The organism is Enterobacter cloacae complex sp. ESBL7 (assembly GCF_041679625.1).
GTDB classification, from domain to species: Bacteria; Pseudomonadota; Gammaproteobacteria; order Enterobacterales; family Enterobacteriaceae; genus Enterobacter; species Enterobacter asburiae_B.
On sequence record NZ_JBGORN010000017.1, the window covers coordinates 1 to 42,259 of the forward strand.

Here is a 42,259-nt window from a genome sequence, read left to right on the forward strand (position 1 = left end):
TTTCTGGAAAATAACTACGGCACAATGCCCGTGGCAGAGCTTGCCACCATTCTGAAACGTACCCCGGGGGCGGTAGGACTGATGGCCGACAGACTGGGCTGTCGCGGCAAGAGAAGCCGCCCCTGGAACGAAGCGGAAATGGAGATTATCCGCCATCACTATTCGCAGGGGGTTGAGGCTGAAGAACTGACCCGGCTGTTGCCGGGCAGAAGCGTCAGCGCGATATTTTCACGGGCCATCATTTTAGGTGTGCAGAGCGGTCGCTTCTGGCGTGAAGATGAACTTCGTATTCTGAAAGCACAATACCCGGTGGTCGGCATTGAAGTCATGCGACAACTGCCAGGCAGAAATGAAGTCGCCGTCCGGCTGATGGCGAGGCGGCTCGGCCTGAAGAAATCCAGTAACAGTAAGGCTGGATTTCGCCCCTGGAGCGATGAGGACTGGGCGCTACTGGAGAAAAATATGCATCTGAGTGTTGCAGAACAGCAGGCCACATTGTTTCCTGACAGAAGCTGCAGAGGAGTGGAAAAAGCACGGGAGCGATTGCTCCGCAGAAAAAGAAATGCTACGACCAGCAAGTAAATGCAGCTACGACATATTCAGCCGGTTGCGTTATTTTTTTCAGTCGCTCATGGATATGAAATACATTGATTATTTCAGCCTGTCAATTGATGCGTGGCGTTGGGTAGGGAAGCACAGATCATCGAAAATGCGTGTCTGTATACGCACAGGCACAGTCTGTATATTCGCACAGTGAAGATCGCTAATTCGTCGTGAATCGCTGACCGACGTTCCATGCGAAAACACGATTGAATGGGTTGGAATACAAAAATAGACGAGATTTTATTAATGAAAATATTTATTACTTTGATAGTCGTATTTTGTTTTCCATTTAATTTTGCAATGGCAGAAAAAGATAACCCCCCCAGGAAAGAAAATATATTTCAATGGAAAGGAAACAGATTATAATCTCAGCGATTTTAATTTTTTCGGAAAAAGTGATGAACCATTCTGGGGTGGTGAAAGTGATGAGTATGAAGTGACGGTTGACCAGTGGATGGGGATTTATGCTGATTCGGATAACCCAACGCACTGGCAACGGGTTATTCCGGATGACTCATCTACCGTTCAGGGAGCACCATGGTGTACTTTGCAACTTATAGAGAAAGATGATGATACGATTATAGCTAAAGAAAACGCACAGATACGCTGTATTGGGATACTTGCTAGTTCAGCAAAAGCAGGGACCATTCCTGAAGGAATGAAAGGAACATTGCTGGACTATGGTGATCACTATGGATTTTCTCCGCAGATAAAGAATATCGTCCTCAACGGTAAATTTCCTGAAGCATCCCGAACTGATCTTACCATTAGAACTAAAGAGACGAATGCGCATTCTGTTACTGATTTGAAGATCATGTTAAATGAAATTTATGCTCGTTATGGTTATATCTTTACACCAGGCGGAGCGATGGACCAGTACTTCAGAAAACAGCCTTGGTATAACCCTCAATATAATAATGTTGATGCATTTATTACTGAAACTGAACATGGGAATATTAAGTTGCTAAAAAAGCTACTTACCACTGAATCACAAGAGAAAAAGAAATTATATATTGAGAACACGACATCATTCTGTCAGGCATTGTATAATAATGATATCAAATACGTGATGGATAATACATCAGTGAATCTAACAACTGGAGCAGATAATGTTATTGGTCATATCGGGTTGAAAAAAAACTGGAGCGAATACAGGAACATCATGATCAATGGCGTGGGAAATTGCAAGAGGAATATGGATAGTTACAAACACGCAATCTTTTTACGTCCTGAACCATTCGATATTTACCGCAATTCTTCTTTTGAATTTGACGAAAAAAAAGGAAAATATGTTTTATCTTATATCGAATTGGATTCCACTTGTAACAGGAATGATGATATTATCACCTTAGAGGGTGTTTTAATTAAAAGAAAACACTCAGTAAATGATGGCAAAAACAAACACTCAGAAGAGGATTTAGAACTAAAAACTATAGGTCTTCAATGTGTTGCTGGTGTTGACATGGACAAACCAGGGTGGGACCGATACGTTCAATTGCTTGTCCCATCAGAGAAGTACCAGTCTTATGAACATATGATAGGAAATAAACTCACCTTGCAGGGTAAAATAGTCACCGGCAAGACAATAGAAAATTTCACGCCAGTACAGTTAAGTGTTGTTAATTAACTTAAGCCAGTTAAGCAAGACAAAACCACTTTCATCATTGCTGACGACTAAAAATCATGATTAGCTTTGGTTTTTAGCTGTTAACTGAAAGAATACACTACAAAAAAAGAGTCTCAGTTATAAACACTCTCTGATATCAAAACAGAAAACATTTATCTTAATATAGGATTACTCCATTTACTAAACCAAAATACTAGGAAGAAGCAACCATGAAAAGAATAATGCCATTTATGACTCTAATTATGTCATTAATTACGACATTGGCTGTATTTGCAAATTCAGATGAAACTCACAAATTAGTATTAAAAGCAGGCCGTGGTGATGCAGAGGCTAATCTCGAACTGGCAAAACGTTTAGAAAGTGGTATTGGCATAGAAGAAAATCTGGGGCAGGCATTGTTTTATTACAGGCGTGCCATCGCTTTTGGCAAATCAGAAGAGGCCAGTAAGCGATTCGAGGTATTGCGTGGCCGTTATCATGAAATAGAAACACAAGCCAAATCAGGCGATGTCAAAGCAGAATATGATTTTGCGACAATACTTGATGCTGATTCTGCTTATGAAAACTCTTATCCACGCCGTAATGAACCCAAACATACAGAGTGGTATCAGCGAGCTGCAAGACAGGGATATCGGCCTGCTCAGAAAGCGCTGGCTGCGGTGTATGCCAGAGGTGAACGTGGTAATCCAGACACAGAAAAATCCCTGTATTGGTATTCCTCCTGGGCACAATCTGGTAGCGCCAGCGATCAACTTGAATTAGCAAAATTGCTGGATGAGTATCCTTTCATGTTATTAAAAAACAAAAACGAATTAAAGGAAAAGTGGCTGACAGCCTCCGCAAACAATGGTTCATCGGAGGGAATGCTTCAGCTTGGATATTTTCTGCGTGATAAACGAAAAAACGATACCGAGTCTTTTAACTGGTTTTTTAATTCAGCAAAAAAAGGTAACAAAGACGGACAATTTGCCGTTGGAATGGTCCTTCTTCACGAAGGAAAGAAAGATGAAGCGGTTAAATGGTTCGAAAAGTCGGCGAAAAATGGCAGCATGTGGGCACAAGAACGACTGGGGGAAATTTATGAGGAGATTGAGCCTGTAAATCCTGAGCGTGCATTATTCTGGTATCAGAAAGCTGCAAACCAGGGATACACCTACGCTGCCTATAGAGTATGCCATTATCTTCATAACGGTATTACGGTAAAAAAAGATGCGACTACCGCCTGGGCATGGTGTTCAATTGGTGCGGATGCAACACCTGATTCAAGTAATGAGCGAGACATTATCGCTAAAGAGCTTTCTTCTTCAGAACTGAAAAATGCTAAAAAAATGTATGAGGAAATGAAATCCACACTTAACAACTCATACTGTGTCTGTATAAACCATGCATGATTAATATTATAATGAAATAAAAAAATCCAACCAGGGCTGGAACCATAAAATGACGTTGTATGATATCAAACCTAAATTTCAGAATTTACTTCGCCCCACAGTCGCCAGGCTGCATGCCATAGGGGTGACCGCAAACCAGGTAACTCTGTTTGCAATGCTGGCCTCAATCCTACTTGGCGGCGTGCTGATGTGCTTCCCAGTCCCGCTGTTTTTTATCTCACTGTCGGTCTTCTTATTTTTCCGGATGGGGCTGAATGCTATTGATGGGATGCTGGCGCGAGAATTCAACCAGCAATCTCAGCTCGGTGCCATTCTCAACGAGGTTGGCGATATTATCGCTGACGCAGCACTCTATCTCGCGTTTGCTTTTGTGACCGGAGTTTCACCGTGGCTGGTTGTGCTGGTGGTAATGTTATCCTGGCTGACAGAGTTTTGTGGTGTTATTGCTCAGACGCTGACGGGGAGCCGAAATTATCGTGGTCCGATGGGAAAAAGTGACCGTGCCTTTGTGCTGGGGGCTTTAGGTTTATTTATCGCACTTTGGCCGCAGTACACAATTGTTGCCAATATCATCTTTGGTGCTTCAGTAGGGCCGCTGGCCTGGACCTCAATCAATCGTTGTCGCAGCGCTCTGGAGGCCAAAAATGCCTGATTCTCTGCACAAGTTGTATTACTGCCTCAGTGGGATCTTCAGCGTGTTAGTGCTGGCGAGCGTTATTATCTTCGTCTTAAAAAAATGCCGCCCACAGCGTGACTGGCTTGAGCTTCAGCAACGGATCAACAGTTGGTGGGTCATCGTTGGTTTGTTTTCGCTGGCGATGCTTTCACCCAAAGGGCTGGCACTCACCTTCTTCGGATTTCTCAGCTTCCTGTCACTGAAGGAATATCTGACGCTGGCTCCGACTCGCCGTTCCGACAGCGTGCCGTTGCTGTGGATGTATGCTGCTATCCCGCTGCAATATATCTGGGTTGGGATGTCGTGGTACGGCATGTTCATTATCTTCATTCCGATTTACGTTTTCTTATTCCTTCCCGCCCGCATGGTGCTCGCTGGCGATACAAAAGGATTCTTACACTCAGCATCCGTCATGCACTGGGGCATGATGACCACGGTCTTTGCTTTAAGCCACGTTGCGTTCCTGATGATGTTGCCAGGCGTGGATACCAAAGCTAGCGCGCTGTTGGTGATATTCCTGGTGGCAACCACAGAGCTTAATGATATTGCGCAGTATCTGTGGGGAAAATCACTGGGCAAAATCAAGGTCACGCCGAAGGTCAGTCCGAATAAAACGCTGGCCGGATTGCTGGGAGGCGTGCTGACCACCACGCTGCTGACGGCCATTTTCGGCCCGCTGCTGACGCCAATGAACGGGATCCACTCGCTGGGTGCCGGGGTGATTATCGGCCTGAGCGGGTTTTGCGGCGATGTGGTGATGTCGGCCATCAAGCGTGATTTTGGTGTGAAAGACTCCGGAAAATTGCTGCCGGGGCATGGTGGTATCCTTGACCGTCTGGATTCGCTGATTTACACCGCGCCGCTATTCTTCCACTTCTATTACTACTTCTACATATAAGGGGAGCAGATGAACCGTTTTCTGCGCTGGATCTTTACGTTATGCATCGCGTACCCCGTGGTCTGGATTTGGCTGGGCGTTCGCGTGTCAGGTCGTAAAAAGTTGCCAGTGGAAGGCCCGGCCATTATCGTGGCAAACCACAACAGCCATCTGGATGTGTTGACGCTGTTCACGCTGTTTCCGCTTTCAACGCTGGTGAACGTGCAGCCCGTGGCGGCAGCAGATTATTTCCTGCGTAACAAAGTGATTGGCTGGTTCGCACTGAAGGTCATTGGCATCATTCCCGTTTATCGCGGAGCCCATCAGGCAAATCCGCTACAGGCCTGCGTCGATGCGCTGGCAGCAAAGAAAATTGTGATTATTTTCCCTGAAGGCACGCGCGGCGAGCCGGGGAAATTTTCAGAGATAAAATCCGGCATCTGGCACCTAAGCCAGCAGTGCCAGGAGGTGCCGATCATCCCCGTCTACATGCACGGTCTGGACCGTTCGATGGGCAAAGGGCAGAAAATCCCCGTCCCTTTTTTTATCGACATATTCATCGATGAGCCATTGTTTTACGATGCGGGTAAAGCAACCTTTAAACAATCGTTATTCACTCGTTTTGTCACATTACAGCAGCAGGCGACATGGAAAATTACATGAGTTATGAAGCGAGTTTATTTCAGGAAAGCACAGTACCCTGCCGGTGATGATACCGCTGTCGCTGTTCCTGGTGGCTGATAATCGATATTCCCGGTGAAGGTATTATTCGAGTCACACCGGTCGATCCTGAACATGTGGCCTTTACGCTGCCCCCCGTTATTACTGGAGTTAAACATGATCCGACACATTCTGTTTATCACGCTCACTGACGATGCGTTGCCTGCTCAAATCGATGTGGTCAGGCTGGCCTTTTTGCGTATTCCGCAGCAGGTGGAGGGCGTCACTCGCGTGGAATGGGGTGTCAACGACAGCCCGGAAGGAAAAAACTCAGGCTATACGCACTGTGTGCTGATGACGTTCGCCGATGATGCGGCCCGTCAGCGCTACCTGCCGCATCCGGCTCATGATGCGCTGAAATCCATTTTTAGACCGGTACTGCAGAATATTGTTGTGCTGGATTTTACGCTTGCACCTGAAAACATGGCTGGCGGGTGAATGGTTACAGGTCTGACTATGAAAAATCTGTTACGGGATGCCATCAGGCAGAGGCCGTCCCGGCAATACGGTAAAAAGAAATATCTGTGGTGTGCCGGTGATAAGTGCAGTGGACTCTGGCTGATTAAATTCGGTGCCGTCAAAACGTTTTATCTTAACGCCAGCGGGGAAGAACAGATCACCGGCTTTTATCTGCCCGGTGAGTATATCGGCGTGGATGAGCTTTCCGGCGAATGCCACCGGGGGTATGCGCAGGTGACTGATGACTGTGCGGTGCACCACCTGCCATCGACACAGTTAAGCGAGTTTATGGATACCTGCGATGAACGCCGGTACATTTACCGGATGATGAGTGAGCACTTACGCCTGAACAAAGCCCGCTTCCGTCAACTGACCACGCCTAGTGCCGGTGAGAAACTGGCGGGGTTTATTTATGACCTTGCTGTCCGCTATGGCTTTCAGGGATGCATCGTGCGGGATTTTCGTCTACCAATGCTGCGCTGCGATATTGCGAACTACATTGGCGTCACGCCGGAAACGGTGACCAGGGAAATCATAAAGCTGGTTGATGCTGGCGCATTCCTGTTCAGTGGGCGACAAATCACAGGGCTACGACCGGCCATTATGGCGCAACGGGCAGGCGATATGCTGTCATGCCGGAACGATGAACCATTATCAACAAGAACACGGGGGGCCAGGTATGGTCAGTGATGCTATAGCTGAAAAGCTGGAGAACGCCGGGCTGTGGCGAAGGGCGGCAGCCCGTTGGCTGGCCGTGATGGACAGGTGTGATACGGACGCACAGCGCGAATGGGTCAGTCAGAAACGGCGTCAGTGTTATTCGACTCTTGCGCCGCCGCCGGAGGATGAGAAGCTGAATATCCGCGCCCTGAACCGGGCTGCTAATCAGGCGCAGGACAAAATGGGCATTCGTCAGCCCAGTGGCGCAGCATTCAGAATTAAACCACAGAAAAACAGGGATAAATGATCCCTGGTAAGCGGGTTACGGTTACCAGGATTGACTCTACGGCTCTCCCGGTCACATTTTCAACGGCGATATTCCCCCAACACACTGGAGATGTTGCCATGTCAAAGTTATCCGTTGTTCTTCTGAGCTCTACGCTGTCTCTCTTTGCGACAGGTTCATTCGCTGCTGTTTCGGCCTCTCAGATGAATCAGCCCGTTCAGCACGCACAGGCTGGTACGCTCAAACAGGATGCTACGAAGGCGTCGAAGAAACATGTTAAAAAGAAAGCAGTCCGTAAAGCAAAGAAAAAAGCGGTTCGTGCAGTAGTGAAATAAAACATCAGGGCGGTTTTCTTTTACTGAAAACCGTCCCTTGATAATGGACTACTATTAACCAAAGAAATCATATTTATAATTAATGTCATTAATACCTTCCATAATTCGTTTTTAACGATAAACATACAACCAATAACCCTTTCGGAATATTTCAGCATTACAGTCTCTGTATTTAAAAAAGGAAGTCTCATGCATACCCCTGCTGACGAATTTAATGCACGTTCAGGGGCTGCGAAAAAAAAGCACACTGGTCAGTCTTGTGGTGAATATCTTGCTGTCACTTTTTCAGATAACGGCGGGGCTGTTTTCCGGCTCACAGGGGCTGGTTGCTAATGGTATACATTCCCTCTCGGATTTAGTGGCCGATTTTGTTGTGCTGATCGCCAACATCAAAAGTCGTAAACCGTCGGACAGTGATCACCACTACGGACACTGGCGCTATGAGAATGGTGCATCGATGATACTGGGGGCGTTGTTATTTTTTGTCGGTATGGGCATGCTCTGGTCTGCCATCGGGAAAATATTACATCCCGAAACTATCCCGACGGTCCACATTGTCGCCCTCTGGGTTGCGCTGGGCGCACTCGCCGCCAAAGAACTGTTATTCCGCTATATGCTCGCTGTCGCGACACGGATTAAGTCTTCACTGTTAATTGCCAATGCCTGGCATGCCCGTTCAGACGCGGCGTCGTCGCTGGTGGTAGCGATCGGTATCATCGGGAATCTCATGGGGCATCCGTACTGCGATCCTATTGCAGCGTTGATTGTCGGCGTGCTGGTGGCCCGGATGGGGTATTCGTTCGCGTTTAACGCTTTGCATGACCTGATGGATCGTTCAGTGGATCCTGTTACAGAGCAGGCAATCAAAGAGACCCTTCTCTCCACACCGGGTGTTGCTGGCCTCCATGACCTGAAAACCCGCAAGTCTGGCGATCTCATTCTGGTGGATGTGCATATTGAGGTTCCTGGCGAACTGTCTGTTATTGCCGGGCACGATATTGCCGTCGATGCGCATAACCGGGTGATGGCCGACCACAATGTTCTCAACGTGATGATTCATATCGATCCACATGAACCTGGTGTAAGCCAGGTAGCAGCTTATAACAAACCGATGCGATAATCTGTCTGACGTTCATTAATTAATACCATAATCTGGAGTGCCGTTTGACAGTAACTCTTCCAAAACGCCCGACCGAAGAACTTGCGCACCTGGTCTGGTGCATCCTGGTAGCCGTTGGTTTTGCCAGACAGGAAGGTAAAGCACTTTCGGGCCTGCAGACGCACATGTTCATCATGCAGTGGTTACTGACGGCACAGAAACGCAAATTACTTCCCCGAACGTTAGCATCGGACATTATCTGGCTGCAGGAACAGGGGAAACGTTACTGACCATCAGCGCGGCTTTACAGCAAGGTGGAGTACATCTGGCTCGCCAGCGCTGGCAAGCTTACGCAGCAGAGCACGTTGTTCCGTTTTACGTATATGATCGACACGCTGCGGGCAATGGGCTGGGTAGACTAGCTGGTTTCAGCAAAGGAATGGGAAGAAAAAGCCAAACTGGCGGGTGATGTCTGTGCGATTTATACCCCGAAAGAAGAACTGCATCAGGTCTTCACCGACAAAGGCGAACTTATTAAGCCGATGGAGCTGCGGCTTACTGGCGATATCACCGGCATTCCTGCATTACTGGCGCAGTGTAATCTGCATGCTGAACGGTTGCCTGACGACGGCGGGTTCTCGGTGTTACGTTTGATTCCAGAACCTGGTGCTTGTATTGATTCAGATTTCAGTTAGCCACTTTCGATGCGCTGCTTTGTGCCAAAGGCGGAAGTAGCTAACAGCACTTAGTGTTGATTAACGGGGAATGGGTCAGCAGTTGTAGATCAACGGTGGTATTTATTATAAGCTTAGAGAGGCTATAAAAGCTTGACTCAAAATCGGTGTTAGTTATTCAACTTTGCGCAGAAGGATGTTATAAACATGGCTGAATCAAAGAAAGTTATATTCGTTGCCTTTGCTATTGAAGATGAAAGAATGAGAGATCTTTTAAAAGGTCAATCTCTTAATACAAAATGTGAGTTTGAATATATTGATATGTCTGTTAAAGAGGCATACGAAAGCGGTTGGAAAGATAAGGTCAGAACCAGGATTAAACGATCTGATGGTGTTATTGCATTGATTAGCTCAGATTCTTTAACATCAACTGGACAGAAGTGGGAGATAGAATGTGCTAAAGAGGAAGACAAACCTATTCTTCCTCTTTGGATTTATAAAGAAGATCGAACCAAGCCAGATGGATTATCTCCAGTAGTATGGACATGGGATGGGATTAAATCCTTTATCGATTCTTTATGAGGTAACTAAATGAGAAAGGCGTTAGTTATTGGTATTGATCATTACGATAAAATATCCCCTTTATTTGGGTGTGTTAATGATGCATACAGTGTAAAGAGTGTACTCGAACGACACTCTGATGGCTCAGTTAACTTTGCCGTTAAGTTGATGACGGCTACTGGTCCGACAAAGCCTATAATCAGAAAAGAAATAAAACAAGCAGCGGAGCAATTATTTGAAGGTGACAGTGATGTAGCCTTATTCTACTTCGCTGGTCATGGTTATATAGAAAGTGTTGGCGGTTTTCTTTGTGGTAGTGATTGTGAAACTGGTGATGATGGTTTTTCACTCCATGAGTTAATACACATAGCCAATAAATCCAGAGCGCGAAACAAAATAATAATTTTGGATAGTTGCCACTCAGGTGTTGCAGGTAGCAAAGATAGAAGTGATCCAACCGCAGAGCTTACCGAAGGGATGACTATCCTTACAGCATCAACTGAAGAGCAGTATTCGATGGAGGAAAATGGGTCTGGGATTTTCACTACATTGCTAGTTGATGCTTTAAACGGCTCTGCTGCAAATTTGATTGGTGATATTACTCCAGGCAGTGTTTATGCACACATTGATCAGTCTTTGGGAGCTTGGGATCAACGACCTTTATTCAAAACAAACGTCAAAAGCTTCGTTTCACTAAGAAGTGTGCAATCTCCATTAGATTTGGCCGATTTGAGGAAGTTAGTAGATTACTTCCCACAGCCCGGCTTTAAATTTCAATTAGATCCATCTTACGAACCGAAAAGTGATTGTCCTGATCCAGATAAAACGGAGGTTTTTGCAATTCTCCAGCAATTTAATCGCGTCAATCTTCTCGTTCCTGAGGATGCGCCTCATATGTACTTTGCTGCGATGGAAAACAAGTCCTGTAGGCTTACAGTATTAGGCGAGCATTACCGACGGCTCATTGAAAAAGGGTTAATTTAATCCTCTTTTTTCGTGGGAAAACAAAAAATTTCCCTTTTTATTCAAGGTATGAGCCAGCGGAGGAAACTTTTTTAATCCGAAGCGCGGTGAGGCTTTTGCACAACTTCATAAGCTTAACCGCCATAGCTTTTTTTAGCCAGTTGAAGCCATGCATATGTATTTCGCTGCATTTCACTCAACTGGCTTCCGCCTTACAGTACTTGGTGCTTATTATCGTGAACTAGTAGCTAAAGGACGTTTCTAATGACAGTTTTTATCAGTTATCGCCACACTGATCGAGCACAGGCCATGACGATCAATAACAGACTTACAAGAGAAGGTATCTCTACATATCTTGATGTTCTTGATGTTGAGTCGCAATCCACCGATGATATAACTAGTGTAATAACTCGGCGAATTAGTGAAAGCACGCACCTCATTGCGGTAGTTTCTAGTCAAACGGCACAGTCCTGGTGGGTTCCATTCGAAATAGGTGAGGCCACAATCACTCATCGCAGGATTTGCTCGTACAGAACGACAGTTAGTGAACTGCCTGAGTATCTGAGTAAATGGCCGCAGATGACAAAGCCTGCTGATATTGAATTGTTCATTCAATCTTACAGGAATGAAATAAGCGGGAAGCGTCAGATTACCCTTGAGTCTCTCAATGGAAGCGAGGCAATGCGTCATATAGATAAAATAAATGCAGACACATTCCACTCCGATCTTAAGCAAAAAATCCGGAGAGGCTACTAATTTCACCCAATAAGCTCAAAGTTTGCTACCTGTTACATGGTTATCCATAGGATGGCACTGGATATGTAGTAGTGCGTTTCATAATTATGTAGGTTTTAATTCAAAGCACTTGGCTCTGAGCTAAAATCTGACTCTATTCAGAAATAGAATTTCCGTGTGATTTTGGGGGTGGGGCATGAACTTCCGCTGTTTGCTCATTGTCGACATTAAATAACAATGACATTGAGCGGCGGATGACTCAGCAGTCAATGTGAAAATTTTCGTTCCCATCTATAGACTCTGAAATTGTGGCGTTCTTTTGTACACTAAAAAGGAAATAACGATAAAAGGATGCCCGGCCATGAAGGCTGAGCGTCCTTTTTTTTATTTATGGTGTAATGATATAATATTTGATAAGTTATTCTGGCAGAGAACACGCCAGATCCTTAGCTGAAATACTGTTGGTGAGTAGCTCCATTAATGCTCAACCAATTAATTTTTCATACCGCAGAGTAGGGATGGTTTCTTATTCTGTTGGGGCTACCAGAATTGTCAGGGCAGTGGCTAAAGCTCTTAACAACAAGCTATTCAGCAAAATTTCGTAAGCTGGTATTCTCCAAGAATAAAAAATCTTGCGGTAGTTAAATTTGTTTTTCTATCCAGCTGATGCAGAGGTCTGAGAGAATCCGGCGTATGCTTACTAATCTCTCTGCTGCACAAATGAACCTTACATCATCACTTAATATCACCCGACGTTGTTCTTTGTCACAGAATAATCCTGGATTGGTTATTGCCTCAACTAATCAGATAGAGTGGGCAACGAAGTGTTTTATAAACTACTGGAGTTATCTGAGTAATAAACGAATGGCTACGAATCAATTTTTCTCCTGGGAGCAGTAGCGACCTGGTTCGGGTATTGATATAACATCAAAAAAGGCCAGGGCTTGCCTGTGCCTTGATTCACCTGATTTTTCTGAACAGTAAAATGTTACTTTCAATGTAAGCCCCCCGGCTACAGTGGCTACGCGTAGCCACTGTAGCCGGGGGGAATGTGAGAATATGCAATTATTTTCCACTTCCTTGTGTTTTTCCTGTCTGTATTTTTCTTTCTTCATCCAGAATTGTCAGGGCTCCATATATCAATTCCCAGTGTTTTTTGTTAACTGAAAGAATCATATTCCTTATTTCCTCCCCCGGACAGCGAAGATGTTTTATTAAACTCTCCAGGTCCCGTACGCACGCCAAAAGCGGACAGTTAATCAGTATGCCAATAAGGCTATTATTCAGTTCGCCTCGAGTCAGAACTTTTTTATTTTTCAGGATGAAAGCTAAATCCTGGCTGGAAGTGATTTTTTCAAAAGAGATAATCTTGAGTATCTTACCCAGGATAGTGTCAACTTTATCCAGAAGCCCGTAAACAGACTCAGGATAAATGCCTTCCAGCTCAAGGTCATTCCAGTCACTTATTCTCCTGACCATGTTATTATACATCCTTACCGAACGCATGATGGTCAGATTGTTGGCATCTGATAAAATGGATTCAGAAAAGAGAGTACTTTTCATCACAGAACCGTCACTGTGGGTTTCTGTATAAGCCTGACTGACGGGGATATAGTCAGCATAAATCCCCTGATTTTCAAGAATAGTTGTTACAGATGATGAGAAAACACCTTTTTTAACGGTTTTCCTCTCGAACTTTATGCGTAATGCAATATGGATAACTAAAAAAGCGGATGTCAGATATCCTACAGGTAAAACATCCAGAGAAATAATTTTGACTTTCTCATAGGCTTCCTCTGTTTCCCCTTTACTGATTAAATCTATAAGTTTCCAGAGTTCAAAATACGGTTGAACAACCTGTTTATGGGGTTCTTTTTTTAATTTTACAGCAATGTCAGTTAACTGTGCTTCGGAGATAATGGTTTTATCATTGAAGTTGAAAACGATGTTTTTTAATGCGCTGATGCTCTGTAAACATTCCTCGTTTATATTCAGGGAGATCGGTTTTATTGCTCTCTTATGATAATAATTCGCAATTGAGTTAATCATGGTATCATGATGGATAAAATCTTGGGGTTCTGGTTCATACAGTAGTCTGCATAACATTTCTGATATATTGCCGGGTTTTATTCCATTGTTTACATAGTTTCTGTAGTACCGTGAGATGATATTAATGACAGGGAGTTTTCGTTCGACATTAAGGAGTACGGTAAGGGAGTAATGGGCTTTTTTTATATTATCAAGGTTGATTCTGATGCTGTTCAGTGTCTCATCGTCGACAATACCAGAATACGCATCAAGACATTCTATAATTGATGTATCCAGCGCACCTTTTTTCTGTGTGTTACCAGGGCGGATGTTTTCAATTACTTTAAAAAGAGGTGTCAGATTTTCTTTATGAGAGAATTCTTGTTCTCTTATTGAGTTCTTCAGATACTGCCGAACGGCAGAAAAAGCCCCTTTCTTTTTCTCCTGCCAGCATGGGCAATAATCTTTTTGCAAGAAAATGTGTATGTGGTGATAGAAGCTATTTTTGTTTTCAGCGTTGTAAGTTTTATAGATATCAAGTGCGATGAGCCTGGGGAGTATATACTGGGCATAGCGGGTTTGTATTTGTTTACGACAGAGTTCGGTAAAAACCGGCCGGGTCATCAGAGCATTATAAAGTTGCTCATATTTTTGAAAAATCTCCCTTCTTTGCTCCGTACTGAACACCCCCTCTTCATCAAGGTGTCTGATGATTTCATTATAGCGTTTCTCTTCCTTTAGCTCTTCGTCATCATTGTTATCGAAAAAACACTGGTGGCCTGAAAAGTTAGCGAATCCACGTATGTCTGCCTGGCGAGTCCCTTTCTGGAACAGGCCGAAGGACTCGTAAACGTTGTACATCAGGTTTGCAAAAGTATGCACAGTGACTCCCTGCAGTTGGTTTCGTTTCTTTTACGGGGACACTATCCCAGATCCTGTGCAAAAGTGCGACCACAGCCAGAGACATCCAACAGGAGAATCAAAAATGTCATCTGTTTACACCAGGCAACCAGAGCCACAGCAGCGCATTCTGCGCATGAGAGAACTGACGAAGATAGTTGGTCTGTCCCGGTCAACTATCTATGAAAAGCTAAATCCCGAATCCAGGTATTACGACGAGACGTTTCCAAAACCCGTGAGACTTGGTGCTGCTTCCGTTGGATGGCGTTCCACTTCCGTTGATGAGTGGATCGCTTCCAGAAGCGTTTAATTTTTTCTCAAAAGAGACTATGCAATGAAACTTACCCATAAAAAAACTGAAAATCATCATGTTAATCTGAACTCCAGAGCAATTTTGACTTTTTTTCAACAAATCATTTCTTTCATTTATGGCAAAACCAGCGCGGCGGTTGAGCTTATCTTTGCAACCCTCCAGGGGAGCATGGCTCTGGCCTGCCAGGATATGTATGATGTTGAAATTGATGATGGCATTATCGTTCCCATATCGCATTTTCACATAATACTGGCAAGGTCCGGAAGCAAAAAAACGACAGTATACAGGCTCATCATGGCGAAAATTCATCAGACTGAACGTGAGTTAGCTGAGGTGTTTTCAGTCATGCTGAAGGAGTATGAACGGCAATACGTGCTATGGGATGAAGAATGTAAGAGCCTTAAGAAATCGCTTCAGAAAGCAGTGCGCCAGAAAGAGGGAGTGGAGACGGCCAGATATGAACTGGATGAATGTCTCAGAAATGAACCGGTTAAGCCTGTAAGGGTGCATCTGACGGTAACGGATCCCACGCCGGAAGCCCTTCTGAAAGAGTTGGGGCAATACTCCAGTCTGGGTATTACCTCTGACGAGGGAAGTGCTCTGTATGAAAGCATCATGCGCCGTAAGATCGCAATTTATAATACGCTATGGTGCGGTGACGATTATCGGGTCAGTCGTGCGTCAACGGGGAGTCAGGATATTAAAGATCCCCGGCTTGGCATGCTGTTGATGACACAGCCGGAGCCACATGACTGCACACTGAAATCACTGGGTAACGCAATACGAGCTACTGGAATTTATGCGCGTACGTTAACTATGGATCTCACGTTACTCACCAGACAGATTGATATTGATGAGCTGGTTTCTGGCGATGAGTCCGATCTGGAAAAGTTTTATGCCATTCAGAAAAAACATTTACTTGCCGGGATAGAACGCAGAAAAAAAAATCAACCCCGAATCTGTATGACTTTTGCTCCTGACGCAAAGCAGCGGTTGCGTGATGTTGGCAGGCACGTTAAGCATCTGATGCTGCCGGGGGGAAAACTGTACCATCATAACGACTGGGCTGCACGGTACTGCGAACATACCGCGAGGAGTGCTGCTGTGATGCAGTTGTTTATCACCCCTGACTCAACCGTTATTACGCGGGAAACACTGGAAGCTGCGTTGTTAATATCGGAATGGCACCTTAATCATTTTATTGTAAAAATGGATGTTGTCAGGGGGCCTTCCCATTCTGAAAGAGTGCTCAGGTGGCTTGAAAATCACCTTGTTAAAAATGGGTCTTATGATTTTTTAAGGCGTGACATGATGCAGGATATACATCGTTCGCTCAGAAAAAAAGCTGATCTTGAGCCTGTTCTGGAACAACTTGCTGATGAAGGGAAAGTCCAGTTGTGGGAAGACGCAAGCGGAACGCATTATGTCAAATACCTGGCTTTCGAAATGGCACCTTCAGAACTGGATACAGAACACAAAGCTTTGAAAGGTATACCAGAATATCATGGGGGAGGTAGTGCTATCAGTAGCGTCCCGCTGAGAGAATAACTTCAGAGTGATTTTTAAGATTTATCAGGTGGTTATGCATCTCATAACCCTTCGTGTGCTGCGGGTTTCGTTGTTGTGAGTGGAGTTATTATCCGTATTGATTATTCGGTATATGTATTATATCTGTCTAGTTGGTAGGTATTATATTTATCGTTGTTAGTAGGTACTCTTACGTCAATACACTAAACATCGGTATATGCCAACATAATAATCAAACCTGTATATCAGCAGAGATAATACATCCCCGTGGGGGAACCTGTGCGCTTAATTGGGTAGCAAGCTGCTACCCATTATATAATGAATTTTGCTAAAAGATATTATTATGAAATCACCTTATGATTTAACTGAGAGAGAGTTTGAATTCCTGCGGAAGGAAGCTGAAGATAAATATGATTCGAGAATATCAGGCCATATGCTTCGTCGATCGCTTACTGTAATATCTAATTATCTGGAAAACTATAACCGGATATTCGCATTACGCGCTGACCTGAGGTTTGCTAAGTCCCATGTGCCAGGAGAGCCGGACTTGCCGATATGCTTTCAGAAGGATGATGAGAAAGCCATTACACGAGCCCTGGAATCCCTTAAAAGTCAGTTAAGGGAAGAGTACAAGCGTTCCGGCAGGCCTGGTGAGCCTGTGCCACTCGGCTATATCTGGGCCAGAGAGCGTGTTACCGGGGAACATCCTCACTACCATCTGCTTCTGCTGTTTGACAGAGAGGCCTATGCCTATCTGGGAGATTATACAAAGCCTGACGCTGATAATATGGGGACCCGGATACAGAAAGCCTGGTGCAGCGCCATTGGGCTTGATTATCCTGAATATGCTTATCTCCCGCACTTTCCGAAGAATCATAGCGCGTGGTTCACTCGGGATGATGCGTTAACGTTAAGTGCTGATTATTATGACTTTCTGCTACGGGTAGCCTATCTGAGCAAAGAATACAGTAAAGACTTCCATGACGGTTATCGCAACTTTGGTACGAGCCAGTTAATACAGCGGCCCTTGAGCGACAAATAGAACTTCAGTTGCAGACTTGCCAATAAAAGTGCAGGTCTGCATTGTTCATCCTCACCCGACAAGCTGGCGATAATCGCATTCCATCTCATCAATAAAATCATTACCGATTGTCGGATATCCATAGGTTAAGAGTTCTCTCCCTTGTATTTTAAATAAATTATAGAGATAGCTGTCCTTTCGGTGAGCGACGTGAACAGGCACAAAAGGCCTGTTTTTTACGATAGCTTCGTTTAGTTCGCTGGTGCTAATGATATTGTATTGATCCCCTGTGATATCAATAACGTAATCACCCACTTCCAGCCAGAAGTGAGTAATCGCATCATTTTTACCGGTGACTCCTGAGACGCCCTTCAATTCCAGATCAGGCCATAATTGCAGAAAGTGGAAGAGAGTAGCATTGAGCAAAGCTTGCAGCTCATGACAGGAAATCCGTGAGGGACGAGGTAAGTTTTCGATGGATCACATTTTTCGAGTAGTTCTCGAAATCTATTCGCCTCTTCACGTGCAGCTTCAATGGTAAACAAAAATGCCTCCAGGTCTATTATATGAGTGGGTTGAAAGTTTCTGCAGATGGGAAAATGGCTTTCTCAGGTCGTAGAGACCGCAGACATAACGTAATCTGCCCATGCCTGCATCATCGGCCGTCGTTCATTCAACAGGTCCGTTCGATGGTAGGCTGCTTCAGATTTGTTCCTGATAGTATGAGCCAGTGCTCGTTCAGCCAAATCATGCGGATAGCGTTGTTCACTGCACCAGTCACGGAAGCTGGAACGAAATCCATGCGCAACAGCAAACCGTCCCTGGGTATCGCTGATAGCCTTGGTTTTACGCAAAAATGATGTCAAAACCATATCCGAGAGAACAGTCTGTTTTCTGGGGGAAGGGAATACCAGTGTCTCATGTAATCCTCTCATTTGTTCAAGTATCCCAATAGCCTGCTGAGTCAGCGGCACTCTGTGCTGGACGCCGCCTTTCATTCGACCTGGCGGGATGGTCCAAATCTTGCGTTTAAAATCAATTTCGCACCATTCCATCGCACGAGCTTCACCCGAACGACATGCTGTCAGTATGACAAACAATAGTAATCCTCTGGTAACGTTGTAACGATCTTCAGTGTAAACGCGGCTGGCGATGTATAACGGTATAACTTTCCAGGGCATAGCAGGCTGATGTTCAGTACGTATACTGACGCTGACCTGCTGGGGAAGTAGGTGGTCGACGACATCGACGGGATTGGCTGAACAGAATCCATGAGCCCATGCCCATTGCATAACTTTATGGATACGTTGCTTTACCCGTCCGGAGGTTTCGGGGATAGTCATCCACGAAGGACGCAAAACATCTGCAACATTGGCAGGGGTTATTGCATCAAGAGAAACGGTCCCCAACGTTGGAAATACATGCTGTTCGAGCGTGGATATCCACTGCTTGCCATGTTTTTTGTTACGCCATCCCGGCAGCAACTCGGCATGAACTTTTCGTGCAGCTTCTTCAAAAGTTGGAATTACGACTTTTGTCGTTTCCGCCTTTTTGAGTTCAAGGGGGTCATTTCCCGCCGATAACTGTTCTCGCATGGTTTGAGCGAGTTTAGCTGCTTCCGCAATGCTGATCTCGGGGTAAGAGCCCAGACCGGCATTTCGTCGTTTCTGAGTGACAGGGCTGACGTAGCGTAGCACCCATTTCCCTCGCCCTTTAGTGGAAGAGGGATGTAGTGTTAGGCCAGTGACACCACCATGAGAAATCGGTTTGTCATTGGGTTTGATATGACGGGCTTTGGTATCAGTGAGTAAGGCCATAAGTGGTGGCTTCCTTTAAATCTGAGTATACCTTCAGTATGCCATCTGGTATGCCATTAATTGAAGCTTTCTTTGGATTGGGCTAACATGCATCGGACGGGTAATAGCGTGATTTACTGTATTTATGCGGGTTTAGTTGACGGTGTCGTACCAAATCGGATTTATATCAAGCGGACGTCCGTTCCGCCACTTATTAAAAGCCCTGAGCTCACGCTCAGGGCTTTTTTCTTATCTGACGTTTAATTATTGCGAAATTAGCAAAAATCCTCTGCGTTTTGCGATCTTTTTCTCTATAACAACGCCAGCGATAATCTTCCTCAGTTTACGAACATAATGATTGAGGAATAGTATGACTCTCCCTGCATTTGGTCTGGGCACTTTCCGCCTGAAAGACGACGTTGTTATCGCATCGGTTAAAACCGCACTCGAACTGGGCTATCGTGCAGTTGATACGGCACAGATCTATGAAAACGAAGCTGCCGTTGGACAAGCTCTCGAAGAGAGTGGTGTACCGCGTAATGAACTGTTTATCACCACGAAAATCTGGATTGAGAATCTCAGCAAAGATAAGCTGATCCCAAGCCTGAAAGAGAGCCTGAAAAAACTGCGTACTGACTACGTAGATCTGACGCTGATCCACTGGCCATCACCGAATGATACCGTCTCAGTAGAAGAATTCATGCAGGCATTGCTGGAAGCGAAAAAGCAGGGCTTAACCCGCGAAATCGGGATCTCCAACTTCACCATTCCGCTGATGGAAAAAGCCATTGCTGCTGTTGGCGCAGAAAATATTGCGACTAACCAGATTGAGCTGTCGCCATACCTGCAAAACCGCAAAGTCGTGGACTGGGCAAAACAGCACGAGATCCACATCACCTCCTACATGACGCTGGCCTACGGTAAGGCGCTGAAAGATGAGGTAATTACGCGTATCGCAGAGAAACATAACGCGACTGCTGCGCAGGTGATTCTGGCATGGGCAATGGGTGAAGGTTATGCAGTGATCCCATCATCAACTAAGCGTGAAAACCTGGCCAGCAACCTTTTAGCAGCGGATCTTCATCTGGATGCAGACGATAAAAAAGCGATCGCAGCGCTGGAGTGCAACGATCGCCTGGTAAGCCCGGAAGGTTTAGCTCCTGACTGGGATTAAGTTTGACCCGCCCTCTGTAACCTGAACCCTCATACAGCTCCTCCGGGAGCTGTTTTTATATGTTCACTCAGGAAGTCAATAAAGGCACGAATGCGCGTACTCACCGCTCTGTCACTGTAATACACCGCGCTAAAAGGCATTTCGACCGGCAGGCGTTTATCGGCCATTAGCTCCACCAGTTCACCCCGGGCTATCTCCTTGTCAATCATATAGTCTGACAAGCAGGCGATACCATTTCCTTCGAGACACAGCTGCTTCAGCGTTTCCCCGCTGTTTGAGGATAATCCGCAGGTAATTTCATGAAGTTGACCATCATGACAGGCGACAGGCCAGGTGTTCAGCGACACCGGCTCCGTAAAGCCAAGGCACAGATGCTGCTTCAATTCTTCAACCGTCTCCGGTTTCCCATGTTTGGCAATATACTCTGGCGATGCGATAATTTTGCGGTAGCTGGCAAACAGAGGGCGGGCACGCAAGCTTGAATCTGTCAGGGTTCCCGCCCGGATAGCCACATCCACTTTCCGCTCGATGAGGTTGATAAACGTCTCTGAGGAGACCAGAGAAAGCGTCATCTCCGGATAGCGTTCGCGGAAAGGTTTGATCAGCGGCATCAGAAAATGGAGCACAACCGGCGTGGCCGCATCAATGCGCAGCAACCCACGCGGCGTGCTGCGGGTCTCCATAATCTCCGTCTCCGCTGCAGCCATCTCCTGCAATACCGACTGCACGCGGCGGAAGTAACGCTCTCCCTCTTCCGTCAGGCTCAGCTGCCGCGTCGTTCGGTTAAGCAGACTCACCCCAAGCTTCATCTCCAGTTTTTTTACCGAACGGCTGATGGCTGAGTTAGCCTGACCCAGCTGTTCGGCCGCGCGGCTAAAGCTGCCGCTTTCAACGACGGCGACAAAGATTGTCAGCTCTTCCGATGTTGCTTTCATTTTTGCACCACCTGCAAAATTCTATTGAGATTTTGACCATTTTTGTTATTTAAGCACTGGCGCATACTGCCTGTCATCTTAATCCTGATGATACGGAGTATTTTATGCCACTGGCGCTACTTGCCCTGACGATCAGTGCCTTCGCAATTGGCACGACCGAATTTGTTATCGTGGGCCTGGTTCCCACTATTGCTAACCAGCTTGCGATCTCGTTGCCTTCCGCCGGATTGCTGGTGTCTATCTACGCCCTGGGCGTCGCCGTCGGTGCGCCAGTGCTGACGGCCCTGACCGGACGTTTTCCGCGTAAGCAGCTGTTAGTCGCGCTGATGGTGCTGTTCACCGCTGGCAACATTCTGGCCTGGCAGGCGCCGGACTACACCACGCTGGTGATTGCGCGTCTGTTAACCGGCCTTGCACACGGCGTGTTCTTCTCGATTGGTTCCACCATTGCAACCAGCCTGGTGCCCAAAGAGAAAGCGGCTTCAGCGATTGCGATCATGTTTGGTGGACTGACCGTTGCACTCGTTACGGGCGTACCGCTGGGAACGTTTATCGGACAACACTTCGGCTGGCGTGAAACGTTCCTTGCCGTCTCCTTACTGGGTGCCATCGCCCTGGTGACCAGCCTGCTGCTGGTACCGTCGAATATCCCAGGCCGGGCGAGCGCCAGCCTGCGCGATCAGCTGAAGGTGCTCACGCATCCGCGTTTGCTGATTATCTACGCGGTAACTGCATTGGGCTATGGCGGCGTATTCACGGCTTTCACCTTCCTGGCGCCGATGATGCAGGACCTGGCAGGCTTTTCACCTAATGCCGTGAGCTGGATTTTGCTGGGATACGGTATTTCCGTTGCCGTTGGCAATATCTGGGGCGGCAAGCTTGCGGATAAGCATGGTGCGGTACCGGCGCTGAAATTCATCTTCGCCGCCCTGGTGGTTCTGCTGATGATTTTCCAGTTCACGGCTTCGGTACACTACGCCGCGCTGGTCACTGTGCTGGTCATGGGGATCTTTGCCTTTGGTAATGTCCCCGGGCTTCAGGTTTACGTTGTCCAGAAAGCCGAGCTCTATACGCCAAATGCGGTGGATGTGGCGTCCGGTCTGAACATTGCCGCATTTAATATCGGCATTGCGCTGGGCTCCATCATTGGCGGACAAACCGTAGCGCATATTGGATTAGCCCAGACTCCGTGGATTGGCGCGGTGATTGTCCTGGTCGCCTTCCTGCTGATTGGACTGAGTGGACGTCTCGATAAGCCAGCCAGGGTCGCGCTGGGTTAACATCAGTAAGTGCTTGCTTACAAAACTGGAAAGCGGTTTCTCAGAAATTGCGTTGAAAGTATGACCTAAAGTCCCTATAACATTAGAACCAGTCCGTTTTCCGGGCTGGTTCATGTTACAGAGGCTGTTTCCAAAAGTGCGAAAAAATACCTATGCCATGCGTTATGTTGCCGGAATGCCCGCGGAGAGGATCTTGCCTCCGGGGTCATTTGCGAGCATAAGCCAGGCATTACCCGCCGGCACACCGTTAAGCAGCGATGAGAAAATCCGTGTACTGGTGTGGAATATCTTTAAGCAGCAGCGTGCCGAATGGTTATCGGTGCTCAAGAATTTTGGAAAAGATGCCCATCTGGTTCTGCTTCAGGAGGCGCAAACTACTCCCGAGCTGGTACGGTTTGCCACCACGAACTATCTTGCCGCCGACCAGGTGCCTGCGTTTGTCCTGCCGCAACACCCCTCAGGTGTGATGACGCTTTCAGCAGCACATCCGGTCTATTGCTGCCCGCTGCGCGAACGTGAACCTATCCTGCGTCTGGCAAAATCGGCGCTGGTGACGGTCTATCCGCTGCCGGATACCCGAATGCTGATGGTCGTGAATATCCACGCGGTAAACTTCAGCCTGGGCGTGGATGTCTACAGTAAGCAGTTACTTCCGATCGGCGATCAGATTGCCCATCACAGCGGTCCCATCATTATGGCTGGCGATTTCAATGCCTGGAGTCGTCCGCGCATGAATGCGCTGTATCGCTTTGCGCGCGAAATGTCGCTGCGTGAAGTTCGTTTTAGCGATGACCAGCGCAAAAAAGCCTTTGGTCGTCCTCTCGATTTTGTCTTCTATCGTGGTTTGAGCGTGCACGATGCCTCGGTTCTGGTGACGCGCGCCTCGGATCATAACCCTCTACTAGTCGAATTCAGTCCCGGCAAACCTGATAAATAATGGTGTGTCAGGTCTGCCGTGGGGCAGGCCTGTGCGGGTGCTGCCCTTTATTTTTCACTCACAAAGGACAGTACGATGACAACAACACGCTCCCATCATGACAACGTAGAAAAACAGTTTGGTTCTCAGGCAAGTGCCTATCTGAGCAGCGCCGTGCATGCTTCTGGCCGCGATCTGGTGCGTCTCGGTGAACGTCTGGCGGCGTTCCCGCAGGCGCACGTGCTGGATTTAGGCTGTGGGGCAGGGCATGCCAGCTTTACGGCTGCGCAGCGGGTCGCTCACGTTACCGCGTATGACTTATCCAGCCAGATGCTGGACGTCGTTGCCGGGGCGGCAAAAGCGAAAGGGCTGAACAACATCGATACGCGCCAGGGCTATGCCGAATCCTTACCGTTCGATGATGCATCGTTTGAGGTGGTGATCAGCCGTTATTCCGCGCACCACTGGCACGATGTCGGCCAGGCATTGCGCGAGGTCAAACGTGTTCTGAAGCCGGGCGGCACCTTCATCATTATGGATGTGATGTCTCCCGGACACCCGGTGCGCAATATCTGGCTGCAGACGGTAGAAGCGCTGCGCGATACCTCGCACGTGCAAAATTACGCCAGCGGAGAGTGGTTGTCGCTTATCACTGAAGCGGGGCTGATCGCGCGCGCGTTGATTACCGATCGTTTACCGCTGGAGTTCAGCTCCTGGATCGCGCGTATGCGCACCCCGGAAGCATTGAGCCAGGCGATCAGACTGTATCAGGAGAGTGCGTCCGCGGAGGTAAAGGCGTACTTTGAACTGCAGGACGATGGCTCGTTTACCAGCGATACCATCATGGCTGAAGCGCAAAAAGCGGAATAAACAAAAAAGGCACCGAGGGGAATCGGTGCCTTTTTATCTTTCGATCGTGCTATCAGGAGTCTGGCGTCGCGCTGTTCTTCACAAACAGCGTCAGCTGGTCGCCAGGTTTCAGATTGTCAGTATCATTGTTCCAGCGCATCACATCCTTGATGTTTACGCCGTGTCGTCTTGCGATACTGGACAGTGAATCACCCTTGCGCACGCGATAGGTAATGCTATCGCTGTTGCTGGCGAGACGCTGTGCGCTGCTACCTGCACCTACCGTCAGAGTCTGACCCACTTTCAGGCCGGAGCTGCGCAGGTTATTCCACTGCTGCAGATCTTTCGCATTCACGCCAAGACGTGACGCAATGCCCGAAAGCGTGTCACCTGAACGAACCTTATAGCTGCGGCTGTTAACTGATGATGCATCCGCGATCAGCGTTGACTGAACGGCGGCGATTTCACCAGAAGCTAAAGACTCACGTAACTGCTCGGCATGTTTCTGCGGAACCATTACATACTGCGGGCCACTTGCCCCCAGAGTTGAGCCTTTAACGCCAGCATTAAAGGTTTTCAATTTACTTACCGACATACCCGTCATATCAGCAACCTGTTGAATATCAACCGGATTGCTGAGGCGAACACGCGCCAGTGCACGACTTTCGTCTGGTGTTGGCAGTTGTACACCGTAACGCTTGCTGTTCTTGAGAATATCGCTCAATGCCAGCATTTTCGGTACGTAAATCTTTGTTTCCTGTGGCAGTGAGAGCGACCAAAAATCGGTGGATTTACCCCGTGCTTTATTCGCTTTCATTGCCTTCAGTACACGACCTTCGCCACTATTATACGCTGCGACCGTTAACAGCCAGTCGCCGTCAAACATCTTGTTCAGACGTTGCATCATGTCGAGAGCGGCTGTCGTTGAAGCGACAACATCGCGACGCGCATCATAGTTGCGGGTCTGTTTCAGACCATAGTTTCGCCCGGTGCTCGGAATGATCTGCCAAATGCCTGCGGCATTGGCGCCAGACGTCGCGTGTGGGTCAAAAGCGCTCTCCACTATGGGTAGGAGTACCAGCTCCATAGGCATGTTACGTTTCTTAACTTGCCCGGCTATCCAGTACATATACGGCTCTGCCCGTAACGTTACATCGTGGAGATAGCTCTTATTACTTAAATACTTCTGTTTCTGTTCGCGAATCCGGGGATTTTCCGGAATTCCCATCTTTAGCTCGTCGCCAATAGAGGTCCACAAGTCTTGATCCTGCGCGTAAGATGTTCCATCGTCCATCCAGCGCGCCGAACTTGCAAACTTCCCTGCTTTCCCTTGACCAGCTGCAGAAAGGCTCTGTGCGTGCTGTTGTACGTTGCTGCCGTTTTGCGACTGGCAACCTACAAGCAGGACAGAGGCGAGTAATATCGCTTTTGCCTTCATGTGTGTGTCAATAGTTGCTTAAAAGACGAGCGATGATAACGGCGAAATTTTGAAAAGGCAACCCGCAATTATCTGAAGTTATCTTTCTTTGACCTTAACCATGCAAATCGCTGTTCTGGTTGTTGCAAATTTGTTTCTTGGTTAATTTTATTAATTAAATCAATATCATCTGTGCGTAAAAATAAATTAATTTGGCGCTCATTTTTCAGAATTACGGGGAGTGTTTTTTGGTTTTTTGCACGTAACTCCTTCACTTTGTGATAATAATCCTGAATCGCTCGATCCTCGGGTAAGAGGCTCACGGCAAACTTCATATTTCCTAATGTATACTCATGGGCGCAACAAATGAGCGTCTCATCGGGTAGCGCGTTAATCTTCTGTAAAGACTGATACATTTGAGCTGGCGTGCCTTCAAATAGTCTTCCGCAGCCTCCAGAGAACAGCGTATCGCCGCAAAAAAGATAAGGCTTACTGTAGAAACACAGATGTCCCAAAGTGTGACCCGGTGTAGCAAATACGGAAAACTCCCACTCGCGTATGAGGATATTTTCGCCTTCTTCGACTACATGCGTGATTCCCTTATCTTGTGCCTCTGCCGGTCCGTAAACCACAAGATGCGGAAAATGAGCGCGCAGTTCAGGCACGCCGCCAGTGTGATCGTTATGATGATGCGTCAACAGAATGGCTTCTGGCTGCCAGCCGTTCTCTTTTATGGCGTGCAGTACAGGGGCGGATTCTCCGGGATCGACAATGATGCAGCGGCGATCGTCGTCAACCAAAACCCAGATGTAATTGTCCTGAAACGCTGGAATACTGATAAGATTCATACATTACCTCTTAGAGCGTGGCGGGTGTTTTGATGAAACCGGCAAGGATACCTCAGACTGTCGCAGCACCGGAACGTTGGGCGGAATTGCCCTGGGGTGAATACTATCGCGAAGCGTTAGAACAGCAGCTGAAGCCCTGGCTCGCGAAAATGTATGGCTTTCACCTGCTTAAGATTGGCAATCTCAGCGCGGAAATCAATACCGAAAGCTGCGCTATCTCGCATCAGGTTAACGTCTCTCTCGGCGGATCGCCGGTTCAGGTGAAAGCAGACCCGTTGCATCTGCCGTTTGCGGAAAAATCCGTCGATGCGTGTTTGCTCGCACATACGCTACCCTGGTGCAGCGATCCGCATCGTCTGCTTCGTGAAGCCGATCGCGTGCTGATTGATGACGGCTGGCTGGTACTTAGCGGATTCAATCCGCTAAGCCTGATGGGCCTGCGTAAGCTGGTACCGGTGCTACGCCGGACTCCACCTTACAACAGCCGGATGTTCACCATGATGCGTCAGCTCGACTGGCTTTCATTGCTGAACTTTGAAGTGCTTTGCTACGGCGGTTTTCAGGTGCTGCCCTGGGCGAGGCAGGGGGGCGTGGTACTGAGCACCCATCTCCCCGCGTTGGGCTGTTTGCAGTTTATCGTTGCGCGTAAGCGAACCATTCCCCTTACGCTTAACCCCATGAAGCAGAGCAAGTCGAAAACGCCCATCCGCCAGACCGTGGGCGCCACGCGGCAGTACAAAAAAACCGATTAGACGTCGGGCTGATAGCCCGCATCTTCATGTGCGGGATTGGATGCCGCAGCACGCGCCAGTTCGTCGCAGCGTTCGTTTTCCGGGTGGCCTGCGTGGCCTTTAACCCACTCCCACTTAATCTGGTGCTGGCCTAGCGCAGCATCAAGACGTTTCCAGAGATCGACGTTCTTGACCGGCTTCTTATCGGCGGTTTTCCAGCCGCGTTTTTTCCAGTTATGGATCCACTGGGTGATCCCCTGACGCACGTACTGACTGTCGGTGCTTAGCACCACGTCACAATGTTCTTTTAACGCCTCCAGCGCCACGATGGCCGCCATCAACTCCATCCGGTTGTTGGTGGTCAGAAAATAGCCTTCGCTAAAGGTTTTTTCGTGCTGGCGATAGCGCATAATCGCGCCGTAGCCGCCGGGTCCTGGGTTACCGAGACAAGATCCATCGGTGAAAATTTCTACCTGTTTACGCATCTCTGGTAGACTTCCTGTATTCGAAACGTTCAGTTAAACGATAAGTCTGACATAAATGACCGCTATGAGCACTGCAATTACTCGCCAGATTGTCCTCGATACCGAAACCACCGGTATGAACCAGATCGGCGCGCACTACGAAGGGCATAAGATCATCGAGATCGGCGCCGTTGAAGTGGTGAACCGTCGTCTTACGGGGAACAACTTCCACGTCTACCTCAAACCCGATCGGCTGGTTGATCCGGAAGCGTTCGGCGTTCACGGGATTGCCGATGAGTTCTTGCTGGATAAGCCGACTTTTGCGGATGTCGCTGACGAGTTCCTGGAATATATCAAGGGCGCCGAGCTTGTCATCCATAACGCATCGTTCGATATCGGCTTTATGGATTATGAATTCAGCAAGCTTAATCGTGATATTCCGAAGACGAACACCTTCTGTAAGGTGACGGACAGCCTGGCGCTGGCAAGGAAGATGTTCCCCGGCAAGCGTAACAGCCTGGATGCACTCTGCTCGCGCTACGAGATAGACAATACCAAGCGAACGCTCCACGGGGCGTTGCTCGATGCCCAGATCCTGGCCGATGTCTATTTGACGATGACCGGCGGGCAGACGTCAATGAAGTTCAGTATGGAAAATGAATCCCAGCAGATGCAAGGCGAAGCGGGCATTCAGCGTGTTGTCCGTCAGGCCAGTCGGTTGCGGGTTATTTTAGCCAGTGACGAAGAGCTTCTTAACCACGAATCCCGGCTTGATCTGGTCCAGAAGAAGGGCGGCAGCTGTTTGTGGCGCGCCTGAAAAAACGCCTTAATGCCTGTAAAATCATCGTTTGGGCGATTTTTGCAGCAAACGATTCAAAACGTGAGAAAAAGCGTTGACGAGATCGGAGGCGCACCGTAATATGCGCCTCGTTCCCCAAACGGGAACAGTGGAGCGGTAGTTCAGTCGGTTAGAATACCTGCCTGTCACGCAGGGGGTCGCGGGTTCGAGTCCCGTCCGTTCCGCCACTATTCAGGGCCATGTTATTGATTAACATGGCCTTTTTTCTTTTCTGATTTTTCGGTATGCCATCCAGTATGCCATTGTCATCCGGCTTGCGCTGGCTCACCTGATATAGCATCGGACAACTCACTCTCTTCTCATCTCGCTGCCAGCGCTCCCGGATAGTGGCGGGCGATGATGTCATTCAGCTTATCGATCAGTTCCGGTCGCTTAAAAGTGATATGTGCCGTACCCTTCTGGAAATATTTAATCGTAAACATCTCATCCTCGTAGCGGGTGCTGTGCCGATTAGCATGGATATGGTCTCCCAGGCGACGGGTAACATCAGCGCCATTGTCGGGACAGGCTTAACATCCAGGATCATCACCATACGCTCAAGGTCTGCTAACCGGTCACGCTGCCAGCCCCAGTTAAGGCCAAATCCCCACCGGTCATATTTAACCAGTCCCGTCACGATGATTTTCGTGCCAAATTTGCAGGGCGAATTCGTCCGATAGTCCCATGATAAGCCTTTGAACACATTTATCACTCCGCGCTCAAATACCTCGCCTTTATTCAGATGCAGTTGCTCGAACGTGCTCAGGATATTTTCTTCACTGACCGCCGGAATATCGTCCTTCTCCAGACTGTTGTACCACTGGTCACGCGCCTGAGCATCCATGATGGAAAGCATCCCTGACCTTTTCATCAGGTCGCGCCATATACCGCGATCGAGATTTCGGGTGATGGCTTTCATCGCTGCTTCTCTTTTTTCCATGAGCCAGCAGCCACAGCGGAAGTCCTGCTTCATCGCCAGTCCAGCGCCGTTTTACCGCCGATGCTGCGGGTCAGCGCCGATACGTCGTCCAGTTGCTGAATGAGGGATTCAATCTGCGTAAGCGCAGCGTTACGTCCCGTCACGATACGTTCAATACTGGTAGAACAAATCACGTCTGTATGGCCGGTTAATACTTCGGGTTCGGTGAGGGTAAGGTCTGACATGGTGGTTTTCCTTTATATAAAGTAAAACGCCAGCCGGTGAGGGCTGGCGTTGATACGAGTGTGGTGGGGGGAGTTCGGTGGCTAATCCGTTCTGGCCAGTCGTTCAGGATCTGAAATGCAGTTTCAGTGGTTAATTCCGGCATGTGAAAACATTGTGGCAATCCAGACGGGGCTACCAGTCAAAGGTCGCGAGGCCGGGCAGCACTTCGCCAAAGGCATCCAGATGAATAATGTCTGTGGAGTAATGACGGATAAGTGTTACCACTAACCGACGGCAGGCTTTCGACAGGCCGAGACGTTTGAGGCGTAATACCGGAAATGACCATGCGCCCAGGTGGAGCAGATAGCCCGACCCGGTGTAGAGGATCCATTCGCAGTCACCAAAATCTTCATGCTGGTGCGAAAGGGTATACAGCAGGGTGTTGTCGGCTTCGGTGATATGCGCAGTGCTACACTGGATGCCGTTAACGCGGGCGACGGGTGGGAGCGGATCTTCAACAATCAGCGTCCCCGGCCTGTCAGCAACGCGAAGCGAATAACCGTTCTGGTTTACCACATTGATCAGATCGGTCAGTTCAATACCTTCGATGTCCACGGCGATACGACCCCTGTTGAGGGCCAGAACGTTAATGGCATCGGCTTCCACGGTCAGGGATAATTTCATGTATGTTGCTCCTGAACTACGTTACCTGCGATGAGATGAGTGATCCTTTTATACCCGTTGCGTTGCATCAGTCCCGTTGCCCGTCTGGCCCGGAGAATATCAATCACTCCGATAAAAGGGGACTGATGATGAATGGAGAAGCCGGGGCGATCAATTCGCACCAGTTCTGATTTTTCCACGAGAAAATTGAGTGTATCTGCCAGTGAAATTCCGGCGTCAATTTGTTGTGTAATAACCTGCTCATCGGCAAATTGTGTGTCGTTAAGCGAGAGGCCGTAATGCCTTTCCAGCAGATACGAGAGAAGTTGCTGCCAGATTTCAACGGGTGACAGGCGTGGTGTAGCCTCCTGCGTAGAGGATCCCGATTGGGTTTGCATTGGTTTACTCCGTTAATATAGAAACGCCAGTGGTTACAGCAACGGACACTGGCGCAGCGGGTCGCCTGTACCAGGCGACGGTGTTTTGGGCGCTCAGGATATCTGCAGGCGTGAGCAATGACGGGCTCAACAGCAGTGATTTGCCCAGGTTATCAGTACGTTCCAGATTGTTGTCTTCCACTACCTCGTTCAGAGCGTCGAGCAGGGGATCACCGGCATCAATGCATTCCTGAATGGCATCGTCATCGCCAAACGGCAACGGGTGACACATGTGTTAACCGCTCAATCTCAGCGGCTCGTTTTGCGGATACAGGATAAATTTTCATCGTGGGAACTCTTTGTTGATGGGTAAAAACGAGGGTAAGCAGGAAGAAGGTTTACGCGGTTGTTACAGGTGTCGGGTAAATCGCGAGATAGATGTACCCGTGCGAGCCGAGGCTATCGGCCTCACACACCAGTCCTTTAGCATAAAGGGTCACACTGTGCTGATGACGGGGAGTGAGTTCACCAGAACGCAGCATCATTTCCATTTGCTTTAACAGGACGGGAAACGCCTGATCCAGATGACGTAAATCTGCATCGCTGAAGGTCCCGGTGATGCTGGCGCGGTCAGCGAGGTAATGCAGCCGGTTGCCCTCCTGCACCAGACGGGCGCCAAAACAGGGTGTGATATTGCGTTTGAGCCCCCACCAGGGTTCCGTGATATCGTGGTTTACAGGCGGTATGTTATTCGACAATTTTAGCGTTCCTTAAATTAACGTTAATTGAGCGTGACGCTGCGCAGGATGACATAGGGGCCGTTGCGGTCCTGACGGCGTTCCGCGAAGACGGCGAGTACACCGCGGATATCCTGCACCTCCCGCCCGGCATAGTGACAAACGCTGCCGGACCACTGGTACTTACCTGTGCAGAAGCGAAACAACCGGGACTGCGGATGCTGGCGGTATATCGCCATTGCCTGGCGCTTGCTGATAATTTTCATCGGGTGACTTTCCTGTTGTGCTACAGCCAGCCTCGCTCTGCAAACGAGATGGTCTCCATCCCGCCCACCACCAGATGGTCCAGCAGACGAATATCAACCAGGTCCAGTGCCTGCTGAAGACGCGTAGTGACCTGACGGTCAGCATTGCTGGGTTCGGCAACCCCGGACGGGTGGCAGTGCGCCACAATGACGGCGGCACAGTTATGCTTCAGCCCCGCTTTCACCACCTCCCGGGGATGGACCTGCGTATGGTTGATGGTGCCGGTGAAGAGCGTTTCGTGGGCTATCAGGCGGTGCTGGTTATCGAGGAAGAGTGCGGTAAATTCTTCGCGCTCCAGTGAGGCGAGCTGCAGGCGCAGCCAGTCGCGGACGGCATGGCTGGACGTAAATGACGCCCCGGGTTCCCGTAGCTGGCATTCCAGCAGGGTTAACGCTTTCCTGACCGTTTGCTGGTCGGCAGGGGCTAATTCACGGGCAAACAGCGGTAACTGTTGTTTCATAGCGGCTTCCCTCAGTCGATGATGTGCATGATGGCGCTGCATTCCGCATGATTGAGCGCATAGTCCCGAAGGCGGTAATAGTGCTCCGTCATGGCATCGCATTCGGTGCGCATGGCGTGGTGGCTGTAAGTCATCAGACAGACGGCAATCCCGGCGGCTTCAGCACTGAGCTCACCGCCGTTACCGTTCATGGTGTTGAACAGGGACCATTGTTCATCAGTATTGTCGTCAGCTTCCGGGGCCATAAACGCACCGCCATTGCTCAGCGTATAAAAGTTCCAGATGCCGCCGCTGTAGTCCGCGCAGAAGCGGTCCATCCACGCGAAGACGGTCGGTTCGAGGATTATCCACTGCGGTATGCGCCCGAAGTGCTCAGGCCAGAACGCCACGCGCTGTTCGTCCTGTACGAGGGTGGCGGTCAGCGCGGGTGCAGAATCGGTACCGGCAGGTTGTGGCTGTAACGGGAGGGTATCGTTAAGGTTGATAATGTCGGTCATAGTGTTTTTCCTTGTTTATTTATCGTGCCGGGGATGATGGTTTAGCTGGAGTGACGGGCAGGACAGCGCATAGCCATCCTCATCACAGCGTGAGGGCCAGAGGCCTTCAGGAAGACTTAAACGGCACAGGCTGAGCTCACCGGGTCGGTAGAGAAGATGTGCACACCAGGCGCACAGGTCGTCATCAGAGACGGAGCGGCAACCTGTCCGGTGGGTCAGTGAAAGCGGATATGGCGCCACCTGAATCACGCCTTCGGGGATGTGCGGCATTACTTCAGCGTCTCCAGCAGACTTTCCGCCATCACCCAGAGGGCCCTGTTGAGTTTCACGTCGCCATCGATACCATTAACCGCACGGGTGTGACTGCGTTTACCCTTCGCGGTACGTCCGGGCAGGCCGCCTTTCAGCAGGTTCTCCTGTAGCCTCTGGTAGGTTGTCCACAGGTCGTCCTGGCGGTCCTCATATCGTCGTGGCGTCAGTATCTGCGTTGCGGTGACTGGCTGGTGTTCCTCGCCAAAGCGGTATGTCAGTGCCGCTCTGGCAAACGCCTGCTGTGCCGGGGGCGGGAGTAACAGGGTTTCCATGGCCTCTCGTTTCTCTTCCACCTGGTCAAAGACACCGACTACTTCGTAAGCACCTTCAATCACCTTCCCGACGATATCGCCCCGGTGCGGAACTCTGATTTCGCCAAACGACTGGCCGCAGACGAGCGAGTTGGTACACACGCTTCTGAAAATTCCTGGTAAAAGCTGAAAACTTGACGCGCCATCGTGCGAATTCAGAATGATGATTTCAGGCACATGTTGACCGTTTATCTGACCAGCACGACGCAGGCGTAGCAGGTGCTTTGTGTGCTCACGACGGTCAGGATCGCGCACGCGTGACTGACAGGCAAAGAAGGGCTGGAACCCTTCGCGCTGCAGGTTTTCGAGCAAGGTGATAGTCGGTATATAGCTGTAGCGTTCTGAGCGGGAGGCGTGTTTGTCCTCGCCAAAAACGCTGGGTACATGTTGGTGTAATTCTTCGTGGGTCAGTGGACGGTCACGGCGGATCTGATTTATTCGCCCAAAACGGCTGGCTAGTCTCATGGTTAATTCCTTATGGTTGATTTAGCGGCATAAACAAAAAAGCCATGCTCCCCGAAGGGAGCATGGCTTGATGGTGTGGCGGGTCTCCGGGTGAGGCCCGTGGTGCGTCAGTCCCGGGGTATACCGTGACTGACCAGATAGCGGTTAAGCCCTTCCCCTGCACTGGCTTCAAAATTCCACGCACGCCAGATCAACTGCCCCTCGCTGTCGCGGATCACCAGCCGAAAGTGCGTACCCTGGTCGTCTTCAATGGTGACGTTGGTGTAAAGCGCCACTACGGCTTCAGCCTGTCGGCGGGTGAACGGACCGGGTGGTAATGGCATATTGTCTGTGACTTGCATATTCAGTTCTTGTGAAAGAAAAAGAAAAACACCCTGCTCAATGAGCAGGGCGTGGAGTGGTGTTGGCTAAAGAGCAGCTAAGTATTGCGGGGTAGTGTTGTTGCTGAGTGGCAGGAGATATTACGGCACGTCGAATTTAGCCACGCAGCCTTTATCGCCGAAGGCCGGTATTAACGCGGCGGCACCCTTCAGCGTGAACACCACCTGTTTTGCACCTGAGCCGGAAACGAGCACGCGTTTACCGGTACGCAGCTTGTTCCACGCCCACATCAGGTTGTTTTCCCCCACGTGAGAATCGCTTTCGCTGATATCGGCCTCTTCGTCGTTATCGATTTTCATCGTCAGGGTCTGACCGCTGTCCATGCTGACCTGATGGCCGTTCGCGTCGGTGAAGATGATGGTGGCGGCCTGTGAGCCGGAGCTGTCGCAGGCGAGGTACAGCTGTGACTGCCCCTTGCCGAGGATGGTGTATTCCGCTGTACCCTGTGTGAAGCCACGGGTCCAGGTATCGTGGTTACCGAACGCCAGCGCCTGGCCGGAGAAGCAAAGCGCCAGGGCCAGAGGGACTATCGATTTGAATGACATAGTACTTTTCCTTTAATAAGCAATGAGAAATTTGGGGAGATTAGAGGTCTATGTTAAAAGCGGTTTATTCGGTCACCGTGAAGGTGCCCTGGTCGGTGAATACTCTGGCTTCAAGGAAGCTGCAGACCACGCCCGCCGGGGGCTGAAGGTAGGTATGGCCAAAATGCCAGGTCAGACCATCAGCAAAGTGCATGGTGGTAGGGGTGAAGGTCGCCCCCTGCGCCACCCAGCCCTCAAGCCTTTTGCCCTGGTATGTGATGGTTCCCTTCGTCAGCAACGGGCATTTGCCCCGGTTGACGTCAATATTCTTAATCACGACAGTGTCAGTTTTAGCCGTCACGGCGACATTGATACCCTGTATGTTCTTCTGAATATCGACCTTAATGATGTCATTTTCAGCCGCACCGGCAGTTGAGGACAGGGCTGCCAGCAGCATCATGGCGGCAGTAGCGGTATAATATTTAGTCATATAAGTTCCTTAAGACGTGACAATCCCTGCGAGTCATCGCATTGATTTTTAATGAGTAAATAACGTAATGACACAAATCCCCGTGGATTATGTCGCTGCGGGACTTATCAGGTACAGCAATGAATATCGATCTGTTCGATCGACGAAATTGATCGTGATAAAGCAAAAACGCTTATCGACAGTGATGACGATGTTTATCTAACTGAAGAAAAATCCCCACAGGGAGCGTGCCGCGCGGGCGACGGTGTGGGTGACAGCATGCAGCGCCGAACGGGCCACCTGCGGCAGCGGGGCCAGATCAATAACCTTATCGATGACGTCCACCACGGCATCACCGAAGCTGCTGCTGGCGGTGCTGATGATGGCTTCGGTGCGATACCCGTTCTGCAGGTGCGGCACAAGCGGGCTACGGGCCTGCTTTGGGAGCCGGGTAATCATGGCCTCCACCAGACGTGACAGACGGTAACGCCCCCGGACCGAAACCGGCAGAATATCTATTTCTGCTATCTGCAACTGCCGGGCCACCGCCTGCTGTTTCTGCGCAATACGCTCAGCCTGTAACACTGAGGGCTGCGCCGACAGCCATAGCCACTGCTCGGCGGGTTCGGTTTTGTCCACCTGGTTGAGTACCCACAATACCGGCGGCAACGCTCCGCTGAATTGCGTAAATACGTCCTGATAAAACTGCTCTTCCACCGCATAAGCGCGGTCATCGGCCTTGAGCACCCACAGCACCATATCGAGCTGTGGCAATTGCTCCTGGTAAAGCTTGCGGTATTCACCGTCGCGGGCCTGGCTTTCACCTACGCCGGGTAAATCGACTAGTGTCAGGAAATGATTACCAAAGCGCAGCCGGACATGCTGTGGCTGACGGGTACAGGCTTCCACGGCATTCACTGCGCAGACTTCACTTCGGAACAACGCATTACACAAACTACTCTTCCCGACGCCAGTCTTTCCCATGATGCCAATGACGGGTTCGTACGTGACGAGACGATTAAGCTCCTGGATAAGATGCTGGCGCAACGCGTGCGGATAACGCCGCAGATGGCGACGAATAAGGGTATAGCCCGAAGGATGTTTCATGCTGGCCTCTGAATGAAAAAAGGCCATCCGGAGAGGATGGCCTGCTGGAGTAAAACGGGAGGGAATTCACTGAGGTGATATATAACTGAGTTTTATTTAAAAAATAACACATGCTTTATATTAACTGGCAGGGTATAGCAAGACCGGTATTATCCGTCTGTTTTTTTCTGATAAAGAAAGTACCGATAAATATAAATTTCCGGAAGTTACTACTTAACTAATTTAGTCCAATACTGTCAGAACGGACTAAACATTAGCGTGTTATGTTGACTTGCTACATGGTTTGCTACTTATAATTCACCCGAAAGTTAATAACCAATAGGTGATTTATGAATGATTTCCCATTAAGCGCTATTCCGACATTCTTACGCGAGGCTATTAAAGATGTTAATAAGTTTACACAGGCATCTATTCCACTTATTGTATCATCAGCAATAAGCGCGATGTCACTGGCTTGTCAGAGCCTGATTGATGTCAGGGTAAATGAAAATGTGACTTCACCTGTATCACTGTTTCTGCTGGTCATTGCAAACTCAGGCGAGCGGAAAACATCAGTAGACAGAAAAATTCTTAAACCATTTTATCAACATGATGCGGACAACCTGCATCAGGCCAGACTAAAAGAAAAAGAACATGATGTTAATCAGATTGTTTGGCATGAAAAACGAAAGGGTATTTTAAGTCAGATAAGAAAGGCTGCCGTAAAAGGGCAATGTACTAAAGTACTGGAACAACGACTACATGAATTAAACAATGATATGCCCGCGGAACCTAAAATCAGTCGAATGATTTACAGTAACGTTACCCCTGAGGCTTTACAGTTAGCGATGTATAACCACTCATCAAATGTGGGGTTGATTGCAGATGAGGGCGCTAATGTCCTGGACAGACAGGTCATGAAAGATCTGAGTTTTATTAATTCACTGTGGGATGGTGTCAGTTTCCACGTGGAGCGTAAAACGACGAAGAGCTTCACAATAGAGGACGGGAATATCACACTATCCGTGATGGCACAAAAAAAGGTATTTGATTCCTATTTCAAAAGGCATGGTGAAAAAGCTCGCGGTAGTGGTTTTTTTGCTCGTTGCCTGGTAGTTCATATCGATGAAGGTCTTTCTACGCAAGGTGAGCGTTTTATTCGCCCTCATTATCATGATTCATATTCTCTGGATATCTTTCATCAGCGTATAGTCGATTTGTTAGAAGAGTCCCGGGCAAATGAAGGTTCAAAGGTAAAAAAACATTCTGTTTTTGAACCTGCCGCCCAGTATGAGTGGGACTGCATTTATAATCATATTGAAAGCCTGATTCGGCCTGATAAAGCGTATGGAAGCATGAATGACTTTGCTTCCAAACTGTCCAATAATGTTGCGCGATTATCCGCTCTGTTCGCCTATTTTATAGACGGCTCCACTACGATTAAAAAAGAATACGTTGAAAGTGCCTGGATATTATGCGAGTGGTATATGCAACAGGCCATGAACTTGTTTGGATATGAGGAAGGGTATTATGAGGCATTATTATTGTCGTGGTTGCATCGTAAAATGGATTCCACAGGAAAACGTTCTCTGAGGTTTAACAACATCAGGCGTTATGGTCCCAATGTCCTGCGAAAAGGTACGTTACTGGAAACCGTCATGAGTAACCTTGAAAAAGCAAAGGTGATAGATATTGATTATAGTCGCTACGGGGCCAGGATGGTGTTCAAAGGCCATCATTTTGATGATAATGCCTATACCAAAAACCCCGTTTTTTCATTCTATTGAGCTGCTACAGTTGCGACTGTAGCAGGTTGTCACGGGGTAAAATGAGTGAAACAGTGAAAAATTAATATCAGAGTAAAATTATTATCTGACTAATTATTCTTCGTGGGGTTTACTCAGGCGGAGGGGCTTGTTGTTATATTCCCACTGATGAAATTACTGTCGGTATAGTAATATATGTTTATTAGTATATGTTTATTAGTAATATATGCTTACTGGTAATATTAAACTTGTTAGTAATACATCTGCTCTCTACTCAGATTGATTATTATTAACATACTAATATACTATACCTTACAGCCAGTTAATTATAACGCAATACATATTTATTATGTAACACCATACGGTTAATGCTTACCACATCAATAATGTTCATGTACATATCTGCATGTAATATTACCATGATGATTAATCGTATGGTTACTTACTCTTACTCATCTCAGTATTGATTATTGAGCAGATTATTTATTCAGGTGTTAACATGCAACATAATTCCTTGAATGCTGATTACCAGCAAGCATTTTACAATGTTATTAGCAATGCAACAGAAGAGTTTCCACGTACGTTAGCATTACGTGTTGATTTACGTTTTCCGGGAGATTACCGGTACGGATTATCGAGTAAAGACATTACTCGTTTTATTGAATCTCTTAAAGCTAAGTTGCTGGTCGATTGTCAACGTAAAAACAAACGCTGGGGGCGTAACTGGCATAATCGATTACGGTATGTATGGGTACGTGAAGTCGGTGAGCGTAATCACCGTAAGCATTACCATGTTCTGCTGTTACTGAATAAAGACTTCTACCGTGGCGCAGGAAGTTATAAAGCCGATGACAGTTTATACGCATTAATCCAGCAGGCATGGTGTAGTGCGTTAGGTCTGGATTCAGAGCAATATTCAGGTTTAGCCAATATGGCTGAGAACGGATGTTATTATTTAAACAGAAAATCCCCTAATTATATGCAACAGGTTACCGAATTACTGAAGCGTATGGAGTACCTGGCGAAAGACCATACCAAGTGTTATGAAGATGGTTATAGGTCCATTGGGATGAGCCGTGGGTAGTACGACCATGAGTGATTGCTACGGGCAGTTAATGGAGATCATGGTACTGGTGATTTAATGGAGTATTCCCTGAGTGAGGTATCGTGGTGGGGTAATAATGGCTTTAACGTTGACGTATGGGGAATGGTTGCGGATATCCGGGTTATTCCCCTGCCCTTTCTATCACCGATGCATCCTGACAACGTTAACCCGTTCCTCCCGGTATCGCCAGTCTGAATGATCAGACGTATCAGGTATCCGTAATATTCAATGGTTCCTTGAATAACGTAAGTGCCAATTTAGTTATTCGACCCGTTGTATGCGTATTCCGGCCCAAACCGACCATTGATCCCGATGTAATCCGATCCACTCAAGGTAGCGTTGATGTCGCGTGGCTCGTGAGTTAGCGCATTGGGGTGGAGGTGCCGTGGTCATATTGGTTCTGTGCTGGTGGGGTATCGCTGAATTCAGACGGATCGGCATGCAACCAGTCATCAGTCGCATTATTCCAGTCACAGGACAGCACGTTACCGTTTTCTGAACAATCGGCCAGTGGTCCTGCCGCTGGTTTCAGGCCCGCCAGAGTGCGAACCTGTTTAACGGGATCGGACGTACATCCACTCAACACCAGTACGCTGATAAGTAAAACTCGGTAGTTCGCCATCGGGTAACTTCCTGATTGATGCTTATGTTATGAACAATGCTTCGGGTAAGTCAGTGACCCACGCCAGAGCGCGGAGCAGCAGGCCTGCGAGCTATACCACCATGTTGAGTGGTATTGGGATATCGTGATTAACGTGTAATGCACTTTTGCTGCTGACCGTTTTACAGGTTATATCCCGGGCGGCTTTTTTGAGGGCTGCGTTGAAACCAATCAGGGAGATGGGGCTGACCGACGCTTTAATGCGCGGTGAATGGCTCTGAAATAAAAAAACATCATTGGGATATCGCTTGCGACGCTGAGCGATGATCACGCGCTCGGTCGGGTTAAGGGGGATTCGCTTCTCTTCAAAGATGCTATACGCCGGTAATACCAGTTCTCCCTCCTGCAGATCCTGGTAGCGGCAGCGCAGAAGATGCGTCACTCTGGCCTGCGTCAGGTTGAGCAGAAACCAGAGTTCGGCCCACGTATCGGAACGATATTCCAGATTTTTGCGTATCCTGGCGAATTCCACCTGCGTTAACCAACCGTCCATTGAATGCTCCCCTTGCCATGACCAACTATAAAGAGCATCAGCACGGGAGGGGGCTATTTAAACCGGTTTGATAATCATTGTGCTGGGGACTGTTTACCCGGCAGTGGAAATAGCGTTTGCCGGGCAATGACGAGGGGGCAGTTTCTGACCAGGATGAGATGCAGACCAAAACCCGTGAACAGGACGCCTGCAATCTTGTTTATTTTACCGGCAAATTTCTGGTAACCCTGTTTGACGCGGGGAAGCGAGAAAATGGTTGCCACCAGGCTGAACCAGAGAAACGAAATCGTAATCATCATCACCAGCAGGACCCACCTGGCCTGAGGTGGAATACCATCGCCCACAAACAGGGTGAAAATGGAACCAAAATAGACGAAGACTTTTGGATTCGACAGATTGGTGAGCAGGCCACGAATAAAAATTCGCCGGACGCTGGTGCCATCCTGTTTTGTGAAGGTCGCTGACGCATCGGTTTGTTTACCCGACGCTCTCAGCATCTGAATACCCATCCAGTACAAATACGCACCGCCGCAGATCTGAATTGCCTTCTGCAGCCATGTCATGTTGTGCAATAACACCGTGAGTCCCGTCAGCGCGATAAAGGCCCATATCGCCACACCGGCGGTGATCCCCAGCACGCTTGTCAGCGCGGCTTTACGGCTTTTGCCCGCAGAGGTCGCTGAAACATAAAGAAAATCAGGACCCGGCATCATGGATGCCAGCAGATGAACCCCGGCGACAGTAAGAAAAAGTGTGAGCATTGAACCTCCTGTATGAGTATAAATCACACACTACTGTACTAGCTTAATGGTTCAATTGAAATAATTGCTTTCGGGGTCACGGGGTCAACGAAACGCTGTTCACGCGTCACATCAGGCCTCATTCCCACTTCACCTCTTCACAAACACACAGATATTTCACCTCGTAAAAACGGATCGGCACTCATGGCGTACGGGTTAACTGTCTGCAAATAAGAGAATTATTTATGAATCCTTATCTACCCACTACAGCTGTCGGTGACGCGGCGGACGTGATGAATATACGCGCGTTCCTGCAACAGGCGGTTGACCATTACCCACGGCTTGTAGCGTTCAGCTTTACGCTGGTATTGCCGTACCGTGAGACGATGGCCGATCACCGGTCATTGATTCTGCGCTTTCATACCGAAGTCTGGCAGCGAATGGGGGACTACTCACAGGCGCGCCATCAGGAACGTAAGAATTCACCGCCGACGTTGTTACGCTGGATATGGACGGCGGCCAGCGCACCAGAATGCAAAATGGTGCTGCTGATGAACGGTGATACCCTGAACGCAGGGCAAAACACGCAACTGACCGACAGTACGCTACAGGCGCTGACCACCATTCTCTCTGACGCATGGCAGGCGGTCACCGGTACTGCCTGCGCTGGCATAACGACTGTCACGCCGCTCGTTATCAGTCGTACTGGCCGGGACGCTTTCACTGCGCCATTTAACCAGCTTACCACGCAGGTTAAGGCAATGACGGTACCCATCACTCTCGCCCGGACGGGCGTTATTCGCACCTGAGTATTCAGTCTGGTGATGAGAAAAGATGCTATACCCTTGCACCGGCGTTATACCCTAGGCTTTCCGGTCTTTTCCGTGCTACGTGCTGCCGATATAATCCCCGCCATGAATAAAACGAATCATACTGCATTACCTCCCGAAGAATCACTGGATGACCTGGCGCATTTTGCCTGGTGTGCGCTGGTGGGATTACGGCTGGCTCAGCAGGACGGCCAGGCACGTTCACCGCTGGCCATTCACACTTTTCTGG

49 protein-coding genes, 1 tRNA gene and 2 pseudogenes are annotated in these 42,259 nt (G+C 48.5%); 28 read left to right on the plus strand and 24 right to left on the minus strand.

Annotated elements, in window-relative coordinates; genetic code table 11:
* From ACERY3_RS24460 to ACERY3_RS24530, 15 genes are all read left to right on the plus strand, one after another.
* A partial coding sequence (locus ACERY3_RS24460; protein ID WP_373226677.1) for a hypothetical protein occupies positions 1–582 on the plus strand: 582 nt, incomplete at its 5' end.
* Positions 583–898: 316 nt separating this feature from the next.
* Positions 899–2,230 carry a DUF4459 domain-containing protein gene (locus tag ACERY3_RS24465; RefSeq protein ID WP_373226678.1) on the plus strand — a complete coding sequence of 444 codons (1,332 nt, stop codon included), beginning with the start codon at positions 899–901 and terminating at the stop codon, positions 2,228–2,230.
* A gap of 209 nt (positions 2,231–2,439) precedes the next feature.
* Positions 2,440–3,621, plus strand: a complete 1,182-nt coding sequence (locus ACERY3_RS24470) for a tetratricopeptide repeat protein (protein WP_373226680.1) — start codon at positions 2,440–2,442, stop codon at positions 3,619–3,621.
* A gap of 49 nt (positions 3,622–3,670) precedes the next feature.
* The gene (locus tag ACERY3_RS24475) at positions 3,671–4,273 is read left to right on the plus strand and encodes a CDP-alcohol phosphatidyltransferase family protein (protein WP_373226681.1); all 603 of its coding nucleotides are present in this window, start codon (positions 3,671–3,673) and stop codon (positions 4,271–4,273) included.
* Positions 4,266–5,195, plus strand: a complete 930-nt coding sequence (locus tag ACERY3_RS24480; protein ID WP_373226683.1) for a phosphatidate cytidylyltransferase — start codon at positions 4,266–4,268, stop codon at positions 5,193–5,195. The genes ACERY3_RS24475 and ACERY3_RS24480 overlap by 8 nt, the downstream gene beginning before the upstream one ends.
* A 9-nt stretch (positions 5,196–5,204) precedes the next feature.
* Positions 5,205–5,837, plus strand: coding sequence for a lysophospholipid acyltransferase family protein (locus tag ACERY3_RS24485; RefSeq protein WP_373226684.1), 633 nt, complete (start codon positions 5,205–5,207; stop codon positions 5,835–5,837).
* Between the two features lie 174 nt (positions 5,838–6,011).
* Positions 6,012–6,332: a Dabb family protein gene (locus ACERY3_RS24490; RefSeq protein ID WP_373226686.1), complete on the plus strand. Its 321-nt coding sequence runs from the start codon at positions 6,012–6,014 to the stop codon at positions 6,330–6,332.
* A gap of 18 nt (positions 6,333–6,350) precedes the next feature.
* The gene (locus ACERY3_RS24495) at positions 6,351–7,043 is read left to right on the plus strand and encodes a Crp/Fnr family transcriptional regulator (RefSeq protein WP_373226687.1); all 693 of its coding nucleotides are present in this window, start codon (positions 6,351–6,353) and stop codon (positions 7,041–7,043) included.
* Entirely contained in the window at positions 7,033–7,320 is a 288-nt protein-coding gene (locus tag ACERY3_RS24500; RefSeq protein WP_373226688.1) for a PerC family transcriptional regulator, read from the plus strand. Before ACERY3_RS24495 ends, ACERY3_RS24500 begins: the two co-directional genes overlap by 11 nt.
* A gap of 98 nt (positions 7,321–7,418) precedes the next feature.
* Positions 7,419–7,634, plus strand: a complete 216-nt coding sequence (locus ACERY3_RS24505) for a hypothetical protein (RefSeq protein ID WP_373226689.1) — start codon at positions 7,419–7,421, stop codon at positions 7,632–7,634.
* Positions 7,635–7,848: 214 nt separating this feature from the next.
* Positions 7,849–8,754 (plus strand): cation diffusion facilitator family transporter, encoded by a 906-nt coding sequence (locus ACERY3_RS24510; protein WP_373226690.1) that lies wholly within the window; start codon positions 7,849–7,851, stop codon positions 8,752–8,754.
* 44 nt (positions 8,755–8,798) lie between these two features.
* On the plus strand, positions 8,799–9,023 hold the full coding sequence (locus ACERY3_RS24515; protein ID WP_373226691.1) for a hypothetical protein: 225 nt from the start codon (positions 8,799–8,801) through the stop codon (positions 9,021–9,023).
* A 591-nt stretch (positions 9,024–9,614) separates the two neighbouring features.
* Positions 9,615–9,989: a TIR domain-containing protein gene (locus ACERY3_RS24520; protein ID WP_373226692.1), complete on the plus strand. Its 375-nt coding sequence runs from the start codon at positions 9,615–9,617 to the stop codon at positions 9,987–9,989.
* Positions 9,990–9,998: 9 nt separating this feature from the next.
* Complete coding sequence (locus ACERY3_RS24525) at positions 9,999–10,952, plus strand: caspase family protein (protein WP_212563260.1); 954 nt, start codon at positions 9,999–10,001, stop codon at positions 10,950–10,952.
* A gap of 243 nt (positions 10,953–11,195) precedes the next feature.
* Positions 11,196–11,687, plus strand: coding sequence for a toll/interleukin-1 receptor domain-containing protein (locus ACERY3_RS24530; protein ID WP_373226693.1), 492 nt, complete (start codon positions 11,196–11,198; stop codon positions 11,685–11,687).
* Between the two features lie 1,044 nt (positions 11,688–12,731).
* Here ACERY3_RS24530 and ACERY3_RS24535 read toward each other — a convergent pair.
* Positions 12,732–14,576, minus strand: coding sequence for a hypothetical protein (locus ACERY3_RS24535; RefSeq protein WP_373226694.1), 1,845 nt, complete (start codon positions 14,574–14,576; stop codon positions 12,732–12,734).
* 103 nt (positions 14,577–14,679) lie between these two features.
* Here ACERY3_RS24535 and ACERY3_RS24540 point away from each other — a divergent pair, with 103 nt between their 5' ends.
* From ACERY3_RS24540 to ACERY3_RS24550, 3 genes are all read left to right on the plus strand, one after another.
* Complete coding sequence (locus ACERY3_RS24540; RefSeq protein ID WP_001614372.1) at positions 14,680–14,904, plus strand: AlpA family transcriptional regulator; 225 nt, start codon at positions 14,680–14,682, stop codon at positions 14,902–14,904.
* Positions 14,905–14,928: 24 nt separating this feature from the next.
* Entirely contained in the window at positions 14,929–16,455 is a 1,527-nt protein-coding gene (locus ACERY3_RS24545; RefSeq protein WP_373226696.1) for a YfjI family protein, read from the plus strand.
* A gap of 322 nt (positions 16,456–16,777) precedes the next feature.
* On the plus strand, positions 16,778–17,476 hold the full coding sequence (locus tag ACERY3_RS24550; RefSeq protein ID WP_373226697.1) for an inovirus Gp2 family protein: 699 nt from the start codon (positions 16,778–16,780) through the stop codon (positions 17,474–17,476).
* 51 nt (positions 17,477–17,527) lie between these two features.
* Here ACERY3_RS24550 and ACERY3_RS24555 read toward each other — a convergent pair whose 3' ends face one another.
* Together ACERY3_RS24555 and ACERY3_RS24560 are read right to left on the minus strand one after the other, a co-directional pair.
* The gene (locus ACERY3_RS24555) at positions 17,528–17,881 is read right to left on the minus strand and encodes a hypothetical protein (protein ID WP_373226698.1); all 354 of its coding nucleotides are present in this window, start codon (positions 17,879–17,881) and stop codon (positions 17,528–17,530) included.
* 182 nt (positions 17,882–18,063) lie between these two features.
* Complete coding sequence (locus ACERY3_RS24560; protein WP_373226700.1) at positions 18,064–19,272, minus strand: tyrosine-type recombinase/integrase; 1,209 nt, start codon at positions 19,270–19,272, stop codon at positions 18,064–18,066.
* Positions 19,273–19,621: 349 nt separating this feature from the next.
* Here ACERY3_RS24560 and dkgB point away from each other — a divergent pair, with 349 nt between their 5' ends.
* Complete coding sequence (gene dkgB, locus ACERY3_RS24565) at positions 19,622–20,425, plus strand: 2,5-didehydrogluconate reductase DkgB (protein ID WP_058842169.1); 804 nt, start codon at positions 19,622–19,624, stop codon at positions 20,423–20,425.
* Positions 20,426–20,454: 29 nt separating this feature from the next.
* On the opposite strand, the gene yafC is transcribed toward dkgB, so the two are convergent.
* Positions 20,455–21,360, minus strand: coding sequence for a DNA-binding transcriptional regulator YafC (gene yafC, locus ACERY3_RS24570; RefSeq protein ID WP_058842168.1), 906 nt, complete (start codon positions 21,358–21,360; stop codon positions 20,455–20,457).
* 104 nt (positions 21,361–21,464) lie between these two features.
* Between yafC and ACERY3_RS24575 the strand changes: the two genes are divergently transcribed.
* The 3 genes from ACERY3_RS24575 (at position 21,465) to ACERY3_RS24585 (ending at position 24,426) form a co-directional block, all read left to right on the plus strand.
* Complete coding sequence (locus ACERY3_RS24575) at positions 21,465–22,640, plus strand: MFS transporter (RefSeq protein ID WP_058842167.1); 1,176 nt, start codon at positions 21,465–21,467, stop codon at positions 22,638–22,640.
* Between the two features lie 136 nt (positions 22,641–22,776).
* Entirely contained in the window at positions 22,777–23,577 is an 801-nt protein-coding gene (locus ACERY3_RS24580; protein ID WP_024909448.1) for an endonuclease/exonuclease/phosphatase family protein, read from the plus strand.
* A 75-nt stretch (positions 23,578–23,652) separates the two neighbouring features.
* Positions 23,653–24,426 carry a class I SAM-dependent methyltransferase gene (locus ACERY3_RS24585; protein WP_048980843.1) on the plus strand — a complete coding sequence of 258 codons (774 nt, stop codon included), beginning with the start codon at positions 23,653–23,655 and terminating at the stop codon, positions 24,424–24,426.
* A gap of 52 nt (positions 24,427–24,478) precedes the next feature.
* Here ACERY3_RS24585 and mltD read toward each other — a convergent pair whose 3' ends face one another.
* Entirely contained in the window at positions 24,479–25,843 is a 1,365-nt protein-coding gene (mltD, locus tag ACERY3_RS24590) for a murein transglycosylase D (protein ID WP_058842166.1), read from the minus strand.
* 68 nt (positions 25,844–25,911) lie between these two features.
* The gene (gene gloB / locus ACERY3_RS24595; RefSeq protein ID WP_058842165.1) at positions 25,912–26,670 is read right to left on the minus strand and encodes a hydroxyacylglutathione hydrolase; all 759 of its coding nucleotides are present in this window, start codon (positions 26,668–26,670) and stop codon (positions 25,912–25,914) included.
* Positions 26,671–26,702: 32 nt separating this feature from the next.
* On the opposite strand from gloB, the gene ACERY3_RS24600 reads away from it, so the two are divergent.
* Positions 26,703–27,422, plus strand: a complete 720-nt coding sequence (locus ACERY3_RS24600) for a class I SAM-dependent methyltransferase (RefSeq protein ID WP_023310484.1) — start codon at positions 26,703–26,705, stop codon at positions 27,420–27,422.
* Here ACERY3_RS24600 and rnhA read toward each other — a convergent pair.
* Complete coding sequence (rnhA, locus tag ACERY3_RS24605; RefSeq protein ID WP_023334599.1) at positions 27,419–27,886, minus strand: ribonuclease HI; 468 nt, start codon at positions 27,884–27,886, stop codon at positions 27,419–27,421. The genes ACERY3_RS24600 and rnhA overlap by 4 nt on opposite strands.
* 64 nt (positions 27,887–27,950) lie before the next feature.
* On the opposite strand from rnhA, the gene dnaQ reads away from it, so the two are divergent.
* Both dnaQ and ACERY3_RS24615 read left to right on the plus strand, forming a co-directional pair.
* Positions 27,951–28,682, plus strand: coding sequence for a DNA polymerase III subunit epsilon (gene dnaQ, locus ACERY3_RS24610; protein WP_072210900.1), 732 nt, complete (start codon positions 27,951–27,953; stop codon positions 28,680–28,682).
* 132 nt (positions 28,683–28,814) lie between these two features.
* A tRNA-Asp gene (locus ACERY3_RS24615) sits at positions 28,815–28,891 on the plus strand.
* 132 nt (positions 28,892–29,023) lie between these two features.
* Here the strand turns inward: ACERY3_RS24615 and ACERY3_RS24620 are convergent.
* The 14 genes and pseudogenes from ACERY3_RS24620 to ACERY3_RS24685 form a co-directional block, all read right to left on the minus strand.
* Positions 29,024–29,867, minus strand: a pseudogene (locus ACERY3_RS24620) (DUF4942 domain-containing protein).
* A gap of 172 nt (positions 29,868–30,039) precedes the next feature.
* On the minus strand, positions 30,040–30,531 hold the full coding sequence (locus tag ACERY3_RS24625) for a DUF5983 family protein (protein ID WP_262771915.1): 492 nt from the start codon (positions 30,529–30,531) through the stop codon (positions 30,040–30,042).
* Positions 30,528–30,908 (minus strand): TA system toxin CbtA family protein, encoded by a 381-nt coding sequence (locus tag ACERY3_RS24630; RefSeq protein ID WP_232937193.1) that lies wholly within the window; start codon positions 30,906–30,908, stop codon positions 30,528–30,530. The genes ACERY3_RS24625 and ACERY3_RS24630 overlap by 4 nt, the downstream gene beginning before the upstream one ends.
* A 4-nt stretch (positions 30,909–30,912) precedes the next feature.
* Complete coding sequence (locus ACERY3_RS24635; protein ID WP_373226701.1) at positions 30,913–31,179, minus strand: TA system toxin CbtA family protein; 267 nt, start codon at positions 31,177–31,179, stop codon at positions 30,913–30,915.
* 106 nt (positions 31,180–31,285) lie between these two features.
* Complete coding sequence (locus ACERY3_RS24640) at positions 31,286–31,645, minus strand: type IV toxin-antitoxin system YeeU family antitoxin (protein ID WP_373226702.1); 360 nt, start codon at positions 31,643–31,645, stop codon at positions 31,286–31,288.
* A gap of 23 nt (positions 31,646–31,668) precedes the next feature.
* The gene (locus ACERY3_RS24645) at positions 31,669–31,890 is read right to left on the minus strand and encodes a DUF987 domain-containing protein (protein WP_373226704.1); all 222 of its coding nucleotides are present in this window, start codon (positions 31,888–31,890) and stop codon (positions 31,669–31,671) included.
* A 20-nt stretch (positions 31,891–31,910) separates the two neighbouring features.
* On the minus strand, positions 31,911–32,390 hold the full coding sequence (radC, locus tag ACERY3_RS24650) for a DNA repair protein RadC (RefSeq protein ID WP_373226705.1): 480 nt from the start codon (positions 32,388–32,390) through the stop codon (positions 31,911–31,913).
* Positions 32,391–32,401: 11 nt separating this feature from the next.
* Positions 32,402–32,887, minus strand: a complete 486-nt coding sequence (locus ACERY3_RS24655) for an antirestriction protein (RefSeq protein WP_373226707.1) — start codon at positions 32,885–32,887, stop codon at positions 32,402–32,404.
* Between the two features lie 15 nt (positions 32,888–32,902).
* Positions 32,903–33,157 (minus strand): hypothetical protein, encoded by a 255-nt coding sequence (locus ACERY3_RS24660; RefSeq protein WP_373226709.1) that lies wholly within the window; start codon positions 33,155–33,157, stop codon positions 32,903–32,905.
* Positions 33,157–33,975, minus strand: a complete 819-nt coding sequence (locus tag ACERY3_RS24665; protein ID WP_373226710.1) for a DUF932 domain-containing protein — start codon at positions 33,973–33,975, stop codon at positions 33,157–33,159. The genes ACERY3_RS24660 and ACERY3_RS24665 overlap by 1 nt, the downstream gene beginning before the upstream one ends.
* A 107-nt stretch (positions 33,976–34,082) precedes the next feature.
* The gene (locus ACERY3_RS24670; RefSeq protein ID WP_373226712.1) at positions 34,083–34,316 is read right to left on the minus strand and encodes a DUF905 domain-containing protein; all 234 of its coding nucleotides are present in this window, start codon (positions 34,314–34,316) and stop codon (positions 34,083–34,085) included.
* Between the two features lie 120 nt (positions 34,317–34,436).
* On the minus strand, positions 34,437–34,901 hold the full coding sequence (locus ACERY3_RS24675) for a hypothetical protein (protein ID WP_373226714.1): 465 nt from the start codon (positions 34,899–34,901) through the stop codon (positions 34,437–34,439).
* Between the two features lie 64 nt (positions 34,902–34,965).
* The gene (locus tag ACERY3_RS24680) at positions 34,966–35,370 is read right to left on the minus strand and encodes a hypothetical protein (RefSeq protein WP_373226715.1); all 405 of its coding nucleotides are present in this window, start codon (positions 35,368–35,370) and stop codon (positions 34,966–34,968) included.
* Between the two features lie 198 nt (positions 35,371–35,568).
* Entirely contained in the window at positions 35,569–36,456 is an 888-nt protein-coding gene (locus ACERY3_RS24685) for a GTPase family protein (RefSeq protein ID WP_373226716.1), read from the minus strand.
* Positions 36,457–36,785: 329 nt separating this feature from the next.
* Here ACERY3_RS24685 and ACERY3_RS24690 point away from each other — a divergent pair, with 329 nt between their 5' ends.
* Both ACERY3_RS24690 and ACERY3_RS24695 read left to right on the plus strand, forming a co-directional pair.
* Complete coding sequence (locus ACERY3_RS24690; protein ID WP_373226717.1) at positions 36,786–38,222, plus strand: YfjI family protein; 1,437 nt, start codon at positions 36,786–36,788, stop codon at positions 38,220–38,222.
* A gap of 478 nt (positions 38,223–38,700) precedes the next feature.
* Positions 38,701–39,285 carry an inovirus Gp2 family protein gene (locus ACERY3_RS24695; protein WP_373226718.1) on the plus strand — a complete coding sequence of 195 codons (585 nt, stop codon included), beginning with the start codon at positions 38,701–38,703 and terminating at the stop codon, positions 39,283–39,285.
* Between the two features lie 382 nt (positions 39,286–39,667).
* On the opposite strand, the gene ACERY3_RS24700 is transcribed toward ACERY3_RS24695, so the two are convergent.
* From ACERY3_RS24700 to ACERY3_RS24710, 3 genes and pseudogenes are all read right to left on the minus strand, one after another.
* Entirely contained in the window at positions 39,668–39,928 is a 261-nt protein-coding gene (locus ACERY3_RS24700) for a hypothetical protein (RefSeq protein WP_373226719.1), read from the minus strand.
* A 91-nt stretch (positions 39,929–40,019) separates the two neighbouring features.
* Positions 40,020–40,460, minus strand: a complete 441-nt coding sequence (locus ACERY3_RS24705) for a hypothetical protein (protein ID WP_373226720.1) — start codon at positions 40,458–40,460, stop codon at positions 40,020–40,022.
* 143 nt (positions 40,461–40,603) lie between these two features.
* A pseudogene (locus ACERY3_RS24710) lies at positions 40,604–41,221 on the minus strand (homoserine/threonine efflux transporter); the annotation flags it as partial.
* A 224-nt stretch (positions 41,222–41,445) separates the two neighbouring features.
* On the opposite strand from ACERY3_RS24710, the gene ACERY3_RS24715 reads away from it, so the two are divergent.
* The gene (locus tag ACERY3_RS24715; RefSeq protein ID WP_373226722.1) at positions 41,446–42,009 is read left to right on the plus strand and encodes an inovirus-type Gp2 protein; all 564 of its coding nucleotides are present in this window, start codon (positions 41,446–41,448) and stop codon (positions 42,007–42,009) included.
* The last annotated feature ends 250 nt before the right edge of the window (positions 42,010–42,259 follow it).

Excerpts from the sequence above, each read along its gene's own strand:
- ACERY3_RS24660 (WP_373226709.1), bottom strand. The coding sequence starts at position 33,157 with ATGCCGCACATCCCCGAAGGCGTGATTCAGGTGGCGCCATATCCGCTT.
- ACERY3_RS24680 (WP_373226715.1), bottom strand. The coding sequence starts at position 35,370 with ATGACTAAATATTATACCGCTACTGCCGCCATGATGCTGCTGGCAGCC.
- ACERY3_RS24635 (WP_373226701.1), bottom strand. The coding sequence starts at position 31,179 with ATGTGTCACCCGTTGCCGTTTGGCGATGACGATGCCATTCAGGAATGC.
- gloB (WP_058842165.1), bottom strand. The coding sequence starts at position 26,670 with ATGAATCTTATCAGTATTCCAGCGTTTCAGGACAATTACATCTGGGTT.
- ACERY3_RS24685 (WP_373226716.1), bottom strand. The coding sequence starts at position 36,456 with ATGAAACATCCTTCGGGCTATACCCTTATTCGTCGCCATCTGCGGCGT.
- ACERY3_RS24645 (WP_373226704.1), bottom strand. The coding sequence starts at position 31,890 with ATGAAAATTATCAGCAAGCGCCAGGCAATGGCGATATACCGCCAGCAT.
- ACERY3_RS24470 (WP_373226680.1), top strand. The coding sequence starts at position 2,440 with ATGAAAAGAATAATGCCATTTATGACTCTAATTATGTCATTAATTACG.
- ACERY3_RS24480 (WP_373226683.1), top strand. The coding sequence starts at position 4,266 with ATGCCTGATTCTCTGCACAAGTTGTATTACTGCCTCAGTGGGATCTTC.
- ACERY3_RS24690 (WP_373226717.1), top strand. The coding sequence starts at position 36,786 with ATGAATGATTTCCCATTAAGCGCTATTCCGACATTCTTACGCGAGGCT.
- ACERY3_RS24630 (WP_232937193.1), bottom strand. The coding sequence starts at position 30,908 with ATGCAAACCCAATCGGGATCCTCTACGCAGGAGGCTACACCACGCCTG.
- ACERY3_RS24490 (WP_373226686.1), top strand. The coding sequence starts at position 6,012 with ATGATCCGACACATTCTGTTTATCACGCTCACTGACGATGCGTTGCCT.
- ACERY3_RS24505 (WP_373226689.1), top strand. The coding sequence starts at position 7,419 with ATGTCAAAGTTATCCGTTGTTCTTCTGAGCTCTACGCTGTCTCTCTTT.
- rnhA (WP_023334599.1), bottom strand. The coding sequence starts at position 27,886 with ATGCGTAAACAGGTAGAAATTTTCACCGATGGATCTTGTCTCGGTAAC.
- ACERY3_RS24485 (WP_373226684.1), top strand. The coding sequence starts at position 5,205 with ATGAACCGTTTTCTGCGCTGGATCTTTACGTTATGCATCGCGTACCCC.
- ACERY3_RS24665 (WP_373226710.1), bottom strand. The coding sequence starts at position 33,975 with ATGAGACTAGCCAGCCGTTTTGGGCGAATAAATCAGATCCGCCGTGAC.
- ACERY3_RS24525 (WP_212563260.1), top strand. The coding sequence starts at position 9,999 with ATGAGAAAGGCGTTAGTTATTGGTATTGATCATTACGATAAAATATCC.
- ACERY3_RS24545 (WP_373226696.1), top strand. The coding sequence starts at position 14,929 with ATGAAACTTACCCATAAAAAAACTGAAAATCATCATGTTAATCTGAAC.
- ACERY3_RS24695 (WP_373226718.1), top strand. The coding sequence starts at position 38,701 with ATGCAACATAATTCCTTGAATGCTGATTACCAGCAAGCATTTTACAAT.
- ACERY3_RS24600 (WP_023310484.1), top strand. The coding sequence starts at position 26,703 with ATGAAACCGGCAAGGATACCTCAGACTGTCGCAGCACCGGAACGTTGG.
- mltD (WP_058842166.1), bottom strand. The coding sequence starts at position 25,843 with ATGAAGGCAAAAGCGATATTACTCGCCTCTGTCCTGCTTGTAGGTTGC.
- ACERY3_RS24475 (WP_373226681.1), top strand. The coding sequence starts at position 3,671 with ATGACGTTGTATGATATCAAACCTAAATTTCAGAATTTACTTCGCCCC.
- dnaQ (WP_072210900.1), top strand. The coding sequence starts at position 27,951 with ATGAGCACTGCAATTACTCGCCAGATTGTCCTCGATACCGAAACCACC.
- ACERY3_RS24540 (WP_001614372.1), top strand. The coding sequence starts at position 14,680 with ATGTCATCTGTTTACACCAGGCAACCAGAGCCACAGCAGCGCATTCTG.
- ACERY3_RS24700 (WP_373226719.1), bottom strand. The coding sequence starts at position 39,928 with ATGGCGAACTACCGAGTTTTACTTATCAGCGTACTGGTGTTGAGTGGA.
- ACERY3_RS24510 (WP_373226690.1), top strand. The coding sequence starts at position 7,849 with ATGCACGTTCAGGGGCTGCGAAAAAAAAGCACACTGGTCAGTCTTGTG.
- ACERY3_RS24705 (WP_373226720.1), bottom strand. The coding sequence starts at position 40,460 with ATGGACGGTTGGTTAACGCAGGTGGAATTCGCCAGGATACGCAAAAAT.
- ACERY3_RS24560 (WP_373226700.1), bottom strand. The coding sequence starts at position 19,272 with ATGGCCTTACTCACTGATACCAAAGCCCGTCATATCAAACCCAATGAC.
- dkgB (WP_058842169.1), top strand. The coding sequence starts at position 19,622 with ATGACTCTCCCTGCATTTGGTCTGGGCACTTTCCGCCTGAAAGACGAC.
- ACERY3_RS24675 (WP_373226714.1), bottom strand. The coding sequence starts at position 34,901 with ATGTCATTCAAATCGATAGTCCCTCTGGCCCTGGCGCTTTGCTTCTCC.
- ACERY3_RS24550 (WP_373226697.1), top strand. The coding sequence starts at position 16,778 with ATGAAATCACCTTATGATTTAACTGAGAGAGAGTTTGAATTCCTGCGG.
- radC (WP_373226705.1), bottom strand. The coding sequence starts at position 32,390 with ATGAAACAACAGTTACCGCTGTTTGCCCGTGAATTAGCCCCTGCCGAC.
- ACERY3_RS24655 (WP_373226707.1), bottom strand. The coding sequence starts at position 32,887 with ATGACCGACATTATCAACCTTAACGATACCCTCCCGTTACAGCCACAA.
- ACERY3_RS24670 (WP_373226712.1), bottom strand. The coding sequence starts at position 34,316 with ATGCAAGTCACAGACAATATGCCATTACCACCCGGTCCGTTCACCCGC.
- ACERY3_RS24520 (WP_373226692.1), top strand. The coding sequence starts at position 9,615 with ATGGCTGAATCAAAGAAAGTTATATTCGTTGCCTTTGCTATTGAAGAT.
- yafC (WP_058842168.1), bottom strand. The coding sequence starts at position 21,360 with ATGAAAGCAACATCGGAAGAGCTGACAATCTTTGTCGCCGTCGTTGAA.
- ACERY3_RS24530 (WP_373226693.1), top strand. The coding sequence starts at position 11,196 with ATGACAGTTTTTATCAGTTATCGCCACACTGATCGAGCACAGGCCATG.
- ACERY3_RS24715 (WP_373226722.1), top strand. The coding sequence starts at position 41,446 with ATGAATCCTTATCTACCCACTACAGCTGTCGGTGACGCGGCGGACGTG.
- ACERY3_RS24495 (WP_373226687.1), top strand. The coding sequence starts at position 6,351 with ATGAAAAATCTGTTACGGGATGCCATCAGGCAGAGGCCGTCCCGGCAA.
- ACERY3_RS24585 (WP_048980843.1), top strand. The coding sequence starts at position 23,653 with ATGACAACAACACGCTCCCATCATGACAACGTAGAAAAACAGTTTGGT.
- ACERY3_RS24575 (WP_058842167.1), top strand. The coding sequence starts at position 21,465 with ATGCCACTGGCGCTACTTGCCCTGACGATCAGTGCCTTCGCAATTGGC.
- ACERY3_RS24625 (WP_262771915.1), bottom strand. The coding sequence starts at position 30,531 with ATGAAATTATCCCTGACCGTGGAAGCCGATGCCATTAACGTTCTGGCC.
- ACERY3_RS24500 (WP_373226688.1), top strand. The coding sequence starts at position 7,033 with ATGGTCAGTGATGCTATAGCTGAAAAGCTGGAGAACGCCGGGCTGTGG.